This window comes from Klebsiella sp. GB_Kp056 (genome assembly GCF_040064755.1).
Lineage (GTDB): Bacteria > Pseudomonadota > Gammaproteobacteria > Enterobacterales > Enterobacteriaceae > Klebsiella > Klebsiella quasipneumoniae.
Genome location: NZ_JBEAJA010000047.1, coordinates 1 through 57,671, shown reverse-complemented (window position 1 = coordinate 57,671; position 57,671 = coordinate 1). Strand labels below are relative to the sequence as shown.

48 protein-coding genes and 1 pseudogene (1 of these 49 running past the window's edge) are annotated in these 57,671 nt (G+C 59.2%); 26 read left to right on the top strand and 23 right to left on the bottom strand.

Translation table 11 applies throughout. The features are described from left to right. The 4 genes from pheP to ABLV52_RS11800 form a co-directional block, all read left to right on the top strand. Positions 1–1,212, top strand: the 3' portion of a protein-coding gene (gene pheP / locus ABLV52_RS11815) for a phenylalanine transporter (RefSeq protein WP_348890417.1). 165 nt of this gene lie to the left of the window's left edge; only the last 1,212 of its 1,377 coding nucleotides appear in the window; its start codon lies off the left edge, out of view; it ends in the stop codon at positions 1,210–1,212. A 187-nt stretch (positions 1,213–1,399) separates the two neighbouring features. Next, positions 1,400–2,605 carry an MFS transporter gene (locus ABLV52_RS11810; RefSeq protein WP_072096478.1) on the top strand — a complete coding sequence of 402 codons (1,206 nt, stop codon included), beginning with the start codon at positions 1,400–1,402 and terminating at the stop codon, positions 2,603–2,605. 16 nt (positions 2,606–2,621) lie between these two features. Continuing rightward, positions 2,622–3,644, top strand: coding sequence for a sugar phosphate isomerase/epimerase (locus tag ABLV52_RS11805; protein WP_348890416.1), 1,023 nt, complete (start codon positions 2,622–2,624; stop codon positions 3,642–3,644). Position 3,645: 1 nt separating this feature from the next. After that, entirely contained in the window at positions 3,646–4,797 is a 1,152-nt protein-coding gene (locus tag ABLV52_RS11800) for a Gfo/Idh/MocA family oxidoreductase (protein WP_348890415.1), read from the top strand. A 33-nt stretch (positions 4,798–4,830) separates the two neighbouring features. On the opposite strand, the gene ABLV52_RS11795 is transcribed toward ABLV52_RS11800, so the two are convergent. Both ABLV52_RS11795 and ABLV52_RS11790 read right to left on the bottom strand, forming a co-directional pair. Then, positions 4,831–5,247 carry an Exc2 family lipoprotein gene (locus ABLV52_RS11795; protein WP_023288721.1) on the bottom strand — a complete coding sequence of 139 codons (417 nt, stop codon included), beginning with the start codon at positions 5,245–5,247 and terminating at the stop codon, positions 4,831–4,833. 260 nt (positions 5,248–5,507) lie between these two features. Continuing rightward, positions 5,508–6,579, bottom strand: a pseudogene (locus tag ABLV52_RS11790) (aldehyde dehydrogenase family protein); the annotation flags it as partial. Positions 6,580–6,774: 195 nt separating this feature from the next. Here ABLV52_RS11790 and ABLV52_RS11785 point away from each other — a divergent pair. Continuing rightward, a complete protein-coding gene (locus tag ABLV52_RS11785; protein ID WP_348890414.1) occupies positions 6,775–7,665 on the top strand; it encodes a LysR substrate-binding domain-containing protein in 891 nt (296 codons plus the stop codon). A 325-nt stretch (positions 7,666–7,990) separates the two neighbouring features. Here ABLV52_RS11785 and ABLV52_RS11780 read toward each other — a convergent pair whose 3' ends face one another. The 4 genes from ABLV52_RS11780 to ABLV52_RS11765 all read right to left on the bottom strand — a co-directional run bounded on the left by ABLV52_RS11780 (position 7,991) and on the right by ABLV52_RS11765 (position 12,279). Continuing rightward, positions 7,991–9,379 carry an MFS transporter gene (locus ABLV52_RS11780; RefSeq protein ID WP_348890413.1) on the bottom strand — a complete coding sequence of 463 codons (1,389 nt, stop codon included), beginning with the start codon at positions 9,377–9,379 and terminating at the stop codon, positions 7,991–7,993. 74 nt (positions 9,380–9,453) lie between these two features. Next, positions 9,454–10,455 carry a transketolase family protein gene (locus ABLV52_RS11775; protein WP_244337762.1) on the bottom strand — a complete coding sequence of 334 codons (1,002 nt, stop codon included), beginning with the start codon at positions 10,453–10,455 and terminating at the stop codon, positions 9,454–9,456. Next, positions 10,455–11,300 carry a transketolase gene (locus ABLV52_RS11770; protein ID WP_105490854.1) on the bottom strand — a complete coding sequence of 282 codons (846 nt, stop codon included), beginning with the start codon at positions 11,298–11,300 and terminating at the stop codon, positions 10,455–10,457. Before ABLV52_RS11770 ends, ABLV52_RS11775 begins: the two co-directional genes overlap by 1 nt. Before the next feature lie 127 nt (positions 11,301–11,427). Further along, positions 11,428–12,279, bottom strand: a complete 852-nt coding sequence (locus tag ABLV52_RS11765) for an NAD(P)-dependent oxidoreductase (protein ID WP_348890412.1) — start codon at positions 12,277–12,279, stop codon at positions 11,428–11,430. Between the two features lie 839 nt (positions 12,280–13,118). On the opposite strand from ABLV52_RS11765, the gene ABLV52_RS11760 reads away from it, so the two are divergent. Continuing rightward, the gene (locus tag ABLV52_RS11760; protein WP_017900840.1) at positions 13,119–14,099 is read left to right on the top strand and encodes a LacI family DNA-binding transcriptional regulator; all 981 of its coding nucleotides are present in this window, start codon (positions 13,119–13,121) and stop codon (positions 14,097–14,099) included. Positions 14,100–14,101: 2 nt separating this feature from the next. Here the strand turns inward: ABLV52_RS11760 and ABLV52_RS11755 are convergent, their stop codons facing one another. Then, positions 14,102–15,346: a mechanosensitive ion channel family protein gene (locus ABLV52_RS11755; RefSeq protein WP_004202471.1), complete on the bottom strand. Its 1,245-nt coding sequence runs from the start codon at positions 15,344–15,346 to the stop codon at positions 14,102–14,104. Positions 15,347–15,416: 70 nt separating this feature from the next. After that, the gene (locus ABLV52_RS11750) at positions 15,417–16,844 is read right to left on the bottom strand and encodes an MFS transporter (protein ID WP_348890411.1); all 1,428 of its coding nucleotides are present in this window, start codon (positions 16,842–16,844) and stop codon (positions 15,417–15,419) included. 108 nt (positions 16,845–16,952) lie between these two features. On the opposite strand from ABLV52_RS11750, the gene ABLV52_RS11745 reads away from it, so the two are divergent. The 3 genes from ABLV52_RS11745 (at position 16,953) to ABLV52_RS11735 (ending at position 22,024) form a co-directional block, all read left to right on the top strand. After that, a complete protein-coding gene (locus tag ABLV52_RS11745; protein ID WP_023288725.1) occupies positions 16,953–17,819 on the top strand; it encodes a helix-turn-helix transcriptional regulator in 867 nt (288 codons plus the stop codon). 344 nt (positions 17,820–18,163) lie between these two features. Beyond that, positions 18,164–19,198, top strand: coding sequence for a DUF2157 domain-containing protein (locus ABLV52_RS11740; RefSeq protein ID WP_348890410.1), 1,035 nt, complete (start codon positions 18,164–18,166; stop codon positions 19,196–19,198). Positions 19,199–19,294: 96 nt separating this feature from the next. Continuing rightward, the gene (locus tag ABLV52_RS11735) at positions 19,295–22,024 is read left to right on the top strand and encodes a sigma-54-dependent transcriptional regulator (protein ID WP_048334307.1); all 2,730 of its coding nucleotides are present in this window, start codon (positions 19,295–19,297) and stop codon (positions 22,022–22,024) included. Positions 22,025–22,076: 52 nt separating this feature from the next. Here the strand turns inward: ABLV52_RS11735 and ABLV52_RS11730 are convergent, their stop codons facing one another. From ABLV52_RS11730 to ABLV52_RS11690, 9 genes are all read right to left on the bottom strand, one after another. Beyond that, complete coding sequence (locus ABLV52_RS11730) at positions 22,077–23,063, bottom strand: SIS domain-containing protein (protein ID WP_004202478.1); 987 nt, start codon at positions 23,061–23,063, stop codon at positions 22,077–22,079. 64 nt (positions 23,064–23,127) lie between these two features. Beyond that, positions 23,128–24,189 (bottom strand): SIS domain-containing protein, encoded by a 1,062-nt coding sequence (locus tag ABLV52_RS11725; RefSeq protein WP_064157790.1) that lies wholly within the window; start codon positions 24,187–24,189, stop codon positions 23,128–23,130. Positions 24,190–24,206: 17 nt separating this feature from the next. After that, complete coding sequence (locus tag ABLV52_RS11720; protein ID WP_004099982.1) at positions 24,207–25,061, bottom strand: PTS system mannose/fructose/sorbose family transporter subunit IID; 855 nt, start codon at positions 25,059–25,061, stop codon at positions 24,207–24,209. Positions 25,062–25,063: 2 nt separating this feature from the next. Then, the gene (locus ABLV52_RS11715; RefSeq protein ID WP_004183295.1) at positions 25,064–25,807 is read right to left on the bottom strand and encodes a PTS mannose/fructose/sorbose/N-acetylgalactosamine transporter subunit IIC; all 744 of its coding nucleotides are present in this window, start codon (positions 25,805–25,807) and stop codon (positions 25,064–25,066) included. Positions 25,808–25,821: 14 nt separating this feature from the next. Next, positions 25,822–26,292: a PTS sugar transporter subunit IIB gene (locus tag ABLV52_RS11710; RefSeq protein ID WP_023288730.1), complete on the bottom strand. Its 471-nt coding sequence runs from the start codon at positions 26,290–26,292 to the stop codon at positions 25,822–25,824. Next, positions 26,285–26,719 carry a PTS sugar transporter subunit IIA gene (locus ABLV52_RS11705; RefSeq protein ID WP_004099989.1) on the bottom strand — a complete coding sequence of 145 codons (435 nt, stop codon included), beginning with the start codon at positions 26,717–26,719 and terminating at the stop codon, positions 26,285–26,287. The genes ABLV52_RS11710 and ABLV52_RS11705 overlap by 8 nt, the downstream gene beginning before the upstream one ends. A 248-nt stretch (positions 26,720–26,967) precedes the next feature. Continuing rightward, positions 26,968–27,621, bottom strand: coding sequence for an oxygen-insensitive NAD(P)H nitroreductase (gene nfsB / locus ABLV52_RS11700; protein WP_023288731.1), 654 nt, complete (start codon positions 27,619–27,621; stop codon positions 26,968–26,970). 119 nt (positions 27,622–27,740) lie between these two features. Next, complete coding sequence (locus tag ABLV52_RS11695; protein WP_004202487.1) at positions 27,741–28,109, bottom strand: MmcQ/YjbR family DNA-binding protein; 369 nt, start codon at positions 28,107–28,109, stop codon at positions 27,741–27,743. Next, positions 28,106–28,690: a TetR/AcrR family transcriptional regulator gene (locus ABLV52_RS11690; RefSeq protein ID WP_023288732.1), complete on the bottom strand. Its 585-nt coding sequence runs from the start codon at positions 28,688–28,690 to the stop codon at positions 28,106–28,108. Before ABLV52_RS11690 ends, ABLV52_RS11695 begins: the two co-directional genes overlap by 4 nt. A 179-nt stretch (positions 28,691–28,869) precedes the next feature. On the opposite strand from ABLV52_RS11690, the gene ABLV52_RS11685 reads away from it, so the two are divergent. Both ABLV52_RS11685 and ABLV52_RS11680 read left to right on the top strand, forming a co-directional pair. Then, complete coding sequence (locus tag ABLV52_RS11685; protein WP_348890409.1) at positions 28,870–29,985, top strand: MBL fold metallo-hydrolase; 1,116 nt, start codon at positions 28,870–28,872, stop codon at positions 29,983–29,985. A 30-nt stretch (positions 29,986–30,015) separates the two neighbouring features. Further along, positions 30,016–30,357 carry a RamA family antibiotic efflux transcriptional regulator gene (locus ABLV52_RS11680; protein ID WP_004202492.1) on the top strand — a complete coding sequence of 114 codons (342 nt, stop codon included), beginning with the start codon at positions 30,016–30,018 and terminating at the stop codon, positions 30,355–30,357. Positions 30,358–30,374: 17 nt separating this feature from the next. Here ABLV52_RS11680 and ABLV52_RS11675 read toward each other — a convergent pair whose 3' ends face one another. Further along, positions 30,375–30,623 carry a DUF1158 domain-containing protein gene (locus ABLV52_RS11675; RefSeq protein WP_002893037.1) on the bottom strand — a complete coding sequence of 83 codons (249 nt, stop codon included), beginning with the start codon at positions 30,621–30,623 and terminating at the stop codon, positions 30,375–30,377. 501 nt (positions 30,624–31,124) lie between these two features. Here ABLV52_RS11675 and ABLV52_RS11670 point away from each other — a divergent pair. Genes ABLV52_RS11670 through ABLV52_RS11660 form a run of 3 tightly spaced genes read left to right on the top strand, consistent with a single transcriptional unit; the run spans position 31,125 to position 38,086 of the window. Continuing rightward, entirely contained in the window at positions 31,125–33,848 is a 2,724-nt protein-coding gene (locus tag ABLV52_RS11670) for a cation-transporting P-type ATPase (protein WP_348890408.1), read from the top strand. Positions 33,849–33,900: 52 nt separating this feature from the next. After that, the gene (locus tag ABLV52_RS11665) at positions 33,901–34,980 is read left to right on the top strand and encodes an efflux RND transporter periplasmic adaptor subunit (protein WP_348890407.1); all 1,080 of its coding nucleotides are present in this window, start codon (positions 33,901–33,903) and stop codon (positions 34,978–34,980) included. Positions 34,981–34,993: 13 nt separating this feature from the next. Then, positions 34,994–38,086: an efflux RND transporter permease subunit gene (locus ABLV52_RS11660; protein WP_060589585.1), complete on the top strand. Its 3,093-nt coding sequence runs from the start codon at positions 34,994–34,996 to the stop codon at positions 38,084–38,086. A gap of 769 nt (positions 38,087–38,855) precedes the next feature. Here ABLV52_RS11660 and ABLV52_RS11655 read toward each other — a convergent pair. Continuing rightward, a complete protein-coding gene (locus ABLV52_RS11655; RefSeq protein WP_348890406.1) occupies positions 38,856–39,575 on the bottom strand; it encodes a phosphodiester glycosidase family protein in 720 nt (239 codons plus the stop codon). 47 nt (positions 39,576–39,622) lie between these two features. Then, entirely contained in the window at positions 39,623–40,738 is a 1,116-nt protein-coding gene (locus ABLV52_RS11650) for a YbdK family carboxylate-amine ligase (RefSeq protein WP_348890405.1), read from the bottom strand. A gap of 326 nt (positions 40,739–41,064) precedes the next feature. Here ABLV52_RS11650 and ABLV52_RS11645 point away from each other — a divergent pair, with 326 nt between their 5' ends. The 6 genes from ABLV52_RS11645 (at position 41,065) to ABLV52_RS11620 (ending at position 48,007) form a co-directional block, all read left to right on the top strand. Further along, complete coding sequence (locus tag ABLV52_RS11645; protein WP_023288739.1) at positions 41,065–42,732, top strand: ABC transporter substrate-binding protein; 1,668 nt, start codon at positions 41,065–41,067, stop codon at positions 42,730–42,732. Between the two features lie 18 nt (positions 42,733–42,750). Next, positions 42,751–43,704, top strand: a complete 954-nt coding sequence (locus tag ABLV52_RS11640; protein ID WP_023288740.1) for an ABC transporter permease — start codon at positions 42,751–42,753, stop codon at positions 43,702–43,704. Between the two features lie 2 nt (positions 43,705–43,706). Next, the gene (locus ABLV52_RS11635) at positions 43,707–44,600 is read left to right on the top strand and encodes an ABC transporter permease (RefSeq protein WP_023288741.1); all 894 of its coding nucleotides are present in this window, start codon (positions 43,707–43,709) and stop codon (positions 44,598–44,600) included. A 3-nt stretch (positions 44,601–44,603) separates the two neighbouring features. Beyond that, positions 44,604–45,641 (top strand): ABC transporter ATP-binding protein, encoded by a 1,038-nt coding sequence (locus tag ABLV52_RS11630; RefSeq protein ID WP_048334323.1) that lies wholly within the window; start codon positions 44,604–44,606, stop codon positions 45,639–45,641. Continuing rightward, positions 45,631–46,641: an ABC transporter ATP-binding protein gene (locus ABLV52_RS11625; protein WP_104466582.1), complete on the top strand. Its 1,011-nt coding sequence runs from the start codon at positions 45,631–45,633 to the stop codon at positions 46,639–46,641. The genes ABLV52_RS11630 and ABLV52_RS11625 overlap by 11 nt, the downstream gene beginning before the upstream one ends. A gap of 97 nt (positions 46,642–46,738) precedes the next feature. Further along, a complete protein-coding gene (locus ABLV52_RS11620; RefSeq protein ID WP_060589589.1) occupies positions 46,739–48,007 on the top strand; it encodes a Zn-dependent hydrolase in 1,269 nt (422 codons plus the stop codon). 34 nt (positions 48,008–48,041) lie between these two features. On the opposite strand, the gene ABLV52_RS11615 is transcribed toward ABLV52_RS11620, so the two are convergent. Beyond that, a complete protein-coding gene (locus tag ABLV52_RS11615; protein WP_032429109.1) occupies positions 48,042–48,950 on the bottom strand; it encodes a DMT family transporter in 909 nt (302 codons plus the stop codon). Positions 48,951–49,074: 124 nt separating this feature from the next. On the opposite strand from ABLV52_RS11615, the gene ABLV52_RS11610 reads away from it, so the two are divergent. After that, on the top strand, positions 49,075–50,409 hold the full coding sequence (locus tag ABLV52_RS11610) for a PLP-dependent aminotransferase family protein (RefSeq protein ID WP_044521504.1): 1,335 nt from the start codon (positions 49,075–49,077) through the stop codon (positions 50,407–50,409). Here ABLV52_RS11610 and ABLV52_RS11605 read toward each other — a convergent pair. Beyond that, positions 50,406–51,869: a PLP-dependent aminotransferase family protein gene (locus ABLV52_RS11605; protein ID WP_023288747.1), complete on the bottom strand. Its 1,464-nt coding sequence runs from the start codon at positions 51,867–51,869 to the stop codon at positions 50,406–50,408. The genes ABLV52_RS11610 and ABLV52_RS11605 overlap by 4 nt on opposite strands. A gap of 240 nt (positions 51,870–52,109) precedes the next feature. Here ABLV52_RS11605 and ABLV52_RS11600 point away from each other — a divergent pair, with 240 nt between their 5' ends. Genes ABLV52_RS11600 through ABLV52_RS11585 form a run of 4 tightly spaced genes read left to right on the top strand, consistent with a single transcriptional unit; the run spans position 52,110 to position 55,084 of the window. After that, positions 52,110–52,961, top strand: a complete 852-nt coding sequence (locus tag ABLV52_RS11600) for a transporter substrate-binding domain-containing protein (protein WP_022631237.1) — start codon at positions 52,110–52,112, stop codon at positions 52,959–52,961. 47 nt (positions 52,962–53,008) lie between these two features. Beyond that, the gene (locus ABLV52_RS11595; RefSeq protein WP_002893187.1) at positions 53,009–53,650 is read left to right on the top strand and encodes an amino acid ABC transporter permease; all 642 of its coding nucleotides are present in this window, start codon (positions 53,009–53,011) and stop codon (positions 53,648–53,650) included. Between the two features lie 14 nt (positions 53,651–53,664). Further along, positions 53,665–54,330, top strand: coding sequence for an ABC transporter permease subunit (locus ABLV52_RS11590; RefSeq protein WP_004885631.1), 666 nt, complete (start codon positions 53,665–53,667; stop codon positions 54,328–54,330). After that, complete coding sequence (locus ABLV52_RS11585) at positions 54,323–55,084, top strand: amino acid ABC transporter ATP-binding protein (protein ID WP_023288748.1); 762 nt, start codon at positions 54,323–54,325, stop codon at positions 55,082–55,084. Before ABLV52_RS11590 ends, ABLV52_RS11585 begins: the two co-directional genes overlap by 8 nt. Before the next feature lie 53 nt (positions 55,085–55,137). On the opposite strand, the gene ABLV52_RS11580 is transcribed toward ABLV52_RS11585, so the two are convergent. Beyond that, positions 55,138–55,902, bottom strand: a complete 765-nt coding sequence (locus ABLV52_RS11580; RefSeq protein ID WP_023288749.1) for an SDR family NAD(P)-dependent oxidoreductase — start codon at positions 55,900–55,902, stop codon at positions 55,138–55,140. A 180-nt stretch (positions 55,903–56,082) separates the two neighbouring features. Between ABLV52_RS11580 and ABLV52_RS11575 the strand changes: the two genes are divergently transcribed. Then, complete coding sequence (locus ABLV52_RS11575) at positions 56,083–57,420, top strand: aspartate aminotransferase family protein (protein WP_032455038.1); 1,338 nt, start codon at positions 56,083–56,085, stop codon at positions 57,418–57,420. Positions 57,421–57,671 lie beyond the last annotated feature (251 nt).

Below are 57,671 nucleotides of genomic sequence, written 5' to 3'. Positions count from 1 at the left end.
TTGCTGGGCTACGCGGTGGCCGGGATTGTCGCTTTTCTGATCATGCGCCAGCTGGGCGAAATGGTGGTGGAAGAGCCGGTATCCGGCTCCTTTGCCCACTTTGCCTACAAATACTGGGGCCCGTTCGCCGGCTTCCTGTCCGGCTGGAACTACTGGGTGATGTTCGTGCTGGTGGGAATGGCGGAGCTGACCGCCGCCGGGATCTACATGCAGTACTGGCTGCCCGACGTTCCGACCTGGATCTGGGCGGCGGCCTTCTTCCTCATTATTAACGCCGTCAACCTGGTCAACGTGCGCCTGTATGGCGAAGCGGAGTTCTGGTTCGCGCTGATAAAAGTGCTGGCGATTATCGGCATGATTGCCTTTGGCCTGTGGATGCTGTTTGGCGGCCACGGCGGCAGCAAGGCGGGTTTCGACAACCTGTGGAAGCACGGCGGTTTCTTCGCCACCGGCTGGCACGGTCTTATCCTGTCGCTGGCGGTGATCATGTTCTCCTTCGGCGGGCTGGAGCTTATCGGCATCACCGCCGCGGAAGCGCAAAATCCGGAAAAGAGCATTCCGAAAGCGGTCAACCAGGTGGTTTATCGTATCCTGCTGTTCTATATCGGTTCGCTGGTGGTGCTGCTGGCGCTCTACCCGTGGGTGGAGATCAAATCCGACAGCAGCCCGTTTGTGATGATTTTCCATCATCTCGACAGCAACCTGGTGGCGTCCGCGCTGAACTTCGTCATTCTGGTGGCTTCGCTGTCGGTGTATAACAGCGGCGTGTACTCCAACAGTCGGATGCTGTTCGGCCTGTCGGTGCAGGGCAATGCGCCGACGTTCCTCGCCCGCGTCAGCAAGCGCGGCGTGCCGGTGAACTCTCTGCTGCTCTCGGGGATTATCACCTCGCTGGTGGTGGTGCTGAACTACCTGCTGCCGCATGAAGCGCTGGGACTGCTGATGGCCCTGGTGGTGGCGACGCTGCTGCTGAACTGGATCATGATCTGTATGGCGCATCTGAAGTTCCGCGCCGCCCAGCGCCGCAGAGGGCGTGAGTCGAAGTTTAAAGCGCTGCTGGCGCCCGCCAGCAACTACTTCTGCATTGCTTTCCTTGGGCTGATTCTGGCGCTGATGTGCACGATCGACGGGATGCGCCTGTCGGCGATCCTGCTGCCGGTGTGGATCCTGTTCCTGTTTATCGCCTTCAAACTGCTGCGCCGCCCGGCGTAAGCGAGATGCCCCGCCGTCCGGCGGGGCTGCCTGCCTTTTTATTGTGATCCTCTTCGCAGGTGGCGCATTTGCCTGGCGATCTTCTTTTTGTAATCGATTACTTTTGTGTTGAGCGATTTTGTAATCGATTACTTTTCTGAGGGCGAGCAACATGGTCACAACAACAGAAGGTCGGGAAAGTGTCCGCGTGAGCCACCGTTTTCTGGTGCCGCGGCTGTCGTTAATGATGTTTATGCAGTTCTTTATCTGGGGCAGCTGGTCGGTGACCCTGGGGCTGGTCATGACCCGCTATGAGATGTCATTGCTGATCGGCGATGCGTTCTCCGCCGGGCCGATCGCCTCCATCCTGTCTCCCTTTGTGCTGGGGATGCTGGTGGATCGCTTTTTCGCCTCGCAGAAGGTGATGGCGGTGATGCACCTGGCCGGGGCGGCGATCCTGTGGTTTGTCCCCCAGGCGCTGGTGGCGCAGAACGGTGCGCTGCTGATTGGCCTGCTGTTCGGCTATACGCTGTGCTACATGCCGACCCTGGCGCTGACCAACAATATCGCCTTCCACAGCCTGGCTAACGTCGATAAAACCTTTCCGGTGGTCCGCGTGTTCGGCACCATCGGCTGGATTATCGCCGGGATCTGCATCGGGGTGACCGGCATCTCTGACACCACCGGCATCTTCACCCTGGCGGCACTCTGTTCGGTGGCGCTGGCGATCTACAGCCTGACGCTGCCCCACACCCCGGCGCCGGCCAAAGGCATGCCGGTTCAGTTTCGCGATCTGCTGTGCGCGGACGCCTTCGCGCTGCTGAAAACGCGCCATTTCCTGATTTTCTCCCTCTGCGCCACCTTAATTTCCGTGCCGTTAGGTACCTATTACGCCTATACCGCGTCGTATCTGGCGGATGCCGGCGTTAAGGATGTCAGCACCGCGATGTCCTTCGGCCAGATGTCAGAGATCGTCTTTATGCTGGTGATCCCGCTGCTGTTCCGTCGCCTCGGGGTGAAATACATGCTGCTTATCGGCATGGCGGCGTGGTTTGTGCGCTATGCCTTTTTCGCCCTCGGCGTCAGCGAAGAGGGGCGCTTCCTGCTCTATCTCGGCATTTTGCTGCACGGCGTGTGCTATGACTTTTTCTTTGTCGTCGGCTTTATCTACACCGACCGCGTGGCGGGCGAGAAGGTCAAAGGCCAGGCGCAGAGCATGATTGTGATGTTCACCTACGGGATCGGCATGCTGCTGGGCTCGCAGATCTCCGGCGCGCTGTATAACCATCTGGTGGCCGGGCAGAGCGTGCCGCAGGCCTGGGTGACCTTCTGGTGGATCCCGGCGGTGGCCGCCGCGGTTATCGCGCTGATTTTCCTTTTCTCTTTCCAGTACAACGAGAAAGAGCCGCACTAATTTTTCAGGAGGGGGTATGAAAACGATTAAGGGACCGGGCATTTTTCTGGCGCAGTTTATCGGCCCGCAGGCGCCGTTTAACACGCTGGAGGGGATGGCGCAGTGGGCCGCCGGCCTGGGGTACAAGGCATTGCAGATCCCCTGCAACCACCCGGCGATTTTCGATGTCGAGCGGGCGGCGGCGAGCCAGACCTACTGCGACGAGGTCAGCGGTGTCCTGGCGGAGCATGGGCTGGCGATCAGCGAGCTGTCCACCCACCTTGAAGGACAGCTGGTGGCGGTGCATCCGGCGTATGACGCGGCGTTTGACGCCTTTGCTCCGGCGGCGCTGCATGGCGATCCGCAGGCGCGCCAGCGCTGGGCGGTGGAGAAGGTCAAGCAGGCGGCGGTGGCCTCCGGTCGCCTGGGGCTGAAGGCCCATGCGACCTTTTCCGGGGCGCTGGCATGGCCCTTTTTTTATCCATGGCCGCCGCATAATCAGCCGCTTCTGGATGAGGCCTTTGCCGAGCTGGCCCGGCGCTGGCGGCCGCTGCTGGACCTCTTCGACGAGCAGGGCGTTGATGTCTGCTATGAGATCCACCCCGGCGAAGACCTGCATGATGGCGTGACCTTTGAGCGTTTTCTCGCGCGGGTGGATAACCATCCGCGCTGCAATATGCTCTATGACCCGAGCCACCTGCATCTGCAGCAGATGGACTACCTGACCTATATCGATATCTATCATTCGCGTATTAAAGCGTTTCACGTCAAGGACGCCGAATTTCGCCGCAACGGGCGCAATGGCGTCTACGGCGGCTATCAGCCCTGGCAGCAGCGGGCTGGCCGTTTCCGCTCTCCCGGCGATGGGCAGATCGACTTCAAAGGGGTGTTCAGTAAGCTGACCGAATATGATTTTCACGGCTGGGCGGTGCTGGAGTGGGAGTGCTGCCTGAAGGACGCTGAGACCGGCGCGCGCGAGGGCAGCGAGTTTATTCGTCGCCATATCATTCCCGTTGCCGGGCGGGCCTTCGATGACTTTGCCGCCGGCGGGAGGGAATAATATGATTCAGGTCGCGATTATTGGGGCAGGGTTTATTGGTCCGGCGCATCTGGAGGCGCTGCGGCGGCTGGGGGATATCGAGGTGGTGGCGCTGTGCGACAGCAGCCTTGAGGCGGCGCAGCGCAAGGCGCGAGCGCTGAATATTGCCCATGCCTACGACAGCGTGGAGGCGCTGCTGGCCCATCCGGGGCTGCAGGTGGTGCATAACTGTACGCCGAACCATCTGCATGCCCAGATTAACCGGCAGATCCTCGCCGCCGGGCTGCACGTCTTCTCCGAAAAACCGCTGTGTATGACGGCGGAGGAGGCGCGGGAGCTGGTGACGCTTGCCGCCCGGGCCGGCGTGGTGCACGGCGTCAGCTTCGTCTATCGCCAGTTCGCCATGGTCCAGCAGGCGGCGGCGATGATCCGCCATGGCGATGTCGGCAGAATCTTCGCGGCGCACGGCGGCTATTTACAGGACTGGATGCTGCTGGAGACCGACTACAACTGGCGGGTTGATTCGGCGCAGGGCGGCGCGTCGCGGACGGTGGCCGACATCGGCTCCCACTGGTGCGATACCGTGCAGTTTATGACCGGTCGGCGGATTGTCGAGGTGATGGCGGATCTGTCTATCGTCTGGCCGACGCGTAAAGCGCCAGTGAATGGCAAAGCGACCTTCAGCGCCGTTCACGAGGCGCAGGGATATGAAACCCGGCCTGTCGATACCGAGGACTTTGGCTCAGTGCTGTTGCGTTTTGACGATGGCAGCAAAGGCAGCTTTATGGTCTCTCAGGTGAGCGCCGGGCGGAAAAACCGTCTGGCGGTGGAGATTAACGGCAGCCGCTGTTCTCTGGCCTGGGATCAGGAAGTGCCCCAGCGGCTGTGGATTGGCCACCGCGAGCAGCCGGATCGGCAGCTCAGCGACGACCCCAGCCTGCTGCGGCCGGAGATCGCTGACAGCGCTCATTACCCCGGCGGCCATATTGAGGGCTGGCCGGACGCCTTTAAGAATATGATGGGCCATTTTTATCAGGCGGTGCGCGCCGGGAAGATGCCGGAGGCCGGGGCCCGGCGCTTCGCCGCTTTCGACGACGGCGCCGAGGTGATGTACATCATCGAGGCGATCGTCCAAAGCCATCAGCAGCAGCGCTGGGTGAGCGTCGAACGCTGAATTCCGGCGGGGCGCAGGACGCGCGCCGCCGGGTTATTTCACCCCAAGATAGCCGTCGAGATAGGCCCCGGAGAGCTCATTGCCGAACAGGACGGCATCTTTATTTTCCATCGCATTATCCCATTTGTCGCTGGCGTTGCCGGTAAAGGCGTGCTCGGTGCGGGTGCCCTGCGCCGCCTGCTGTTTGATGGCCTCGGCGGTGCGGCGGGCGTCGCTTTCGCTCATGCCAGCGGCTTTATCCTGCTGGCCGCGGGCGTACATCGCCGTGAAGGTCGGCAGGTTTAAACGGTAATTTTCCTGACGGTTGACGGTGAAGTTGCCGCCGACAAAATCGGAGCGGTGGGCGACGAACGCATAGGCGTGGCGTTCCGGTGACGATTTTGACGAGGTGCAGCCGGTGATCGTTACCAGGGCACAGCTGAGGGCGAGAATCGCGGTGGAGAGCCTCATGGGGATATCATCCTTAATCATAAAAGCACAAATGGGGCGCAGGCGGTCTGTTGCGCCTCCTGCGCTTATAAGCATATGAAACGGCAAAAGGATGCGCGTTAACGGGGCGGGAGAGAAGCCCTGATTATTAATAGTTTCCCGAGACACCGTCTTACTGAGTCGCGCTTGCGCGCCAGGCTGGCAGGCCAACCAGAGGTCATTTATGATAGCCTGCAGGATCCACCTCTATCGCAGGAAGTGCAGGGTTTATATCTATTGTTAAAATCTTTGGCCCGGTTCATCGCCAGAGTCGGGGATAATTTTTCATGCGCAAATGGCTCAGAGTCAGCAACCACGCTGACTTCGCCAATCAGGATTTTGGTGCTGGCAGGTAGGCTGAAACCAGCCAGTTCAGCAATTTTACAGGCAGATTGACCAACGATAGCGGCATTCAGCGCACCGTTTTTAAGGATAAATGCAGAAACTGCTTTTAACTCTTTACCGCGTAGAAAATAGCCACCATGAGTGGCGAAACCTTGACGTACCGCGTCATACACGGAATCAACCACGACAATGGATTGTTCGGAAGCGCAGAAGACTCCGTTGTCGAAGGTTTTGGACATTAGCACGGAAGCTACGGCGCGTTTAATGTCGGCAGTTTCGTCGCTCACCACAGGTGTGTTGCCTGCACCCACACCAATAGCTGGTTTACCAGAACTGTAAGCCGCTTTAACCATACCTGGTCCACCCGTTGCCAGGATCAAATTAATATCCGGGTGGTGCATCTGGGCGCTGGACAATTCAACAGAAGGCTCTTCGATCCAGCCGATAATGTCTTCTGGCGGGCCGGCATCGATGGCCGCCTGTAAGACAATATCCGCCGCCTGGTTAGTGGCATTTTTAGCACGTGGTTGCGGGAAAAAATAATACCATTACGGGTTTTCAGGCTGATCAGCGATTGGAAAATTGCCGTGGAAGTTGGATTCGTGGTGGGAACAATAGTGCAGATAATGCCTACTGGTTCAACAATTGTGATAGTACCAAAAGTTTCATTTTCGCACAGTATGTCGCAGGTTTTTTCGTCCTTACAGGCGTTGTAGATTTATTTAGATGCGAAATTATTTTTAATGACCTTATCTTCGATGATACCCATACCTGATTCAGAGACGGCCATTTTTGCCAGGGAAATGCGGGCGTCTGCCGCAGCCAGGGCAGCGGCACGGAAAATTTTATCCACTTTATCCTGCGAAAAGGTAGCGTATTCTGCCTGTGCTTTTTGACACGGCTAATCAGCTCATTGAGTGCCTCAAGCTGCTCTGAACGATGGTTGTCAGTTGCTGGCGGAACATCAATGTTGTGGGGCGTTTTAGTACTCATCGTTGACGTGATAATTTATCCAAATATATGATCAAAAAAATATGTCTGCAATAAATAAGTTTTGTTTTCGCAAAACACATAATCATTACCTGCTGTAGTATGTAATTTAAAAGAGTTGTAGTAAGATTTACAAGATAAGTAAATTCAAAACGATTTGAGTGAAATGCAATAATGAACCTACTGGAAAAGATACCGCTGACATCTCTTAAAGTATTTGAAGTTGCTGGGCGAACCTGCTCGTTTACTGCCGCTGCTGGCGAACTGAAACTGACAGCCAGTGCCGTAAGCCATTCCATAAGAAAAATGGAGAAAATGTTAGATGTCCGCTTGTTTCATCGTAATACACGGGAGATGTCGTTAACCCGAGAAGGTGAAGTTTTACTTAGGTGTATCCAGAAAGGGTTTCAGGAGATCGAGGGGGGATTTAAATCCTTATCGTTAAGAAAAAATCGTCCCCTACGTATCCATACCGCACCAAGTTTTGCAAATCAATGGCTTTTGCCAAGACTCTCTTCTTTCATTAGCGCTTTTCCTGATGTGGAACTAAAATTTTCGGCGGATACCGACCCCGTCCGATTCGAAGATGATGAATTTGATGTGGATATCATTTATGGTGAAACCGCTAAGCCTGGCTGTCATCAAATCCCACTCTCGGTTGAACAACTCACCCCGCTCTGTAGCCCGAAGATAGCTCAACGTATTAAAAAACCAGAAGATTTGTATCAATGTTTATTAATTCAATGCGATATTCAGCTTTATCAGTGGCGTGGATGGTTTGAAGAAAATAATCTCGCCCCGCCGGAACGTTATGGTTTAAGCTTTGATCGGAGTTTTATGGCGATCAAAGCGGCATCTGATGGTCTCGGCGTGGTTCTGGAGTCAATGCTGCTCGCTGAACAAGAGCTTAAGCATGGAATTCTGGTTTGCCCTTTAATGAAAACGACAAAAGAAATACATTACATTGGCCACTATCTATGCTACCCAAAATTTAATCAGCACTCGAATCTTCAGATATTTAAGGACTGGATTTTAAAGGAGCTCAATATTGCACATCATCGTTGAGCTGAATCACATTGTTGGCCCGTCAGCGGTAAGTATTCAACCCGTCATAATATACGTAACGTGATCAACATCACTCCACCGGTTGCCAGATAAAACATCCGTCACGGATACGTTAGTCATGGGATGGAAAATGGCAATATACAAGGCGATAGGATATTGCAATAGATATTCAGCAGGGCAAGGCGCACTGATTATTCAGCGGGCAGGGAAGGTGGGACACTCAGGCGGCCTGATCGTGGGAGGTGATAAGCATGCGTGAAACCCTATTGAATACCTTTTTGATATCACGCACGCCTGATTGATAAACAGAACAGATACCGGAGTTCTACTTTTGCAGATGTTCAGGCATGGATGCGCCAACAGGCAATGGTTCTTTAATGGTAAGCACGACAAGGAGGCAGACTAATGCAGCGACAGACAGGCTTATAAAGACGGCGTTCCAGTCATATTTATCCAGTAATATCCCCACGATCAGCGGCATACACACTGCGCCAATTTGACCGCCGGTATTGATGATTGAATAGGCAACCGGATAGCAGTCTTTTGACGCACGGCCCATGGCATACACAGAGTAGGCCGAGTAGCCCAGCGACAGTAAGAAGCCAATACTGAACAAAATAACCCCCAGCGCCAGCTTGCCCTGCGGGCCGGTGAGCATAAATCCCATCATGATGATGGTACAGAATGCGCTGAACAGCATTAATGGTTTACGTCTTTTACCAAACACATTATCTGACAACCATCCTCCCAGCAGATTACCAAAAACGTTGCCTGCGAACGGTGTGGAAGCCAGAATGGCGGAATTGATAATATTAAACCCATGCTCCTGCAGTAAATATTTTGGCAGCCACGACATGAGTACGCCATCCACAATGCCCACCATGCACATGTAGCCCATGGCGGCGCCATAAATATCCCAGCTGCTGAAGATCTCACGCGATGTTTTAAGCGGCGACAGCGCCGTTGTTCTGATGAAACGGTCGATCACCCCGTACTTAAATGGCCTGGCCTTAAATCGCTTTTGATTCTCCGTTGCGTGTTCAGTTTCATCCTGAAATTGATCATTGATATAGTCCGCTTCTTCCTTATTGACAAACGGACTTTCGGCGGGTTTGTTTCTTACCAGCACATACCACACGATTGACAATATCATGCCCGGGACGGCGAAAAAATAAAAGATATGTCGCCAGTCATAATGAATCAGGATCCATGCGCAAATCGGCGGCACTAAAAAAGGTCCGAATTTGGAACCCGCGAGAAAAATACCCGTGGCGGTGCCCTTCTCTTTACTGGGAAACCAGTTATTGATCGTGGCGGTGGAGCTAATTACGACCGGGGCTTCACTGATGCCAACCAGCGCCCGTAAAACTTTAAGGACGACGAAAGAGTCGACTCTTCCCATAAAAAAAGTAAAAATTGAGGTCAGCGCCATCCCTAAAGCATAGGAAAATCGCACACCTTTTTTTCTGACCAGGTAGCCGGAAGGGATCTGGCATAGCGCGTAGCCGGCAAAAAACAAACTGATAATTACCCCAATATCAGTATTACTGAGTTTAAACTCGTCCTGGATATACGGGATAGCAAAACCAATGTTGGCCCTGTCTGCCTGGGCAACGACGAATATAATAAAGATAAGGGCCATAACAAACCAGCGATACTGGCTCTTCCGCTGAGTCTTTTTCTGTTTTAATGACTCAATATTATTTGTGGTCATATAAACCTCACGCTGGGTAATAGAGGTAACTCAATGCCGCCTTATGCGGCGGCATAATATCTGTTATCGAGTGGTTAGTTGATACGGTTTTTGATTTTTTCCACCAGTGCAGTGGTTGAAATACCGTAGCGATCGTGCAGCGTGGGCAGCGCACCGGCATGCAGGAATTCATCCGGGAGAGAAACCACGTCAAATTCACAATTCACGCCTTTGCGCATCAGCAGCGCGGCAACCGCTTCGCTCAGGCCGCCCACGCAGGTATGGTTTTCTGCCGTGACGACCAGACGACCCGGTTTTGCTGCCTGCGCGAGGATAGTTTCTTCATCCAGCGGCTTGATGGTCGGCACGTGCAGCACTGCCACGCTCACGTTGTCCTTACGCAGCTTTTCCGCCGCTTCCAGGGCGCGCATGGTCATCAGGCCGGAAGAGATAAGCAGCACATCGTTACCCTCTTCCAGCAGCTTCGCTTTGCCCAGCTCAAACTTGTAGTCATATTTGTCCAGTACCAGCGGCACCTTGCCGCGCAGCAGGCGCATATACACCGGGCCTTTATGGTCGGCAATTGCTGGCACGGCCTGTTCAATTTCCAGCGCATCGCACGGATCGATGATGGTCAGTCCCGGAATGCCGCGCATGATCGCCAGATCTTCAGTCGCCTGGTGGCTGGGGCCGTAGCCTGTGGTCAGGCCCGGCAGGGCAGCGCAAATTTTCACATTCAAGTGTTCTTCGGCAATGACCTGGTGAATGAAGTCATAAGCGCGGCGGGTTGCGAATACCGCGTAGGTGGTGACGAAGGGGGTGAAGCCCTCTTTTGCTATTCCGCCTGCCGCACCCATTAGTAGTTGCTCGGCCATTCCCATCTGGAAGAAGCGTTCAGGATAGGCCTGGGCAAAAATATGCAGGTCGGTATATTTCGACAGGTCAGCGGTCATGCCGACAATGTCCGGGCGTTCTGCCGCCAGTTTCGACAACGCAGTGCCGAAGGGGGCGGAAACCGTCGCCTGGCCTTCATCAGCGATAGACGCGATCATGGCAGACGTTTTTAAGCGAGTTTTAGTCTGATTTGGCTGGCTCATTACAGCACTCCTTCCGGTTTATTGGCATCCAGCACGGCGATCGCTTTCTGCCATTCATCGGCATCGACGCGGATAAAGTGGTTTTTGTCGCGGGTTTCCAGGAACGGCACGCCTTTGCCCATTAGCGTGTCGCAGAGGATCACGCGCGGTTGGTTTTCCGGCCAGCTTTTCGCGTTTTCAAACGCTTTGATAACGGCAGATACGTCATTGCCATCTATGCGCTGAACGTACCAGCCAAACGATGCCCACTTCTCATGGAGCGGCTCAAAGCCCAAAATCTTACGCGAGTCGCCATCGGCCTGCTGCTTGTTCACGTCTACGATGTTGATAAGGTTAGTTAGCCCGTAGTGTGCGGCAGACATGGCCGCTTCCCAGGTTGAACCTTCATCCAGTTCGCCATCCGACATGGAGTTGATGACCAGCGCCGGATTTTTCTTCTGGCGCAGACCCAGCGCCATCCCGATGGCGATGCTCAGCCCCTGGCCTAACGAACCGCCGGATATTTCCATCGCCGGGGTGTAAGTGGCCATGCCGGACATCGGCAGGCGGCTGTCATCAGAGCCGTAAGTTTCCAGCTCCTCTTCCGGGATAATTCCAGCTTCAAGCAGCGCCGCGTAATAGGCGATAGCATAGTGACCGTGTGATAGCAGGAAACGGTCGCGTCCTTCCCACTCCGGCTCTGCCGGACGGAAATTCATCATGTGCGCAAAGGCCGTTGCTAACACATCGGCATAGCCCAGAGCCTGACCGATATAACCTTGCCCCTGAACTTCCCCCATACGAAGGGCATAGCGACGGATGCGCCATGCGGCGGCAGCGACTTTCTGTAATTCAGTTTGTGCCATAATAAACTCTCGATTAACTTATTGATTATGATGAAAATATCAGTCACGTCAAAATTTATTTAACAGGTGGCCTTGACGGATATAGAAATATATCCGCGTAAATAATTAAATATTAATTAAGCGATTGTTATTGGATATTCCACGTTTCAATAACGCGGCTATCATCTTTCAGGCCAAGTCCGGCATTTAATGCAGCAAGATAACGTTGATGAGCAACCTCAAGCATAGGAACCTGAGCGTGACAACGTTGCGCCGCGACTGAAACTAATCCACTGTCTTTGACAAAAATATTAATGGTACTGGTCACCTCAACATCGGTACCTTTTAACATTCGGGGCCCGCGGTCGGATAACATCCAGGATCCTGCCGCGCCTTTTTCTATTAACGGTAATACGTCTTTTGGATCGAGCCCCAGTTGGCGGGCAAGATTTAATGCCTCGGCGGCCGCAACAATATGAATGGAACACAGATGCTGGTTAATCACTTTAATGGCCTGCCCGTCGCCGATGTTTTTGCCGACAAAACGCACACTGCCCATGGCCTGTAATACCGGGCCGACAGCCTCAATGTCATGCTCAACGCCGGACGCAAAAATCACCAGCTCTCCCGTTGATGCCCGCGCCGTTCCCCCGGTAACCGGCGCGTCAATGACTCTGGCGCCAGCGCGGTTGAGTTCGCGGGCGGCAAGACGAGCAGCATCCGGCCCCACGGTGGACATAATCACCCATGTCTGCCCAGCCAGATAATCGTCTGCCTCTGCAACCAGCTGCTCCAGCTGTTTTGGCGTTGCCACCATCACAACCACTATCTCTGCGTCCGGGACTGACTTAAGGTTTTTTACGACGTGAATATTCTGTTCAGCCGCCCTGGCAATAGAACTTTCAGCCAGATCAACGCCAGTTACGGAATGCCCCGCCAGCTGGATTTGTTTCGCCATCGGCAAGCCGATAGCCCCCACACCCACAAATACAACGTTCATTCTCCTTCTCCTTTCTTTCTCTGGCTGCGCAATGCTTCTCTGTATCAGGGAATATCGCGGCGGCCCGGTCACGATATTTAAGTGCTTTGGACCGGGGGTGACAAACAAACAACATTCAACAGTCGTTGAATTTGAGTCACAAAACTTACTGAGCTTTAAGGCGTACAGCTGGTCGGTGCAAGCTATCTGTTGACAGCTGATTTGGCGCGTAGCTGAAGCGAATTAGGTGCTGAAACAGGTCAATTTACTCTGTCTTACAGAGACAGGAATCACTGCGAGATTATTCAGGTTTATTCATTAAGCAGGGCTGTCAGAAAAGACCTCATCGGTATATCAATAGCAGCAATCAAATTGACCGGCTGTTAACCTTCAGCAACCTCGTCTGAGGAGTGAGTACGGTTCGAAACAAAATTTGAAGAACATCACATTTTTAAATGAGCTGATAAAGGTCCGCGATCAGGTAAAATTTTAATTGTTGTGATCTCATCCACTTTAAATGTTCAGGCGTGGAAAAGTAAATCAATGGATGTAATATAAAAATATTACTTTTTTTGCCGAAGGTTAGCGAAATTATTTATATTTCATAATGAAAGGTTGAGGTGGTGTTATATATATAATGAAGAAAAATATCTAAATACAATAAGATTTACTCGCCCCGAGCATTGCAAAGCCTCTTTGATCGCTTGCGGAAACTTAATATTTTCATGCGAACCTGGCCCTCCCGGTATCTCTGCTGACGATAAAAATTCAGCATCACAACCGCCTCCGCTGGCGACGCAGGCGACGCTCATTTATGATAATCTGCGAAACATCATGTCTATGCGGGAAGTGCTGGGGTCATGTCTATTCAGAAAATTGCTCGTCTGGCCGGCGTTTCGGTGGCCACGGTGTCGCGGGTGCTGAACAACAGCGATACGGTAAAAGCCAAAAACCGTGAGCGCGTGCTGCAGGCGATCAAAGAGAGCAACTATCAGCCGAACCTGCTGGCGCGTCAGCTGCGAACCGCCCGCAGCAATATGATCCTGGTGATGGTCTCCAATATCGCTAACCCCTTTTGCGCCGAGGTGGTGAAAGGGATAGAAGAAGAGGCGGAAAAGAACGGCTACCGCATTCTGCTGTGTAACTCCGGGTCGGATCTGGCCCGCTCGACCTCCGGCCTGCAGCTGCTCTCCGGCAAAATGGTCGATGGCATTATCACCATGAACGCGCTCTCCAGCCTGCCGGAACTGACCACCATGATTGGCGATGCGCCCTGGGTGCAGTGTGCGGAGTATGCCGACACCGGCAGCATCTCCTGCGTCGGGATTAACGACGTCGAGGCGGCCCAGGGGGCGGTGTCCCGGCTGGCCGACGGCGGCCGCCGGCGCATTGCGCTCATTAATCACGACCTCAGCTATCGCTACGCTCGTCTGCGCGAGCGCGGCTATAAAAGCGTGCTGCACGTGCACGGTCTGGCGTATCAGCAGGTAACCTATGCGCAGGATCTTAGCGCGGCGGCCGGTAAACGGGCGATGGAGCAGCTGCTGTCGCAAGACGAGAAGCCCGACGCGGTATTTGCCGTATCGGACTCCCTTGCCGCCGGGGCGCTGCGGGCGATTGACCAGGCCGGGCTGCGGGTGCCGGAGGATATCGCGGTGATCGGCTTCGACGGCACCGAGCTGGCGGAAGTGGTCTCCCCGCAGCTGACCACCGTTGAACAGCCCTCCCGGGCGATCGGCCGCACGGCGGTGGATCTGTTAATGAAACGCATCGACGATCCCGACGCCGCCGTCGAGCGGGTGATGATGGACTGGCGCGTGATAGCCCGCGCCAGCGCCTGAGGTTAGCGGGAGAAGGCCCCCGCCAGCGCGCGAATGTCGTTGCCGGTGGGCGTTTGATGAATGCGTAAGCCAAACTCCTCCACCACGGCGAAGACATGGTCGAAAATATCCGCCTGGATCCCCTCATATTCCGCCCACACCACGGTGTTGGTGAAGCAGTAGATCTCGATCGGCAAGCCGTTGGCATCCGGCGCCAGCTGGCGCACCATCAGGGTCATATCCTGGCGGATGCGCGGATGATGACGTAAATACTCCTGCAGATAGGCGCGGAAGGTGCCGACATTGGTCATTCGGCGCTCGTTGAGGACCGATTGCTCCCCGGCATACTGCTGGTTCCAGGCGCTAATCTCCTCGTGGCGCGAATCCATATAGGGTTTAAGCAACTTCGCCCGGATCAAGCGCTGCTGCTCCTGTTCATCGAGGAAATGAATGCTGGTGGTGTCGATGTTGAGGCTGCGCTTAATGCGGCGGCCGCCGGAGGCCGACATCCCGCTCCAGTTTTTAAATGAGTCGGAGACCAGCGACCAGGTTGGAATGGTGGTGATGGTGTTGTCCCAGTTGCGTACCTTGACCGTGGTGAGGCCGATATCGATCACCGCGCCGTCGGCGCCGTACTTCGGCATCTCCAGCCAGTCGCCAAGCTTGAGCATATCGTTGGCCGAGAGCTGAATACCGGCCACCAGACCAAGGATCGGATCTTTAAATACCAGCATCAGTACCGCGGCCATCGCGCCGAGCCCGCTAATCAGGATCGCTGGCGACTGGCCTATCAGCAGGGAAATAATCAGGATGCCGATAATAATCGCCGTCACCAGCTTAATTCCCTGGAATATCCCCTTCAGCGGTAGCTGAGAGGCGGCGGGAAATTTCTGCGCCAGCTTTAAGATCACATCCAGCAGCGAGAAGAAGGACAGCATGGCATATATCATCACCCATAGCTGAGCCACGGTGGTTAATATTTCTGCGGCCTCGCTGCCTTTTTGCAGCCACAGCACCGCCTGCACGTTAACGATGATCCCCTGCAGGGTAAAGGCCAGTCGGTGAAAGAGTTTATTCTGCGTGATGATTTGCAACCACAGATGGCTGCTGGCCAACGCCCGTTTTTCAAAAGCGCGCAGGACCACTTTGTGCAATATCAGATGCACGACGACGGCGGTGAACAAGATAATGCCGAAGATAATCATCAGCGAGCGGGTAGGGGTTATTTCGATTCCTAAGGCGGCAATTTGCGATATTAATTCCTGCATAACGTCTCCTGAATATCCAGCGGGTATGATGACCGCTGGATAACGATTATGCAAATTACCGCCGCCGGTATTACGACGCCGCCGTCGCCGGCTGTCGGTTGAGATGATGGCGCAGCCACAGCGCGATGGCCCCCAGCAACAGCATCATGGCCACCTCGACCAGCAGAAAATCAATCAGCGCCTGCGGATAGTTTCCGCCGCCGCGGCGGGCCAGCGCCAGGAACAGCGATCCGAGGATAGCCGGCCCGAGACCGAGGGTCGCCTGCTGCAGGGTGCTGAGGATGGCGCTCCCGGCCCCGGCGTCGCTGGCGCTGATATCGCGCATGCCAATCCGGTAAAAGCTGTTGACGATCAGCGCCTGACCGTAGCCGATCAGCGCCGTAGCGGGGACCAGCGTCAGGGCGGTGGTGGCGATGCCGAAGCGGGAGAAGGTGGCGCACAACAGCAGTAGCCCGGCGATCTGCACCGTCAGACCGGTCAACAGGATCCGCCCCATGCTGTAGCGGGCGATAAGCCGCGGGGCATACAGCGCCGAAATAAAATAGGCCACGCCGAGGGCGATAAAGCTATTGCCGGACTGCCACGGCGCCATCCCCAGCCCCTCCTGCATGGTCAGCGCCATGCAGAACATAAAGCCGGACCAGGCGCTGAAGAACAGCAGGGCGATGGCCATCCCGAAGCGGATGCTGGTCAACTGCAGCAGACGCGGCGGCAGCAGGGGATGGTCGCCGCGCTGCTGCTGGCGCAGGGCGCTCTGACGCATGGCGAACAGCAGCGGCAGGACCGCCACCAGCATCAGCTGCAGCCACAGCGGCCAGTGCAGATCCGGACCGAGGGCCATCGGGAACAGCAGGCAGCAGAGGATGAGGGCGAGGTACAGGGTACCCTGCCAGTCAATCCGCGACGGCGTCTCACGACGGGTTTCCGGCACATAGCGGCGGCTCAGGGCCAGCACCAGCAGGCAGATCGGCACATTGATAAAAAAGGCGTTGCGCCAGCCCAGCCCGGCGATATCCGCCGATACCAGCCAGCCGCCGCCCATCTGACCGACGATAAACGCGATCCCGCCGATCCCGCCATACAGGCTGATGGCCCGGGCGTGGGCCGGGCCTTTGAGGGTGACGTGCAGGGTGGCGAGGATCTGCGGCACAATCAGCGCCGCCCCGGCGCCCTGCAGGGTGCGGGCGGCCAGCAGGGCGCTGATGCTGTTCGCCATGCCGCACAGCAGGGAAGCGATGCAAAAGAGAGCGACGCCCCACATAAACAGGCGACGGCGGCCATAGTTATCGCCAAGCTTACTGCCCATCGCCAGGCAGACGGCAAAGGCGACGCCGTAGAGCGCGACGATAAGCTCCAGCTGCGTGGCGCTGGCCGCCAGGGTGTGGGTGATGGCGTCCAGCGCCACATTGGTGATCGAGGTATCAATAAGCGGCAGCATCTGGCCGCCCAGCAGCAGCCACAGACCGGCGCGGCCGGGTGAAACAGCAGACGTTTTCATGGGGTTCTCCATTGCGTCATTCAGCAGACCGACGTAGCATTACCGATAAATTAAACGGGTACCAGTTCCTGTCTATACTGGTACTGGAACTACCATGCTGGAGGGGTGATGACCACGATGCCGCAACGAGAGTCGACGTTCGCCGTGCCGGACGATCGGCGCAAACAGCTGGGGGCGTTTCTGCGCGCCCGGCGTGAGAGCCTCGATCCGCAGCGCCTGGGGTTGCCCCGGGTGGGCCGCCGGCGCACGCCGGGTCTGCGCCGGGAGGAGGTGGCGATGCTCGCCGATGTCGGCGTCACCTGGTACACCTGGCTGGAGCAGGGGCGGGAGGTGAATCCGTCGGAAGCGGTGCTGGTGGGGGTAGCGAATGCCCTGCAGTGCAGCCCGCTGGAGACCCGGCACCTGTTCGTACTCGCCGGGCTGACCCCGCCGGAAGCGACCCAGGTGACGGTATGCGAAGGCATCAGCCCCGGCACCCGGCGAATGCTCGACAGCCTGATGCCGCAGCCGGCCAGTATTCAAAAACCGAACTTTGATATTGTGGCTTGGAACGACAGCTTCTGCCGCCTGATGGGCATCGATTTCGCCACCCTCCCGGAAGAAGATCGCAACTGCATTTATCTGTATCTGACCCATGAGACCTGGCGCAGCCGGATCGAAAATCGCGATGTGCTGCCGACCTTCGTCTCCTATTTCCGCGCCGCGATGGCCGAGCACCGTGGCGATCCGGCATGGGAAAACAAACTGGCGCGCTTTTTCGCCGCCTCGTCGGAGTTTGAAGCGCTGTGGCATCAGCGCTACGAGGTGCGCGGCGTGGAAAACCAGATTAAACATTTTAACCACCCGCAGCTCGGGCGATTCAGCCTGCAGCAGATGTACTGGTATTCGGCGCCGCGCAACGGTTCGCGCCTGCTGGTCTACCTGCCGATGGACGAGGCGGGCGAGCAGGCGCTGGCGTGGCTGGACCAACATTAATCACAAGGAATCAGATGGCTGGCAATGTGCCATCTTCGGGTATTGCCCGGCCTGCCGGGAACGTCTCAGCGATGTTGAGGCCGCAACACCGGCAGATTCAGCAGCCCCAGGCCCGGCGGTGATTTGGGACCGTAGGCCGGGTCAGGCGCAGCCGCCACCCGGCAATATGACGGGTATCGAGCCTGATATCATGCCCGGCGGCGCTGCGCTTACGCGGGCCCAGGTTGCGGGGTAACAATCTGATATATAAATGGTTAGGTAGGCCGGGTCAGGCGCAACTGCCACCCGCAGAAAGGCGAGCACATTAGCGAAAACAGGTTTGTCATCAGTCTCAAGGAATGCCTATGAACGTAACCCGAAAAGAGCAGCGCATTATTCAGCGCGCGCTGAACGCCTGGCAGGCCAGCGGGGAGTTAACCCCGGCAGACAGCCAGCGGCTGGCGCAAACGCTGCGCGTCTCCCCCTTCGACTGGCGGCGTCTGAGCCGCTATGCCTTCTGGACCGCGCTGGCCTGCGTGCTGATTGCTCTGGGCAGTCTGTTCGCCGACAATGAACTGGTGGCGTGGCTGCTGAGCCTGTTCAGCCGCTCGGCGCTGACGCGGATCCTGCTGCCTGCGCTGCTGGCTGTCGCCTGCTACGCCTGGGGTTTTCGCCGCCAGCGGTGGGAAACGCAGTGGCACTACAGCACCGAGGCGATTTTGTTTCTGGGCGTTGTCTTTACCGCGGTGGCGCTATGGCAGCTTGGCGAACGGCTGGATAACGGCAGCGGCCATATCGCGCCGCTGTTTCTGGCCGGATGCGTGATTTACGGCGCTATCGGCTATGCTGCCCGCTCCGGGCTGGTGTGGCTCTTTTTTCTGCTGGCGCTGGGCAACTGGTTTGGCGCGGAAACCGGCTATGTCTCGGGGTGGGGCGCCTACTGGCTGGGCATGAACTACCCGATTCGCTTCGTCCTGTTCGGCGGCGCGCTGCTGGCGCTCTGCTACGGCGCGCAGTCCCTGCTTCGCCAGCGGCAGCTGTTTACCGTCAGCAAGGCGATGGGCCTCACGTATCTGTTTATTGCGCTGTGGATCCTGTCGATTTTCGGCAATTACGACGCTGACAGCTGGTACAACGTAAGCCAGGCGCGACTCCTGCCGTGGGGGCTGCTGTTTGCCGCGGCGGCCGGCGTCTGCATTTTTATCAGTCTGAAAACCGATGACGCAATGCTGCGCGGCTTTGGGTTAACCTTCCTGGCGATCAATCTCTATACCCGCTTCTTTGAATTTTTCTGGAACGGGATGCACAAGGTGCTGTTTTTCCTGATCCTTGCCGTCTCGCTGGCGGTGATTGGCCGCTATGCCGAGCGCATCTGGCACGCGGGGAACGTTAAACCATGAAAAATTAAGCGCTTTTAAAGAAGTGTGGCTGGCGGCAGCGACGTCCTGCGCGAATTGTCGTATAAGCGAATTTTACGCTTTTGACAGGGGAGCGAGATGAACAAGGAGTCGATTTTTCGCCAGCTAGAACAACGGATCGCCGGGCGAGCGCTGACGGCGGAAGCGCTGGGCGAGTTTAACGCTATGGCCATCGCCGATAGCTTGAAGCAAAAACGCAGCATCATCAGCCATCATCTGAATAATCTTCATCGCGAGCAGCGGGTGGTCAAAGTGAACGGTCGCCCGGTGCTGTTTTTACCCGTTACCGTTCTGCGCGATCATCACCGGCTGGCGGTTCGGCACGGCGAATACGCCTCCATTCAGGCGCTGTGCGCGGAGCGTCAGGATAGTCTGGCGCAGCTGATTGGCGCGCAGGGCAGCCTGCAGGAAGCATTGCGCCAGTGCAAGGCTGCCATCAGCTACCCTGGCGCAGGTCTGCCGCTGCTGCTGCGGGGCCCTACTGGCACCGGGAAAAGTTTTCTAGCTCGCCAGCTCTGGCACTACGCAATAGATGAAGGTATTTTACCTGCCGATGCGCCTTTTACCGTATTTAACTGCGCCGAGTACGCGAATAATCCAGAACTACTGACCTCGAAGTTATTTGGTCATGCGAAGGGGGCCTTTACCGGCGCCGATAAAGCCGTTCCTGGTCTTATCGAGACCAGCAACGGCGGGGTGTTGTTTATCGATGAGGTTCATCGGCTGCCGCCCGAAGGTCAGGAAAAGCTGTTTCATTTTATGGATAACGGTAGCTGGCGCCGGCTGGGGGAGAGCACCGACGAGCGCAGCGCGACGGTGCGGCTAATTTTTGCTTCAACCGAGGATCTGGAAAAACACTTCCTGGCGACCTTTATTCGCCGTATTCCGGTGATTGTAAAAATTCTGCCGATCGCTGAACGCGGCCAATTCGAGCGGCTGGCGTTTATCCACCACTTTTTCCGCCGTGAAGCCCAGCGTTTGAACCACGATCTTGCGCTGGATGGCGAAATCGTCAGCCAGCTAATGCGTGAAACGCTTGAAGGAAATGTCGGTGGGCTGGAAAATTTGATTCGCAATATTTGCGCCAGCGCCTGGACATTTGGCGAACGTGATAGCGGTCTTTTACACATAAAAGCGGGTTTGCTGCCCGACCGATTACTGGCGGATGCGCCTTTTTCCCTTCAGCAAAATAGCGAGCGGGTGATGATTTACCGCGATGGCGATGCGCAGCCTCTTTTTTCTGGTCGTCACCATGAATACCAACGGCTAACGGAAAATATTTGTAGCCTGTGCGAGGAGTTGGCTCAGGATAATATTAGCGTGCGGACCTTTGAAAAGCTCATTTATCAAAACGTGACGCTCTATCTCGATGCGTTGATGAATCAGGAGAGCGCGGTCTCTCTTCAGGACAAGCGGCTGCGCTTTATTGAGGATGTGGGCAAGGCGATCGCCGCTAATTACGATCTCCAGCTGAATGCCGAATTCGCCTATCTTACTGGCCGCTACCTGACCAGCCTTCCTCTGGCGCCGCGCAGCGTTGCCGAGCCCGCGCGTCTGGTGATGCAGCGCTGGCTGGAGTCCTCAGCGGGGCTGGCGCAGCGTATCGCGGGGAAACTACTGGATGTCGTCAATAACAAATACGATCTGCTCATCGATACGCTTGACCGTCTGGCGATTACCGCCATTGTCAGTAATGCTATCGATGCGACCAGCGGCGGAAAAGTGAAAGCGCTGATAATCGCCCACGGTTATTCGACCGCCAGCAGCATTGCCGGCGTTGCCAACCGCCTGATTGGCGAGAAGATCTACCAGGCCATGGATATGCCGATGGAGGTGGCGTTCAGCGACGTCAGTCGCGCCGTGGTTGATTATCTCCAGCATACGGACACGCGTGCGGGTGTGATGGTGCTTATTGATATGGGCTACACAAAGGAGATTGCCGATGCGCTTTTGTCGGTGATTAACGGCCCGCTGGTGGTGGTGGATAACGTCACGACCCGCATGGCGCTGAATGTTGCCAGCGAGATCGCGCTGGAAAAAAACATCGAACAAATCGCCGAAGAGATCGTGCCGCTTAATCAGTCGCGTTGGGATGTGTTCTGGCCCGCAGAAAAAAAAGAGCGTGCGCTGTTGGTGACCTGTATTACAGGTATCGGTACCGCATTTAAATTTAAAAATCTGATGGAGAAGAGCCTGCTCAACGATTTTGATATTAACATCATCGCCTGCGAGTATACGCGCTTAAAAAACAGTCGTACGGCGGTATCGTTGCTCCACCAGTATGAAGTTATTGCGGTCGTGGGTACCCACGACCCGCAGCTGGCCGGAGTGCCCTGGGTTGGCATTGAGGAACTACTTGGCGAGCAGGGGCATCGACATCTGAGTCAGCTCTTAAGCGGCTATCTTAATGAAAAGCAAATTGCGCTGATTAATAAAAATATGGTACGTGAGTTTTCGCTGCATAACGTTGTCAACTCTCTGACGATACTGAATGCCGGAAAAACCATGGGTCATATCGAAACCATTATCGCTGAGTGGCAAAATACGCTTGGTTTTCATTTTAATAATAACTTAATTATCAGTTTATATGTGCATCTCAGCTGTATGATTGAGCGTCTGGTAATGCGTAATGAAATTAGCCATTATAAAGATCTTGAGCAATTTACCCGCCAGCATGGCGAATTTATTGCCATGGTCAATCACTCGTTCCAGCGCCTAAAAATACTCTATAACGTGGCGCTGCCGGTAGCGGAAATTGGCTATATTCACGATATTTTTGAATTACGTATTGAAGGTTTTAGCTGGTAATCCTCAACGCAGCCCCGGAGAATTACGCCGGGGCTGGCAGGCGGTTAGCGAATCAATATTCGACTTTCCACATATAGCGGCGGGTGGTCAGCGGGTGGTTGCGGGCGGTGGCCAGCGCCAGGTTGTAAACATCCAGTACGCAGTTGTGCAGCAGGCCGCAGAAATATTCGCGCACGCTGGCGTGCAGTGTGTCGATTCCCACCTTTTCCACGTCAATAATCTGCAGTTTTCCCTGGTAACGTTCGATAAAGCGGATCGCGCGGTCATCCAGCGGGCGGGTGCGGCCGCTGCTTTTTAATAAAATAAACGGCGTTCCCGCTTCGGTAATCTCAAAGGGGCCGTGGAAATACTCGCCGCTGTGGATGCTGGCGGAGTTAATCCACTGCATCTCGAGCAGAATACAGATGGATTCCTGATGCGCGGCGCCGAATGAGGGGCCGCTGCCCATCATGTAGATGACCTTTTCGCTCTTCCAGGCTTCGGCAAAATGGCGCGCATCCGCCTGAACCTGCTGCTGAGCGCCGCGTACCACGGATTCAAAACTGGCAAAGGCGCTGACCATCTCATCGTAATGGGCGTATCCCTCAGTTTGCGCAAGCACTTCCAGCGCCAGCCACAGGCTGTATGCCGCTTTTTGCTGCGTCGGATCGACGGTTTCGGGATAGCGCGCCCAGCAGTATTCAATAGTGTAATCGCTGTGTTCGCACAGCGGCGTGCCGGGGGTATATACCAGTCCAATAGTGGCGGCGCCTTTCTGACGCGCGATGCGGGCGGCTTCCACCGTTTCAGCGGTGTTGCCCTGCTGCGAGGCTAGGATCACTACGCTGTTTTTACCTAACGCGTTCGGCGTCGCGTGGACAAATTCATTACTGGTCACATAGCCGACGGCCAGCTTTTTCGCTTCACAATCGAGAAAATATTTCCCCGGCCAGAAACCGGTTAATGAACCACCGCAGCCGACAAACCATACCCGCTCAATGTGCTGCTTAGATAAAATATCGCGAATAATAGTATGTGCGTTTTTATGAGCTATAGACATATTGGTCTCCTTGGGATGTAACGGGTCCTCCGCTGAATAGCGGATAACTTTTACTATGCGTCAATTAATTGGGTTGTTTACTTTTCATTTTCTGGTGGAACTGCGGATCCTTCGGTATTGCGGGATCGATGCCCTTCACTGGCGGCAGTCGGGCACAAACCATTTGTAACGGAATAATATATTCAAAGATCGCAAAGTCGGAATCGTTAATAAATGCGAAGGGCATATTTTTGCCGTTATTTTCGACTTGTGGACCAATGCGATAAATATGCTGAGTCCAGCCGCCAAGTATTTCCGCCAGGCGATCCTGACGCTCATCGGGAAACGGATCGAGCATGATCAGGGTAGAGCGTTCGTCGAAGGCGTTATAGATCCCGTGGATGAACTCCTCAAATTCGTAACCGGCAACCGGACAGCGTAGCGTTTCAAGCATCTTTAGCGCACCTTCCTGAACGGTGCCAAACAGCCCTGCCGGACCGGTCAGGCGAATGTCCGCGCTGTCGATAAGCGGCCGGGCGTGATTGAGAACCCACGCCTGCGAGGCCTCAATGAGCGTCGGCAAATGATTGAACGTCCTCTCCATGCGGACGAGTAGCGCCTTGCGCTCCTCATCGCTCAGGCGCTGCTGGCGACTGGCGACGGCAAGCGCAAGCAGTATCAGGTTGAGTATGGTGCAGTGATACCCTTTGGTTTTGGCGCCGGCGCGCTCTTCTCCACAGGGGACCGTCAGGATCAAATCTGCCGCCTGGTCGATGGCAGCTGGCGCTTCCCCGGCCATGGAAGCGGTAAGGTGCCCGGCTGCCCGGGCGCGCTCCATTGCGGCGAGAGTAGAGAGGCTACCGCCTCCCTGAGAAATGCCGATGACCAGCGCTTTGTCGCTGAGGGATAGAGCCGTCTCGTCCAGCAGGAAGGGCCAGTACACATCGACCGGGATGCCGCACCACTGCTGCATAAACGACCGCGCGGTCAGCGCGCCGTGGTAAGACGTACCGGAACCGGTCAGGATGATTCGAGAGATCCCGCGATCCGCCAGCGCTTTCGCCGCTTGCCAGAGATCTTCCCGCGTCTGCGTTAGCATAGCGAGCAGGCGAGCGGGGGTTTCATTCATATAGTCTTCTACGTGCATGGGTAATATTCCTCTTTTTAAAGCAGGCCTAACGCGCTGGCCGCCATGCCAAACGCGATGGTGCCTAACAGGATCCAGTTGATGTTGACTCCCTTACGGATCAGCTTGTACATCCCAAGGGTGAAAAGCAGAGGCAGCAGAGAAGGAAGTATTTTGTCGATAAACTCCTGCGCCTTCATGGTCGTCTGCCCGGCAGTGAAGCTGAGCGGGGTGGTGATATCTATCATACTGGCGGTCATCGCGCCGACGACCATCAGGCCAACGATTGACGCGATATAGGTGACCCGATCCATGAGTCCGCTTTGGTAAATCCGCATCAGCCAGGTGGTGCCAGCCCGATAGCCGAGCTTCAGCCCATACCAGCGGCACAACAGATGCGGTAGGTTATAAACTAACAACGCCATTATCGGTCCCAGGAGGCTGCCCTGCTGGGCGAAATAAATCCCCATCCCGGCGGCAATCACCTTCAATGACCCCCAGAATATGGAGTCACCGATACCCGCCAGCGGCCCCATCAGGCTGGTTTTAATCGCGTTTATTGATTCTTCATTAAATTCCGGATTGCGCTGATTCTCCTCTTCCATAGCGATCGACAAGCCGAAGATAAAGGTGGAGAGGTGCGGCGTAGTGTTAAACAGCACCAGATGGCGCTGCAGGGCGCGCCCCAGTTCCGTCGGGTCCTGATAGATGCGCTTCAGGGCCGGCGACATTGCGAAGGCGTAGCCCATATGCTGCTGGCGCTCGTAGTTCCACGAGCCCTGCAGCGTAAAGGAGCGCCAGAACACGCTGCGTAAATCCCGAGCGGTGACCCGGCTTGCGTCATCGCTTTGCGGCTGGGCGGCGCCTGACAGGGTCTGCGTCATTTCACTCATGATTAGCTCTCCTGCTGCTTAAGATTAAGAAACTGGCTGATGATAAAAGCCAACACCACGGCGAATAGCGCGATGGCGATGATATCCAGTTTGGTATATGCCGCTATCAGAAATCCCAGACCGAGGTACGGCATCAGTTTGCTGCTGAGCATCATGCTGATCAGCAGGGCGAAGCCGAGCGCCGGCAGGATCTTACTGGCGACGATCAATCCGTTGGTTATCACCGGTGGAATGGCCTCCAGGAACCAGCTTACCGCCGAAGAGCCAAGCAGGATGGCGAAAAAAACCGGTAGAAATCCGTTTAAAAAATAGAGTAGCGTCGGACCGGCGAGGTGCATCAGGCCGACCATTCGGGTATTACCCTGTGCCGCATAGCGATCCGCCAGATGACCGAAGCGGGCGTTCACCACGCGCACCAGGATGCCCAGCGTCTGCGCCAGCATTGAAACAGGAATGGCGATGGTGAGCGCAGCCTCCGGACCGCGGCCGGACATGATCGAAAACGCGGTCGCCAGTACGGAGCCGGTCACGATATCTGGCGGGTGCGCGGCACCGATGGCGACGTTGCCGAGGAAAATAAGCTCCAGCGTAGCGCCAATCAGAATCCCCTCATGCAGATTGCCGCAGACCAGACCGGTGAGGGCGCACATCACCAGCGGCCGGTCGATCATCGATACCCCAAGCAGGCGGCCATCGAGGATCCCCAGGGCGGCAATCAGTCCGAGTAACGTTGCGGTGAGCAACATAGTGACCTCCGAAGTTAAAGTTGGTCGTTAAGGAGTTCAGCCGAGTGGGCGGGTACCTGACGCATCTCCAGCCGAATGCCTTTTTCTTTTAGCGCTCTGCTATGGGCGATTTCCTCTTCGGTCAGATAGATGGCCTTGCCGAATTGTCTTGCCCCTTCCTTCTGTGGCAGACCGCCGTAATTAATTGCGCTAATTCCCGGGACTTTTTCTACCAGCGCGAGGGTTTCAGCAGTATTGCCAAGGACCACCATGACTTTTTTATGATCCAACTTGCCGCCGTTAAGCTTTTCCGCCGCCTGTTCAACGGTGGCGATGTCCAGCGTGACGCCCGCCGGCTTGGCCAGGTTAAGCGACATCGTAATGAAGGCATCCGCCGCGGCTTTGGCGTTAGCGACGATGATATGGTCGATATCCAGCGCTCGGGTCCAGGCAAAAACCACCTGGCCGTGCAGCAGCCGATAATCAATGCGCACGAGTTTAATCATGAGATTCTCCCTGTGGGTCAGAGGATGGTTGTGTTAGTAGAGGGTTGATGAAAACAATGGATTCACGCGCCGCGCTGGTGGCGTAGACAATCGCGGCCTCGGTAGTGGCTTCTTCGCACAGCAGAAACTCCAGCAGCAGAGTCAGATTGATGCCGGCGACCACGAAAACGTTACGATGACGCATCAAGACGCTCACGGCGCTATTGTTGATACTGCCGCCAAGCAGGTCGGTAAAGATCACCACTTCATCACCATTCGCCTGGACGATGAGATGCTCCAGGGTTTGCTCCAGCTGTTCGGTGGTCACGATATCTTCGTCATAGGCGCAGACCGGGATAACGCCGTGTTCGTCGCCAATCAGCAGCGACAAACTGTTCACCAGTCCGCGAGCAAAATGGCCGTGGCTGGCCACATAGATATGTTTCACCCGGTTTCTCCTTCATCCAGATAGCGGTATCTGTTAAGAGCAAAGGGCGTGCCAGAAATAAAAAATATTATTTATCAATTAATTAAAGCGGCTGGTTCACACTAAAGGCGTTATTCCTGGCACAAGCGGGCTTATTAGCGCCAGAAACCTGGCACAAACGGCAGAAAAAGAGGGGGAAAGAGTGGGGGAAGAAAGTCCCGGGCGAGACGCTGCTGCGCCATGGCCCGGGCGTTCCCGGCAGAAGGGAATTAAATCTCGGTAATCGTCGTCGACTGCGGCAGACGCGACTTCGGCAGGGAGGCGTTAAAGTCTTCAACGCTATGATGGCCGACCGGGACCACCACCAGGCTGGTGTAGCCCTGGGCTTTCAGGTCAAATTCCTCATCGAGGATCGCAAAATCAACCCCTTCAATCGGCACGGCGTCGAGACCCATCGCTGCTACGCCCAGCAGGAAATTGCCGACGTTGAGATACACCTGCTTCGCCATCCATTGATCGTCATCCTTCAGCTCTTTGCGGTGCATATCGGCAAAGAAAGTGCGACCCTTGTGGTTAGCGGCTTTTGCGTCCGGGGTGGCGAAACGGCCATCGGCCTCTTCCTGATCCACGACGCGCTGCAGCCAGGCGTCGTCCATCGCGGTTTTCGCGCAGAACACCACCACGTGCGAGGCGTCGAGAATTTTACGTTCGTTGAACACGTAGGTACCGCTGGCGGCTTTCGCCACGCGGGCTTTCCCTTCATCGGTGCTGGCGACGATAAAGTGCCACGGCTGGGAGTTGGTGCTAGACGGGCTGTACTGCAGCAGCGTTTTCAGCTGTTCCGCTTCCCCGGCAGTCAGCTTTTTCGTGGCGTCAAAGGCCTTGGTGGAATAGCGCTTCAAAGCGACCGATACGATATCCATAACTCTTCCTCACAGTTTACAGCACCTTACCGGTGCGTTCAGGAGAGGAAGAGTACAGCGAAGATCGCCAAATGATAAGGGTGAAAAATGCGATAACACTTATCGCGTTTGGCTGAAAATCAGCGCGGACGCAGGCGCTGCTGGGCTTTTTTGCTCAGCTTGTTCACCACCTGATGCCATGAGTCGTCAATCAGCTCGGCCAGCAGATCCTCGCTGATGTCGTCCCCCGGCACCACCGTGATCCAGTGTTTCTTGTTCATATGGTAGCCCGGTTCGATACTGCGATAAATTTCCTGATTGAGCAGCGACTTCTGCGGCTCGGCCTTGAGGTTGACCAGCGCCCGGCCGCGAATGGTCATGGTGATCATAAAGATGCGGCCGTCGACCTTAAACACGTCGTACTCCGGCCCAAAGGGCCAGCAGTGCTCGGTAAACGGGTAGGTCAGGGCGATACGGTGGGCGCAGGGGTGCAGCGTTTCCGGCGTCATTTGGCGTCCGCCTCATGCAGGGCGTTCCACATGGCTTCAAAGCCGAGGGCGATAATCTCCCGGGCGCGCTGCGGATCGTGGCTGGCGAATTCGATAGTGGTTTCCGCCAGCGACAGAAACAGGGCATCGCCAAAGGCGCGATACGCTTCGCTGAGGAATATCTCTTTCACCGACAGCTGGCACATTTCGTTGAGCTCCGGAAAGCTCTCTTTCACCTGGCGGCGGGTTTCGTCCGTGATGCGCTCGCTGAGCGCCATCCGGCGGATCGCCTTGTGCTCCATCGGGTTGCGCACGCCCCAGTCGATATAGCTGTTCCAGATATTGCGCGCGTTCTCTTTCGGGCGCTTTTCGTCCGGATCCAGCCCGGCGATCATCATCCGGACCAGGCGCAGCTTAATGGCGAGGTACAGTTCGTTGAGCAACTCATCCTTGGTGGCGAAATAGCGAAACAGCGTCCCCTCGGCAACCCCGGCGCTGCGGGCGATGGCCGACGTTGAGGCGGCGATGCCGGACTGGGCGAAAGCCGCGGCGGCAGCTTCCAGTAACGCTTGCTTTTTATCTTCACTCTTTGGACGAGCCACTACATTTTTCCTCACGCAGGTTTAAACAAACCGCCGATCTTTGCACGTCTGACCAGGTCGCTGCAACGGCGGAACGCAAAAATTGAAAATCGTCTTGACGACTTTCATCACATTCCTAATAATGAGTGCGTACTCACTCATAATCAAGTTATATCATAAAGCCTCCGGGATGGGGGCTTTTGTCTGGTCAGGATATGAACCGTGTCACTTTCAGCGTGGTCGCCATCATGTTACTCGCAGCAGCAACGACATTGCCGTTTGTCCTCAATGCCGGTTTTGGTAAGGCGCCGCAGGGGGCACAGCTTAACCAGGTGGAAGCGTCTCCCCACTACCGGGACGGCCAGTTCCATAACCAACTGCCCACGCCGGGATTCACCGGGCAGAAAAATATGCTGGCGGCGTGGTGGGATTTTTTGATGACCAAACGGGAAAACGCCCGTCCCGCGCAGCCGCTGCCGCTGGTGAAAACCGATCTGGCGACGCTGCCCCTCGGGCAGGACGTGATGGTCTGGCTCGGCCACTCTTCCTGGTATCTGCAGCTGGCGGGAAAACGCATCCTGATCGACCCGGTGTTCAGCGATTACGCGGCGCCGTTCTCCTTTATCAATAAAGCCTTCCCCGGCGATTATCCGTGGCGAGCGGAAGGGATGCCGGAGATCGATCTGCTGATCGTCTCCCACGATCACTACGACCATCTGGATTACGCCACCATCCGCGCTCTGCTGCCGAAAATTAAGCGGGTCATTACGCCGCTGGGGGTTGGGTCGCACCTGCGCTACTGGGGAATGGACGGGGCGCTGATTACCGAAGCGGACTGGCAGCAGGCGATTCCGGTTAGCGACGAGCTCACCGTCCACGTCCTGCCGGCGCGGCACTTTTCCGGCCGTGGGCTGAAGCGCAACCAGACGCTGTGGGCCAGTTTTCTGTTCGTTACCCCGCAGCAAAAGATTTATTACAGCGGCGACAGCGGGTATGGGCCGCACTTTAAAGCGATAGGCGATGAGTTCGGTCCGATCGATCTGGCGATCATGGAGAACGGACAGTATGACCAGGACTGGAAATATATCCACATGATGCCGGATGAAACGGCTCAGGCTGCTGACGACCTGCGCGCTCGCGCGGTGCTGCCTGGGCATGCAGGACGATTCGTTTTGGCGAAACACAGCTGGGATGAACCGTATCAACGGCTGGCGGCTGCCAGCGAAGGAAGGGGCTGGCGTCTGCTGACGCCTGTGCAGGGCGAGCCGGTGTGGGTCGCCGATAAGACGCAATCATTTAACGCCTGGTGGCGCTAAGCGCCAGTGCAGCATCAGAGGAGAGAGCATATGACGATTTCCGCTCAGGTGATTGACACTATCGTCGAGTGGATTGATGACAACCTGCATCAACCGCTGCGTATTGATGATATCGCTCGCCATGCCGGGTATTCGAAATGGCATCTGCAACGGCTGTTTTTACAGTATAAAGGGGAGAGCCTGGGGCGCTATATACGCGAAAGGAAGCTGCTGCTGGCCGCCCGCGATCTGCGCGACACCGATCAGCGGGTCTACGATATCTGCCTGAAGTATGGCTTCGATTCACAGCAGACCTTTACCCGCGTCTTCACCCGGACCTTCAATCTGCCGCCGGGCGCCTACCGTAAAGAGAACCACAGCCGCGCCCACTGAGGCGCGCCCTTCCTGATTTAGCGTTCGAGGGAAAACCAGCGACGCCACACCCAGCGCAGCACCAGATACTCAATGGCGCCCAGCGCCAGGAACCACAGACAAAACAGCACGGTATAAAGCTGGTTGAGATCCATCATATGGAATGTCTCAACCAGCTTTTGCGCCAGCGTCAGGCCCAGCGACGGCGCGGGCAACAGCAGGCAAGAGAGCAGGGCCAGCAATAAGATCCCGGCGGCGGAGAGGAGCGTTTCCAGCGGATGTTTCATGTCATGTTAATCATCAGTTAAAAAACATATTGTCCGGCAAAATAACACCTAACGCAATATGCTTTGTATTTTACTCGCCTTAATGCGTCTCTTTTTAATATTATTGCCTGCGTTGTCTTCTCATGTTAATAAATCTGAAATAATTTGTAATTAAATTAAAACCCGTTGCTTGTAAATTAACGTCATTATTATGCCAGCGCTTTTACAAAACTATAAGTGCTATACCCCACCAGCGTGGCAGCGATGATGGCCAGCAGGATGTACAGCGCCAGACGGCGTCCGCGGTAGATTCCAAACATATTTGACCTCGTTTAGTTTTGGTTTATTAATATTCTGTAATAGTTGGTTTGTGGAATTAACTTACCACATATTTTTTATTTTGCGAAAAATTTAGGCTTGTAATGGTTCACATTTTTATCGGCTTTTTCGCCACCTTTTATTGCATTGGCCAGGAATGATTTCAGGCTTTCCGACTCACGGAATTTATAAGGAAAATGTAATTTGACCAAGATGAATAACCCAAAGTTTACGACGCCCTCGGGCGACACCGCGCCACGGCAGGTCTGGCAGCAGACCGTTGACGCAGTGCTGGCGCAGACCAAAAGCCAGGCCGCTGGGTTAAGTTCCGCAGACGCCGCTGAGCGCCTGAATACCTGCGGGCCGAACGCGCTGCCGGAAAAGAAGGGAAAACCGGCCTGGCTGCGCTTTCTCGCCCACTTTAACGACGTACTGATTTATGTGCTGCTGGCCGCCGCGGCGCTCACCGCCATCATGGGTCACTGGGTCGATACCCTGGTGATCCTTGGCGTGACGGTGATTAACGCCCTGATCGGCCATATCCAGGAGAGCAACGCCGAAAAATCCCTGCAGGGGATCCGCAACATGCTCTCCAGCGATGCCCGCGTCCAGCGTAACGGCAAACATGAGACTATCCCGACGCGCGACCTGGTTCCGGGGGATATCGTTATCCTGCGCGCCGGCGACCGCGTGCCGGCGGACATGCGGCTGATTGAAACGCACAACCTGCGGGTGGAAGAGGCGATCCTCACCGGCGAGTCGACGGTGGTGGATAAAATCACCGACGCGCTGGAGGGCGACCTGCCGCTGGGCGACCGGGTGAACATGGTCTTCTCCGGGACCACCGTCAGCGCCGGCGGCGGCGTCGGCGTGGTGACCGCCACCGGCGCGCAGACCGAACTCGGCCATATCAACCAGATGATGGCGGGCATTGAGAAGCACCGCACCCCGCTGCTGGTGCAGATGGATAAGCTCGGCAAAGCGATTTTCGTCATTATCCTCGCCATGATGGTGGCGCTGTTTATTTTCAGCCTCGCGTTGCGGGACATCCCGATGGGCGAACTGCTGCTGTCGCTGATTAGCCTGGCGGTGGCTGCGGTACCGGAGGGGCTGCCGGCGATCATCTCGATTATTCTGTCGCTCGGCGTCCAGACGATGGCGCGCAAGCGGGCGATTATCCGTAAGCTGCCGACCGTGGAAACCCTCGGCGCCATGACCGTGGTCTGCTCGGATAAAACCGGCACCCTGACGATGAACGAAATGACCGTCAAGGCGATCATCACCGCCGACTGCTGCTACCGGGTGGAAGGCGACAGCTATGAGCCGCAGGGGCGGATCTTCCTTGAGGGGAGCGATGAGCCCGTGCAGGTTCAGCCGGGTACCGTGCTGGAGACCTGGCTGCGCACCATCGACCTGTGTAACGACAGCCAGCTTACCCAGGATGAGCGCGGTCTGTGGGGGATCACCGGCGGGCCGACCGAAGGGGCGCTGAAGGTGCTGGCGGCGAAAGCACAGCTCCCGGCGGTGGAGGCCCGTCTGGTGGCCAAGATCCCTTTTGACTCACAGTACAAATATATGTCGACGCTGCAGCACATCGATGGCGACGCCCGGGTGCTGATCACCGGTGCGCCGGACGTTATCTTCGCCATGTGCCGCGAGCAGATGACCCGCCAGGGCGCGGTGCCCTTCGAGGCGCAGTACTGGGAAGAGGAGATGGCGCGCTTCGCCCGTCAGGGGCTGCGCATGGTGGCGGCGGCCTGTAAGCCGGCCAGCGTTGATGCCACCACGCTGAACCATGAGGACCTGCAGGAGGGACTGATTTTACTCGGCATCGCCGGGATGATGGATCCCCCGCGTCCGGAAGCGATTGACGCTATCCACGCCTGCCAGACCGCCGGCATCCGTGTGAAGATGATCACCGGCGACCACCCGCAGACGGCGATGAGCATCGGCCAGATGCTGGGGATCACCAACAGCAGCCAGGCCATGACCGGCTACCAGCTGGAGCACATGGACGATGCGGCGCTGGCGAAGGCGGCGGTGGAGTACGACATCTTTGCCCGCACCAGCCCGGAGCATAAGCTGCGCCTGGTGAAAGCCCTGCAGGATAACGGCGAAGTGGTCGGCATGACCGGCGACGGCGTCAACGACGCGCCGGCGCTGCGCCAGGCCGACGTGGGTATCGCCATGGGCATCAAAGGCACCGAAGTCACCAAAGAGGCGGCTGACATGGTGTTGACCGATGATAACTTCGCCACCATCGCCAGCTCGGTAAAAGAGGGCCGTCGGGTCTATGACAACCTGAAGAAGACCATCCTCTTCATCATGCCGACCAACCTGGCGCAGGGGCTGCTGATCATCATCGCCCTGCTGGCGGGGAACATGATTCCGCTGACCCCGGTGCTGATCCTGTGGATGAACATGGCGACGTCGGCGACGCTCTCCTTCGGCCTGGCCTTTGAGGCCGCGGAGCGCAACGTGATGAACCGCCCGCCGCGTAAAACCGGCCAGCACGTGATGGATGGTTTCGCCGTGTGGCGGGTGGCTTTCGTCGGGTCGATGATCGCGATTGCCGCCTTTATCCTTGAGGCCTGGCTGGCGCCGCGCGGCCACAGTCCGGAGTTTATCCGCACCGTGCTGCTGCAGATGCTGGTGACGGCGCAGTGGGTCTACATGATCAACTGCCGCAGCAGCGACAACTTCTCCCTGAGCATGGGCCTGCTGCGCAATAAAGGCATCTGGCTGGTGACCGGTGTCCTGCTGCTGATGCAGCTGGTGATTATCTATGTCCCGCTGATGCAGAGCATGTTTGGCACGGAAGCGCTGCCGCTGCGCTACTGGTTTGTCACCCTGGTCATCGGCATCGCCATGTTCCTGGTGGTGGAAGTCGAGAAGCGTCTGACGCGCCGGTTCCGCAAAACGGCCTGATCGATCTCGCGCGCCTGGCTGCAGGCGCGCGTTACTTTCGCAAGGATCCTCTATGATTAACACCTTTCGCTTTGCGCTGCTGGCCTGCGTCCTGGGCGGCAGCGCCCTGACGGCGACCGCCGCGCCGGCGGTGCCGGTCCGCATCGCCACGGTAGAACGGGCTCCTCACGCTGAAGAACGCGCCATCCCCGGGCGGGTCGAGGCGATCCGCGCCGTCGATATTCGCGCGCGCACCGAAGGGGTGATTGTTCAGCGCCACTTCCAGGACGGGCAGTATGTGACCGAGGGCGACCTTCTGTTTACCCTCGACGACGCGCAGCCCCGCGCGGCGCTGGCCCTGGCGCAGGCCGAGCTGAAAAGCGCCGAAGCCTCGCTACGCCAGTCGCAGCAGCTGCTCACTCGCTATGAGCGGCTCATCAACAACCACTCCATCAGCCGCAACGACCTCGACACGGCCCGGATGCAGCGCGACGTCGCCGCCGCCGCCGTGCAGCAGGCGAAAGCCCGCGTCGAGGCTCAGCAGATTGTGCTCGGTTATACCCGGATTGCGGCGCCGGTGACCGGGCGGGTGGGCCACAGCGCCTTTCACGTCGGGACGCTGGTCAACCCGTCCAGCGGGGTGCTGGCGGACATCGTGCAGCTCGATCCGGTACGGGTGTCGTTTGCCCTCGACGAAGCCGCGTTTTTCAGCAAAACCGGCCAGCATACCGACATCCACGCCCTGAAGCAGGCATGGCTGGCGCAAATTGACGTGGATGGCAAACGGCGCGACGGCGTGTTGACCTCCATCGATAACCGGATCGACGCCCGCACCGGCAGCGTGGCGGTGCGGGCGGAGTTTGCCAATCCGCAGCACCGTCTGCTGCCGGGCGGCAGCGTGACGATCCTGTTCCGTCCGCAAGAGCTGTCGTCGCGGGTGATGATCCCGGCTGCCGCCGTGCAGCAGGATCCGCAGGGCTTTTTCAGCTGGGTGCTGAAGCCGGACCATACCGCCGGGCAGCGTCGTCTGACCCTTGCGGGGCAACAGGGGCAGCAGTTTGCGGTCGAGAAAGGGCTGCAGGCGGGCGAGCAGGTGATCACTGACGGCGCGCAGCGGCTGCGCGAAGGCGCCGCGGTGCAGGTGCTGAACTAGCTAAGGAGAGGGGATGCTGACCTTTTTTATCCGTCGTCCGCGATTTGCGATGGTGATCGCGCTGCTGCTGACCTTTGTCGGCGCGGTATCGCTGAAGCTGATCCCGGTGGAGCAATACCCGGCGATCACGCCCCCGGTGGTGAACGTCACCGCCAGCTGGCCGGGCGCCAGCGCGTCAGACGTGGCGGAGGCCATCGCCGCCCCGCTGGAGACCCAGCTCAACGGCGTCGATCATATGCTGTATATGGAGTCCACCAGCTCGGACGAGGGGACGTACCGCCTGAGTATCACCTTCGCGGCAGGCACCGATGCCGATCTGGCGGCGATCGACGTGCAAAACCGGGTGGCGCAGGCGCTGGCGCAACTTCCGGCGGAAGTGCAGCAGAATGGCGTCCAGGTGCGCAAGCGCGCCAGCAACCTGCTGATGGGGGTAAGCCTTTACTCGCCGCTGGGCACGCTGTCGCCGCTGTTTGTCAGCAATTACGCCAGCACCCAGGTGCGCGAGGCGCTGGCCCGCCTGCCCGGCGTCGGCGAGGTGCAGATGTTTGGCGCCCGGGATTACAGCATGCGCATCTGGCTGCGCCCGGACCGCATGAACGCCCTCAACATCACCACGGATGACGTTGCCCAGGCGCTGCGCGAGCAGAATGTGCAGGGGGCGGCGGGGCAGGTGGGCACCCCGCCGGTGTTCAACGGCCAGCAGCAGACGCTGACCATCAACGGACTGGGGCGTCTGAACGAGGCGGCCAGCTTTGGCGAGATTATCCTCCGCCGCGGCGCGCAGGGGCAGCTGGTGCGCCTCGCCGACGTGGCGACCATCGAGCTGGGCGCCCGCAGCTACAGCTCCGGCGCGCAGCTGAACGGTAAAGCGTCGGCCTATCTGGGGATCTATCCGACGCCAACCGCCAACGCCCTGCAGGTCGCCAGCGCGGTGCGCGCGGAGCTTAACCGCCTGCACACTCGCTTTCCGGCAGATCTCACCTGGGAGGTGAAGTTCGATACCACCCGCTTTGTGGCGGCGACGATCAAAGAGATCGGCGTCTCGCTGGCGCTGACCCTGCTGGCGGTGGTGGTGGTGGTGTCGCTGTTCCTGCAGAGCTGGCGGGCGACGCTGATCGTGGCCCTGGCGATCCCGGTGTCACTGATCGGCACCTTTGCGGTGCTCTATCTGCTGGGCTACAGCGCCAACACCCTCAGCCTGTTCGCGATTATTCTCGCCCTGACGATGGTGGTAGATGACGCCATTGTGGTGGTGGAGAATGTCGAAACCAAAATGGCGGAAGGACTGGATCGCCTGCAGGCCACCGCCCAGGCGCTGCGGCAGATCGCCGGGCCGGTGATCGCCACGACCCTGGTGCTGTTGGCGGTGTTTGTGCCGGTGGCGCTGCTCCCGGGGATCGTCGGCGAGCTGTATCGGCAGTTTGCCGTGACGCTCTCCACCGCGGTGGCCCTGTCGAGCCTGGTGGCGTTAACCCTGACCCCGGCCCTCTGCGCGCTGCTGCTGCGCCCGCGACCCGCCCGGCCGGCGGCAGTGTGGCGGGCGTTTAACCGTCTTCTCGACGGCACCCGCGACGGCTATGGCCGGCTGGTGGGGTGGATGAACCGCCGCCCGTGGCTGGCGCTGGCGGCGACGGTGGCGGCGGGCGCGCTGGTGGCGTTCAGCTTCACCTCGATGCCGAAAGGCTTCCTGCCGCAGGAAGATCAGGGCTACCTGTTTGCCAGTGTGCAGCTGCCGGAGGCGGCGTCGCTGGAGCGCACCGAAGCGGTGATGGCCCAGGCGCGCAAGCTGCTGGCGGCTAACCCGGCGGTGGAGGATGTGATTCAGGTGTCCGGCTTTAACATTCTCAACGGCACTAGCGCCGCTAACGGCGGGTTTATCTCGGTGATGCTCAAGGACTGGCATCAGCGGCCGCCGCTGGATACGGTGATGGCGGATATTCAGCGCCAGCTGCTGTCGCTGCCGGAGGCGACGATCATGACCTTCGCGCCGCCGACCCTGCCGGGCCTGGGCAATGCCTCGGGGTTTGATCTGCGCATTCTGGCGCAGGCCGGTCAGTCGTCGGCGGAGCTGGAGCAGGTGACGCGGGAGATCCTTCAGCTGGCGAACCAGCATCCGCAGCTGAGCCGGGTATTTACCACCTGGAGCAGCAACGTGCCGCAGCTGACCCTGACGGTCGACCGCGATCGGGCGGCGCTGCTGGATGTGCCGGTGGCGCAGATCTTCAGCAGCCTGCAGACGGCGTTCGGCGGCACGCGCGCCGGCGATTTCAGTCTTAACAACCGTGTCTATCATGTGGTGATGCAAAATGAGATGCAGTGGCGCGAGCGGGCTGAGCAGATTAGCGAGCTGTACGTCCGCAGCCGCGACGGCGAGCGGGTGCGGTTGAGCAATCTGGTCACCATTACGCCGACGGTGGGGGCGCCGTTTATTCAGCAGTACAACCAGTTCCCGTCCGTGTCGGTGAGCGGTTCAGCGGCCGAGGGGGTCAGCAGCCGCACGGCGATGGCGGCCATGGAGCAGATTTTGCAGGCCCATCTGCCGCCGGGGTATGACTATGCCTGGAGCGGGATCTCCTGGCAGGAGCAGCAGACCGGCAATCAGGCGGTGTGGATCGTGCTGGCGGCGGTGGCGATGGCGTGGCTGTTCCTGGTGGCGCAGTATGAAAGCTGGACGCTGCCGGCGAGCGTCATGCTCTCGGTGCTGTTCGCCATCGGCGGAGCGCTGGTCTGGCTGTGGACGGCGGGCTATGCCAACGATGTGTATGTCCAGATAGGGCTGGTGCTGCTGATCGCCCTGGCGGCGAAGAATGCGATTCTGATCGTTGAGTTCGCCCGCAGCCGGCGCGAGGAGGGGCTGTCGATAGTCGACGCCGCGCGCGAGGGCGCCACCCGCCGCTTCCGCGCGGTGATGATGACCGCGGTGTCGTTTATTATCGGCATCATGCCGATGATGCTCGCCACCGGCGCCGGGGCGCAGAGCCGGCGGATCATCGGCACCACGGTGTTCAGCGGGATGCTGGTGGCGACGATGGTTGGCATCCTGTTTATTCCTTCGCTGTATGTGCTGTTTCAGCGTATGCGCGAGTGGGCGCATCGGCGGGGGTAAGCGCGGCGCTACCGGTCGGTAACGGGGATACCCCAGGCTACAACGACTACCGGGCGGTCCCCTCTCCCTTTGGGGAGAGCCGGGGTTAGGGGGAATTTTCCGTTCACGTTGCGTTTGGCAGAAAAGGGTAGTCCTTCGCTGGTGAACGGGTAAAGGGGGAGAAAACCGTCTCCCCCTTTACAATCCCCCCGGTCCCGCAGAGAAATCGGTGCTGCGCACTACGCTCACCTCCCGGTCGTCCGCCTGCGGTCGGCTCAACTCGATACTACTCGTCCCATCCCTGGGACTCGCCCCTGCGGGGCCAGCGCAAGCGCTGTTCAAAATTGCTCCCGGCAATTTTGTCGTGTCTCGAATCGCCTCTGGCCGCCCTCCGTGGCGGCCAGCCCTTGTCTGCCGACCTCCGGTTCGCCGATTTCAGCGGGAATCGGCTCCGCTGCACGCCCGTAGTTTTCAGAGGCCATACCATAGCGATCAGAATATATACGTTAAAAATTGTATGTGCCTTTCTCCGTGGCCCCGCTGTGTATACCGGGGCTGCAACGACTACCGGGCGGTCCTCTCTCCTCTGGGGGAGAGCCGATTTCAGCGGGAATCGGCCCCGCTGCACGCCCGTAGTTTTCAGGGGCCATACCATAGCGAGCAGACTTTGTAGGCCCGGTAAGCGCAGCGCCACCGGGCAAGGACATCGGGCACGGCGGCAATCCCTTGCCCGGCCTGTCGTTAATTTATTCACTCTCCTGGCTGGAATGGCCGCCCCCAAACGCGCCCGCTATTTCCTCTCCACCGTTATCATGGTCACGAACGGATGATACTGCCACGGCACGCTGCCGCCTTTGCGGTACATCTTCGACAGGGTGCCGTCGAGATAAAGCATCTGCCGCACCCCAAGTTTTGACTGCGCATAGCAGGCAAAATCATAGAAGTTGGTTTCGCGATCGCTGAGCATAAACACCACCCGGCCCTGCTTATCGATGCCAACGCCGTTGCGCAGTTTGCGGGAGCTGGCGGAGGGCTTCAGCCGCCAGTTGATAGCGCCATTTTCAATCAGCATTGGGCCGGACTGCACCGCATAGCGGATGGCGGGAGAGCGTTTAAACGCCGGCAGCGGCACGATTTTCGCCCGGCCGTTCTCCACCAGGAATACGCCGCCGGGGCGGATAAAGAAGTTCCCGCCGCCGGCGGAGCGGTTTACCGGCGTCAGGCGCTTGCCGTCTTCGATATACAGCCCCAGCGGCGCGTAGGCCTTATCGTAAATGCCGCCGTTCATCGCCATCTGCACCCGGCCATCGCCATCGATACCCGCCAGCAGCGAACGCAGGGAACCCCAGGCTGTGCCGTGCCGATCCTGCCAGTACATCGCAATGCGCTCTTTCTGCGCATCCACCCGATAGCTCCGCAGGGTCAGCGTCGGGTCGGTGAGGGTACAGGCGGCGCTGGCGAGGGTGGCCAGGGGCAGCAGCGCCAGGGGGAGCAGGCAGCGTAATAACATGGGCGGTCCTTTCTATGGTCTGCGCCGAGTATACCCGCCTCGCTGCCTTATGCCGCCCAAATCTCACAGTGTTTTTGCACCAGCCCGGAAAGCGAACCACCGTTGGCGATAAACTCGCGCATCTGCTGCGCCTCGCTGTGCGGCGATTTCGCCTGGCGAACCACCGCCTCCAGCGCCGCCGTCGCCTTCAGCTGATGGGCGAAAGGGGCCAGCCGGTCGGCGAGCTGCAGGATCTCCTGGCGGATGCTGCGCTGCTCCCCGCCGCGCACATCGGTGAGAGTCCCGTCCAGCCCGTAGCGGCAGGCCTGATAGCGGTTAAAAGGGTACAGCAGATAATCGTCAGACTGGTGCTTAAAAGGACGCTCCGTCAACAGCCAGCAGGCCAGGGTCTGAATAAAGCCGGCGATGTGGATCGCCTGGGCGAGGGTCAGGGGGGTATCCATCACCCGCACCTCGACGGTCCCAAACTGCGGGCTGGGGCGAATATCCCAGTGCAGATCCTTCATGCTGTCGATCATGCTGGTGTAGCTCAGCTGGCGGAACAGGCGACGAAACCCCTGCCAGTCGGCCACCCACGGCATCGGGCCGTTGTCGGGATAAGAGGAGAAGCGGTTGAGGCGCGAACAGGCGAAGCGGCTGTCGGTGCTGTCGAACCACGGCGAGGCGGCGTTAAGGGCGATGAAATGCGGCACAAAGCGCGACAGGCCGTGCAGCAGATAGATGGCGTCGTCGCCGCTCTGGCAGCCGACGTGCACATGCTGGCCAAAGACCGTCGCCTGCTGCGCCAGATAGCCAAAATGCTCGACGGTTTTGACATAGCGCGGATTGTCGCTGATCTGCTGGCGCTGCCAGGCATGAAAGGGGTGCGAACCGCCGCCGCAGATCTGCAGATGATGATGCAGCGCCGCGCGCTGGACCGCCTGCTGGATGGCGCTGAGCTGGGCTTGCGCATGGCTGATGTCGCGACACACCCCGGTGGCGATCTCCAGCATGCTCTCGGTGATATCGTGCTTGGCTTCTCCCACGGTCAGTTCATGCTGGACGTCGGCAATCAGAGTCGAGGCATCCTGGCTGAGGTCGTAACCCGGCGGGTTCACCACCTGCAGCTCCAGTTCGATACCGAGGGTAAACGGATCGGAGCGGTGAAAATCGGCTAAAGGCATAGTCTCTCCCGGTCGATGTGTTCTCTGAAGTATAGAAGGGATTGTTCCCGGCGGAGAATACGCCGCGGCGGGGGAGGGGGAAGCATAAAAAAGTGACGCGACGTGATTATTTAAATTTTGCGATATAGCGACTGGTGCAATTCTGCAACATATTTCCCGCTGGCGGTGCGGCAGAATAAGGTTGAATTATTTTCCCATAATTATCATTGTGATAATATAAGTCCTTCTTATTTTATCGGTCGGTTTCGGCCTATTTCCGCCCGCACCAGAGCTGGTACGCATTTTGCCTGTTAATCAGTGACACTTTATTTAACAGGGATCATGTGATGCACAAAACGACGTTATTTTCGCGTGCCGGTCGTCTCGCCGTGGCGGTGAGCGGCGCACTGGCCCTGGCGGGCGCCGCCTTACCTGCCAACGCCTCCACGCTGCGGATCGCCATGACCGCCGCGGATATTCCGTTGACCCTCGGCCAGCCGGATCAGGGCTATGAGGGCAACCGCTTTACCGGCATCCCGCTGTACGACGCGCTGGTGGAGTGGGATCTGTCGCAAGGGGAAAAGCCCAGCGGTCTGGTGCCGGGGCTGGCGACCGAGTGGCACATCGATCCGCAGAACACCCGCCGCTGGATTTTCACCCTGCGTCCGGGGGTGAAATTTCATGATGGGAGCGAGGTGAACGCCGACGCCATCGTCTGGAACGTGGATAAGGTGCTCAATAAAGCAGCGCCACAGTACGCCCCGGGTCAGATCGGCAACACCCTGTCGCGGATGCCGACCCTCGCCGGCGCGGAGAAAATTGACGATCACACCGTGGCGCTGACCACCTCGGAACCGGACGCGCTGCTGCCGTACAACATCACCAACCTGTTTATTGTCTCGCCCACGGCGTGGCAGAAGCAGTATGACGCGGTGCCGGCCAGCGCGGGCGATAGCGCCGCGCGCAGCAAACAGGCGTGGACCGCCTTCGCCGCCCATGCGGTGGGCAGCGGCCCGTTCAAACTGGAGAAGCTGGTGCCGCGTCAGCAGCTGATCCTCGCGAAAAACCCCGACTACTGGAATAAAGATCGCATTCCCCGGGTGGATAAGGTGGTGCTGATCCCCTTGCCAGAGGCTAACGCCCGCACCGCGGCGCTGCTGTCGAAGCAGGTGGACTGGATTGAAGCCCCGGCGCCGGACGCCATCGATCAGATCAAGTCTCAGGGTTTTCACCTTTACGCCAACACCCAGCCGCACCTGTGGCCCTGGCAGTTCTCCTTTGAAAAAGGATCCCCGTGGCAGGACATTCGGGTGCGCAAAGCGGCCAACCTGTGTCTGAACCGCGCCGAGCTGAAGAGCTACCTCGGCGGCTATATGACCGAGGCCACCGGGGTCTACGAGGCCGACAGCCCGTGGCATGGCAAACCCACCTTCCAGATCAAATATGACCCGGACGCCGCCCGTCAGCTGATGACCGAGGCCGGATACAGCGCCGGCAAGCCGCTGCACGTCACGGTGGCGACCTCGGCTTCCGGCTCCGGGCAGATGCAGCCCTTGCCGATGAACGAGTATATCCAGCAGAGCCTGAAGAGCTGCTTCTTCAATGTGGATATCAAAGTGGTGGAATGGAACACCCTGTTCACCAACTGGCGTCTGGGCGCCCGGGATCCCTCGGCAAAAGGGATCGACGCGATCAACGTCAGCGCCGCGGTCAACGATCCCTATTTTGGCCTGATCCGCTTCTCCACCGCCAAAGCGTTTCCGCCGGTGGCGACCAACTGGGGCTACTTCTCCACCCCGGAGACGGAAAAACTGGCCGCCGCCGTCAAGCACGCCTTTACCCCGGAAGCGATGAATAAAGCCGCCGGCGAGCTGCACGCCGCGCTGGTGGATCAGGTGCCGTTCCTGTTTGTCGCCCACGACGTCGGGCCGCGCGCGATTTCGCCCGCGGTGACCGGGGTGGTGCAACCGCAGAGCTGGTTTATCGACCTCAGTCTGGTGAGCAAAAAAGAGTAATCGCGAAAGGGGCGACCGATGATCAATACGCTGCTATACCGCATTCTGCTGGCTATCCCCACCATGCTTGGGGTGGCGGTGATCTGTTTCATGCTGGTGCAGATAGCGCCTGGCGACCCGCTGGTGTCGGTAATGCCGCCGGACGCCTCGGAGGCGCTGCGCCAGACGTTGATGCAGGCCTACGGCTTTGATAAGCCGCTGCCCCTGCAGTTTATCCACTGGCTGTGGCGGGCGCTGCACGGCGACCTCGGTATGTCGGTCGCCACCGGCCGCCCGGTGATAGACGAGGTGATGACCGCGGTAAGCTACTCCCTGCGCCTGGCGCTGCTGGCGACGGCGATCGGTTTCGTCCTCGGCAGTCTGTTCGGCTTTGTCGCCGGCTATTTTCGCAACAGCGTCATTGACCGTCTGGCCTCGGTGTTGTCGGTGTTTGGCGTCAGCGTGCCGCACTACTGGCTGGGGATGCTGCTGGTGATCCTCTGCAGCGTCAAGTTCGCGCTGCTGCCGGCCACCGGCGGCGGGCCGATAGGCGAGGTGGGCTGGCAATGGGACTGGGCGCACCTGCAGTTCATGCTGCTGCCGGCCATCACGCTGTCGGTGATCCCGACCGGGATTATCGCCCGCACCGTGCGCTCGCAGGTCGCCGATATCCTCAGCCAGGAGTTCATCGTCGGCCTGCGCGCTCGCGGGCTCAACGAGTCGCGCATCTTTGTCCACGTCATGAAAAATGCCGCGCCAACCGCGCTGGCGGTGATGGGGCTGCAGGTGGGCTATCTGATGGGCGGCTCGATCCTCGTGGAGACCGTCTTCTCCTGGCCGGGAACCGGACTGCTGCTCAACACCGCCATTTTTCAGCGCGACCTGCCCCTGCTGCAGGGCACCATCTGGGTGCTGGCGCTGTTTTTCGTATTGCTCAACCTGTTGGTGGATATTCTGCAGACCACCCTCGACCCGCGCATTAAGAGGAGCTGACCATGGTGGATACGGCAACGACGAAAGCGGTCCCGGCCGCGCCGGCCAACGCTTCCCGGCAAGGTTACTGGCGCGGCGTGCTGCGCCGCCTGCTGCGCGATCCGGGCGGGGTATTCGTCGGCGCGATCATTCTCGTTCTGCTGGCCCTGGCGCTGTTCGGGCCGTGGCTTATCGTCAAAGACCCCTATCAAACGTCGATGTTCCTGCGCCTGAAGCCCATCGGCAGCGACGGCTTCCCGCTGGGCTCTGATGAGCTGGGGCGCGACATGCTGTCACGACTGATCCTCGGCACCCGGCTGTCGCTGTTTATGGGGATTGTCCCGGTGGTGTTCGCCTTTTTTATCGGCGGCGCCATCGGGATCATCGCTGGCTACATGGGCGGCAAAATCAATACCCTGATCATGCGCACCGTGGATGTGTTCTATGCCTTTCCCTCGGTCCTGCTGGCGATTGCGCTGTCGGGGGCGCTGGGGGCGGGCATCGGTAATGCGCTGCTGTCGCTGACCCTGGTGTTTGTCCCGCAGGTGGCGCGGATTGCCGAGAGCGTGACCGCCCAGGTACGGCATATGGACTATATCGATGCCGCCCGGGCCACCGGCGCCAGCGCGTTGACCATTATCCGCGTCCAGGTGCTGGGTAACGTGCTCGGGCCGATCTTCGTCTTCTCCACCGGACTGATTTCGGTGTGCATGATCCTCGCCTCCGGCCTGTCGTTTCTCGGCCTCGGCGTGCGGCCGCCGGAGCCCGAGTGGGGGCTGATGCTCAATACGCTGCGCACGGCAATCTATACCCAGCCGTGGGTGGCCGCCCTGCCGGGCCTGATGATTTTTATCACCTCCATTTCGTTCAATATCCTCGCGGACCGCCTGCGTGCGGCAATGGCGATTAAGGAGTAAGCGATGCAACCCTTTACCAATATCGACCTCGGCGGGCCGGCGCAGCCGCTGCTGAAGGTCAATCACCTGCTGAAGTACTTCCGCGGCGGCAAAGGCCGGGAGGTGGTCCAGGCGGTGGACGATATCAGCTTCACGGTGATGAAAGGCGAAACCCTGGGGGTGGTCGGCGAGTCGGGCTGCGGCAAATCGACCACCGCCCGGCTGCTGATGCAGTTGCTCACCCAGGACAGCGGCGAACTGATCTTCGACGGGCTGGGGGTCGGCTCGTCGCGTCTGCCGCTGAAAGCCTACCGTCGCCAGGTGCAGATGGTTTTCCAGGACAGCTATGCCTCGCTCAATCCGCGCCTGACCATGGAGGAGAGCATCGCCTTCGGCCAGCGCGTCCACGGCGTCAGCGCCAGAGAGGCCAGCGAATACGCCCGCTATCTGCTGGCGCACGTTGGCCTTGAGCCGGCGCGCTTTGCCGACCGCTATCCCCATGCGCTCTCCGGCGGCCAGCGGCAGCGGGTGAATATCGCCCGCGCGCTGGCGATGAAGCCGCGGCTGGTGATTCTTGATGAAGCGGTGTCGGCGCTGGATAAATCGGTGGAAGCTCAGGTGCTGCAGCTGCTGCAGGAGCTGAAGCGGACCCTCGAGCTGACCTATGTGTTTATCAGCCACGATCTGCACGTGGTGCGCTGGCTGTCGGATCGGATCCTCGTCATGTACCTTGGCGAAGTGGTGGAGATCGGCCCGGCGGAGCAGCTGTTTACCGCCTCCGCCCATCCCTATACCCGGGCGCTGTTAAGCTCCATGCCCTCCATGGATCCGCAAAACCGCACCCTGACCTCGCCGCTGAGCGGCGATCCCCCCAGCCCCATCGCGCCGCCGAGCGGCTGCCGCTTTCACACCCGCTGCCCACACGCGAAGGCGGTCTGCGCCGAGGTGAAACCGCGGCTGGAGGCGGTCGGGGAGGGGCACCAGAGCGCCTGCCTGATGGCGCAGCCGGCCTCGCCCTGGCATCAGAGCATCCCTCTTAAGGAGGTCAGCCATGTCGCATAACGCCTTTGTCCATGTGCGCGACCTGCGGGTCGTCTTTCGCCGCGACGGACAGACCATCAACGCGGTCAACGGGGTCTCCTTTGACGTACAAAAGGGGGAGGTGATGGCGTTGATTGGCGAGTCGGGTTCCGGCAAGAGCGTGACCCTGCGGGCGCTGATGCGCCTGCACCCGCCGGGGAGCAGTGAGCTCTCCGGCACCCTGCGGGTGGGGGACGACGCGGTGCTGACGATGAACGCCAGCCAGCTGCGGCGCTACCGCGGCGGGCGCTGCGCGATGATTTTTCAGGAGCCGCTGCTGGCCTTCGATCCGGTCTACACCGTCGGGCAGCAGATTATAGAAGGACTGCGCCGCCACGAAGGGCTGTCGCGCCAGGCGGCCCGGGACAGGGCGCTGGAGGCCCTGCGCCAGGTGCGCATTCCCAGCCCCGAACGGCGGCTGGAGGCTTACCCGCACGAGATGTCCGGCGGGATGCGCCAGCGGGCGATGATCGCCCTTGCGCTCTCCTGTAACCCGCAGCTGCTGCTGGCGGATGAGCCGACCACCGCCCTCGACGCCACGGTGCAAATCCAGATCCTGATCCTGCTGCGCGAGCAGCAAAAGCAGCGCGGGCTGTCGATCGTATTTGTGACCCACGACATCGGCGCCGCGGTGGAGATTGCCGACCGGGTGGCGGTGATGTACGCCGGGCGGATCGTTGAGGAGGCCGCCATGAGCGAGATCCTGCGCCACCCGCGCCATCCTTATACCCGGGTGCTGCTGGGCAGCCGGCCGAAAGAGGGGCTCAAGAAAGGCGATGCCCTGCAATGCATTCCCGGCGCGCCGCCGGATCTGGCGCGCTTGCCCCCCGGCTGCGCCTTTGCCGAGCGCTGCCCGCACCGTCGCCCGGTCTGCGAGCAGAGCCTGCCGCCGACGGAGGCCGCAGCGGAGCGCCACACGGTGAGTTGCCACCGCTGGCGCGAGCTGGCGATTGACGCCCACGCGCAGGCCCTGGCCGTCTGACCGACGGCAACACACTCTACAGATGAAGGCCAGGCGCTGATGCCTTATTTTCCACCGCCGGTTGCGCTGGCGGCGACCTTGATGTCAGGAGACCACCATGAGCAGTGATGTACTTTTTACCCCCGCCACCGACACCACCCGCTGGCGCATCAATGGCGACCGCCTGTGGGCGTCGTTAATGGACCTTGCTCAGATCGGCGCCACGCCGAAGGGCGGCTGCCGCCGTCTGACCCTCACCGACCTCGACCGCCAGGGGCGGGACCGGGTGATTGGCTGGGCGCGGGAGGCCGGGATGAGCGTCACCATCGATAAAATCGGCAATGTGTTTATGCGCCGGGAAGGGCGCAACCCCAGCCTGCCGCCCATCGTCTCCGGCAGCCATATCGACACCCAGCCCTCCGGCGGCAAATTTGACGGCAACTACGGCGTGCTGGCGGCGCTGGAGGTGGTGCGCACGCTCAACGATCGGCAGATTGCCACCGAGGCGCCGATTGAGGTGGTGTTCTGGACCAACGAAGAGGGGTCGCGCTTCGTGCCGGTGATGATGGGCTCCGGGGTCTTTGCCGGGGTCTTCCCGCTGGAGGAGACCTGGGCCGTCACGGATAAAGAGGGCGTCAGCGTCGGCGAGGCGCTGGCGCAGATCGGCTATATCGGCGAGCAGACCCCGGGAGAGCATCCCATCGGCGCCTATTTTGAGGCGCACATTGAGCAGGGACCGATTCTCGAAGATGAAGCGAAAACCATCGGTATCGTGCAGGGCGTGCTGGGGATCCGCTGGTACGACTGCGTGGTGACCGGCCAGGCGTCGCACGCTGGACCCACGCCGATGCGCCTGCGTCAGGATGCCCTGCAGGTGGCGACCCGCATTATGCAGGAGGTGGTCGCCATTGCCGGGCGCAGCGAAGAGGGACGCGGCACCGTCGGCAGCGTGCAGGTGTGGCCCAACAGCCGCAACGTGGTGCCCGGGGAGGTCACCTTCTCCATTGATATGCGCAATCTCAGCGATGCGCTGGTGGATGAAATGGATCGCCAGCTGCGGGCGTTTATCGCGGAGGTTGAGCGGGAGAGCGGTCTGCAGGTGGCCCTGAAGCAGGTGAGCCACTATCCGGCGGCGCCGTTCGATGGCGAATGCCAGCAGGCCATTGCTGATGCCGCGCAGCGGCTGGGCTACCCGGCGCGACCGATTGTCTCTGGCGCCGGGCATGACGCCGTGTATATGAGCTATCTGGCGCCGACCGGGATGATTTTTATTCCCTGCAAGGACGGGATCAGCCATAACGAAATGGAGTATGCCTCGCCGGAGCACGTCGCCGCCGGGGCCAACGTGCTGCTGCAGGTGATGCTCCAGTACGCCCGGCCGGTGTAGGCGGTCATCTTCCCCGGCGGGGCGACGCGTCAGGTCAGGCGCGGCTCCCGCTCCCTGCGCCAACCCGCTGGCGGCCAAATTTGCGCGAGCCCACCACGCACAGCACTACCCCGAGGGTGACCGCCAGCATCAAGGGGCTAACGGTTTCGTGCAACAGCGCCGCCGACAGGCCAAGCCCAAAGAACGGCTGCAATAGCTGGAGCTGGCCGACGGCGGCGATCCCGCCCGCGGCCAGCCCTTTGTACCAGAAGATAAAACCAATCAGCATGCTGAAGAGCGACACATAGCCCAGCGCGGCCCAGGAGGAGGTCGATATGGCGCGCCAGGAGGCGGGCTGAACCATCAGCGAGGCGGGGAGCATCAACGGCAGGGCTATCACCAGCGCCCAGCAGATCACCTGCCAGCCGCCGAGCTCCCGGGTCAGCTTTGCCCCTTCCGCATAGCCGAGGCCGCAGGCGATCACCGCCGCCAGCATCAGCAGATCGCCGCTGAGCGACGCCGCCGCACTTTGCGTCAGGGCGAATCCCATCACCAGCAGGCTGCCCAGCAGCGAAAAGATCCAGAAAGCCCGCCGCGGACGTTCGCCGCCGCGCAGTACGCCGAAGAGGGCGGTCATCAGCGGCAGCAGGCCAATAAACACAATCGAATGCGCTGAGGTGATGCGCTGCAGGGCCAGCGCCGTGAGCAGGGGAAAGCCGATCACCACCCCGGATGAGACGATGATCAGGGGCACAAGCTGCGCCAGGCGCGGGCGTTTCTGACGAAAGCCGACCAGCAGGGCGACGGCAAGCAGCCCGGCGATGGAGGCGCGCAGAAAGGTCAATAACAACGGATCCATATCCTGCACCGCCAGCCGCGTCGCGGGCAGCGAACCGCTGAAAATGATCACCCCCAGTAAACCATGAAGCCATCCGGACCAGGGGCCGGGCGCCGATTTATCCAGTGTTGAATCTACCACGTTAACCTCGCGTTATCTGATTGGGTTGCGCCCGCTTGAGCATCGTCAGCGGCGATGGTAATGTGGCCAATCTGATACAATCAAATTATTGTCATAGATACATTTCACGATGAAAGCCCGATACAAAGCCGTTGTCGACCGATACGCGCAGGCGATCCGCAGCGGGCAGCTGCCCGCCGGCACCCGTCTGCCGACGCACCGTACCCTGGCCGCCGAGGAACGCCTCTCGCTGGCCACCGCCACGCGCGTCTACCGTGAACTGGAGGAGATGGGGCTGGTCAGTGGCGAAACCGGGCGCGGCACCTTCGTGCGGGACCTCTCGCTGCCGCCGGGGCATGGGGTCGACCAGCAGGTGGTGGCCGCCGACGTCGTGGATCTTAACTTCAACTACCCTTCGCTGCCGGCGCAGGGCGATGCGCTGCGCGAGGCGCTCAGGCAGCTGGCGATGGCGGGCGATATTGACTCGCATCTGCGCTATCAGCCTCACGCCGGGCGGCTCGCCGAGCGGGAAATCATCGCCCGCCATTTGACCTGCCGGCACTTTGCGCCGGACGCGGAAAATGTCCTGATCGTCAACGGCGCGCAGCACGGGCTGGCGGTGACCGTTATGGGGCTGTTACGTCCGGGGGATGTGGTGGCGGTGGATGCGCTGACCTATTCGGGCTTCAAGGTGCTGGCGGCGCTCTATCATCTGGAGCTGGCGGCGATCCCCTGTCGGGCCGAGGGGCCGGACCTGCAGGCGCTTCACACGCTGTGCCAGCAGCGGCGGGTGCGGGCGGTGTATACCATGCCGACGCTGCACAATCCGCTGGGCTGGGTGCTCAACGCCGGGCAGCGGCAGGCGCTGGCCGACCTCGCGCGCCAGCACGATCTGCTGATTATCGAAGATGCCGCCTACGCCCGGCTGGTGAGCCGTCCGCCGCCGCCGGTGGTCAGCTATGCGCCGGAAAGAACGGTGTATGTCACCGGATTTTCGAAAAATATCGCCACCGGACTGCGCGTGGGGGTGGTGATTTCTCCGCCGCGCTATCGGCCGGAGATTGAGCGCGCCATCCGGGCCACGACGTGGAATACGCCGACGCTGATAAGCTCGCTGATCTGCGCCTGGATTGAAGATGGCACGGTGGCCCGCTTTGAAACGCAGAAACGACAGGATGCGCGACAGCGGCAGCAGGTGGCCCGCGAGGTGCTCTGCGGCCTTCCCGTCGTGAGTCATCCCGATTCGTACTTTGTCTGGCTGCCGCTGGGCGAAGAGAGCCGGGCCGACCGGCTGGCGAATGCGCTGATGGAACGCCGTATTTCGGTGTCGACCGCCGAGCCGTTCTGCGTCTCCGCCACGATCCCACAGGCGCTGCGCATCGCGCTCGGTTCGGTGCCTTTCGACAGCCTGCGCCCGGCGCTGCTCAACGTGCGCGATGCCGTCGAGTATGAGCAATCCCGCTAACCCATCTGCTCCAGCTGGCCGCGCAGGACTTCCACCCCCCGGGCGATGGCGTCGGGGTTAATGGCGTGGAATCCCATGCGAAAGTAGTTATCCGGCGGCGCGGCGTTGAGAAAATGGCGCGCCCCGGGCTCAATCAGCACGCCGGCGTGGGCGGCGCGCCAGGTAAGCTGCTGGGTGTTGATCTGCGCCGGGGTCTGCAGCCAGAAGGCGTTAGCGTGTTCGCTCCCCGCCAGCGCGCGGCACGACGGCAGGTAGCGCTGCAGGGCGGCGTGCAGGCGCTCCCAGCGCTGGGCGGAGTCGTAGTGGTAGCGCCGCAGATGGGTTTCATAATGGCCCTGGGCGAGGAAGTGGGCCATCTGGTACTGAATGTTGGTCGGCGGATGGCGATAGACCAGCCGGCGCAGGGCGCGCGCCTCGTCGATCAGGTCCGGGTCGGCGACCATAAACCCCAGCCGCAGCCCCGGCGACAGCGCCTTTGACAGGCTGCTGACATACACCACCCGGCCGCTGCGATCGCTGGCCTTCAGCGCCGGCAGCGGGTTTTGGGTAAAGTTACTCTCCGAGTCATAATCATCTTCAATGATCACCGCGTCATGGCGGGCGGCATGCTCCAGCAGCTGGCGGCGGCGCGCGCTGCTCATCGCCACACCGGTGGGCACCTGGTGGCCGGGGGTGACATAGTAGTAATCGCAGGGACGCTCATTAAGCACGATCCCCTCTTCATCCACCGGGTGCGGCGCTACCTCGGCGTCGGCGAGCAGAAAGGTGTTGATGGCTTCGCGAAAGCAGGGGTTTTCGACGCCAATGCGGGTGGTGGAAGAGAGCAGCAGCCGTGTCAGCAGGTAGAGGGCGTTTTGCGAGCCCAGGGTGATGAGAATTTCGTCCGGGGCGGCGACAATGCCGCGCTTGGGCAGCACCCGGGTGCGGATCTGCTCGATGAGCATCGGCACATCCTGGTCAATATGGTCGACCACCCACGCCGGATCGCGCACCCCGCCGTGCAGCCAGTTGGCCGCCGAGCGCCAGGTAGCCAGCGGGAACTGCCGGGTATCGGGCTGGCCGTAGATAAACGGGTAGCGGTAGTGCATCCAGCCCGCCGGTTTGAGGATCGACTCCTGCTGGCTGGGGGTCATCTGCAGCCGGTCGCCCCAGCGTGGTGCAGCCGCTTCGCGCTGCGGTGCACTCTCGACCGCGGGAGGCGAAGCGTCGTGATAGTCGGGATGCAGGTAGTAACCGCTTCGCGGGCGGCTTATCAGATAGCCCTCGTTGACCAGGCTTTCGAACACCAGGGCGGTGGTATTGCGCGAGACGCGCAGCTGGCTGGCCAGCTGGCGGCAGGAGGGCAGCGGGGTGTCGGCGGCGAAGATCCCGCTGAGAATGGCATTCACCAGCGTCTCTCGCACCTGCTCCTGCAAACCGCGGCCAGGCTCAAAATCAACGTGTAACAGGTGACGGATCATACGGGGCTCCTCTGGCAATAACGCATCGCGACCACCCCATAAGCTCAGCAAATTCCATACCACCCTTCCGCCATCTGACACAGCGATGCGGCCCATCTGGCTCTATACGGAATTGCAAAACGCTCCCACATTAAAAACGCATTCAGCCGCCGCGGACCGGAACCTCCCGGCCTCTATTTTGCATAAACCTTTTCGCGTTCTGGAATGAACCCGTCTGGCCCATCCATCAGGGGTGAAATAATGAAAAAATCATTGGCATCAATGTGTCTGAGCGCTGTATTAACGGTTGCTTTTTCTTATCACGCCGTCGCGGCCGATCTGCCGGAAATAGAAAAATCCGGCACCCTGAAAGTGGCGACGGAAGATGATTATGCGCCATTTAACTTTATGAATAATGGTCAGGCCGATGGCTTTAACAAAGATATGCTTGAGGAGTTACGTAAATACGCCAAATTTCATGTCGACCAGAGCATATTACCGTGGACCGGATTATTAGCGGCCGTCTCCACCGGACAATACGATATGGCCTTGACCGGGGCGGTTATTACCGATGAGCGGCTGAAGGTCTTTGATTTCACCCCGCCGTGGGCCTCCGCGCAGCACTATTTCGTCAAACGCGCTGGCGATACCTCGCTAAACACCATTGCCGATCTCAGCGGCAAAAAAGTGGGCGTGCAGGCGGGCAGCGCGCTGCTGGCGCGTTTGCCGGAGCTGAAGGCGATGCTGGAGAAGACCGGCGGCAAGCTGGGGCCGGTGGTGGAGTACCCCTCCTATCCGGAAGCCTACGCCGACCTGGCGAATAAGCGGCTGGATTACGTGATTAACGTGGTGATCTCGGTAAACGACCTGGCGAAAGCCAAACCGAAGGTCTTCGCCAAAGGGCTGGCCGTCTCCGGACCGGGCTATATGGCGTGGCCGATCCCGAAAAACTCGCCGCAGCTGCTGGCCTATATGACCAAGTTTATGAACCACATGAAGGAGACCGGCAAGCTCGCCGAGCTGCAGAAAAAGTGGTTTGGCGAAACCTATGACAACCTGCCCACCGAGGCGATCACCAGCCCGGAACAGTTTCATAAGCTTGCCGGTCTGTAATGTTCCGCGGCGGGCGACCGCCGCCTGTTGCTGAGAAGGAGGGCCTCATGGATGCAATTTCCTGGCAGTTATTAATCGAAGGCGCATGGACGACCCTCTGGATTTCGGCCATCGCTATCGCCTTCGGGGTGGTGGCGGGGCTGCTGATCGCCCTGGTGCGGATGCTGCGCCTGCCGGTTATCGACCAGCTGCTGGTGGTCTATATCAGCCTGGCCCGCGCGACGCCGCTGGTGACGCTGGTGCTGTTTCTGTTCCTTTCCCTGCCCACGATGGGCATTAACCTCGACAAGAACGTGGCCGCCATCGTGGCGCTGACGCTTAACACCTCGGCGTTTAACGCTGAGATCTGGCGCAACGCCTTCCGCACCTTTCCGCGCGAACAGCGGGAGGCGGCGGAATCGGTGGGAATGCGCCGCTGGACCTACTTCCGCTACATCATGCTGCCGCAGATGTGGATCGAGAGCCTGCCGGCGCTGGTCAATGAGATGTCATTTTTGATCAAAGGTAGCCCGGCCATCGCCGTGATCGGCGTGGTGGATCTCACCCGGGTGACCAACCGTATCTCCTCGGTCACCTACGAGCCGCTGTCGCCGATCCTCGCCGCCGGCCTGCTGTATGTGGCGATCATCGGCTGTTTATTGAAGCTGCAGGGGATCGCGGAACGGAAAGCCAGGCGCCTGGCGCGCTAGCAACGGGAGGTATTATGAATCAGTGGGGCGTTATCTGGTCGGTACGCGATAGCTTTATTGCCGGGTTATTCGCGACCCTCGAACTGTTTATTACCGCCGCCCTCGCGGCCCTTATTATCGGTATTGCGCTGTGCTATTTGAGTGAATATCAAAAGAAAGTCCTTAACCGGGTTATCATTGGTTTCGTCAGCCTGATGCGCGCGATCCCTTTTTTGATCCTCGCCTATCTGCTGTATTACGGACTGCCGCAGCTCGGTATTAGCATGGAGCCGTGGACCGCCGGTTTACTGGCCCTGATTATTTATCATGGCGCCTATTTTTTTGAAATATTGCGCAGCCAGCGGCGGGTATTTTCCGGCGGGTATATTGAAGCCGCCATTGCTCAGGGCTTTTCTCGCTATGCCATTTTTCGGCGGATTATTTTACCCAATATCGTCTCTTCCGCCTTACCGCTGATCGGCAATCAGCTGATTATCTGCCTGAAGGACACCGCTTTCCTGAGCATTATTACCGTTCAGGAGATCACCGCCGCCGCCAACAGCGTCCAGGCGACCTATTTTATTCCGTTTAACGCCTTTATCGTCGCCATTGGGCTTTACTGGGCGATCAGCATTCTGCTGGAGCTGCTGATTAAGCGCCTGACCGCCTGGGGAGCCAAAAGAGGAATGAGCCATGCCTGAGTCTATTGCCGTAAGCGTCAAAAACGTCTCCAAGCAGTTCGATAATGTGGAAGTCCTGCGGGATATTAACCTGACGGTGGAGAAGGGGACCGTGGTGAGTATTCTCGGCTCGTCCGGGTCGGGAAAATCCACCCTGCTGCGCTGTATGAACTGGCTGGAACAGCCGGACCGCGGCGAAATTCATATCGGCGGTCAGCGGCTGGGGATTGATGAGCAGCGCGGCCGGGCGATGTCGCACCGCCAGCTGGCGAAAATTCGCGAGCGGGTGGGGATGGTCTTTCAGAGTTTTAACCTGTGGCCGCACCTGACCGTGCAGCAGAACGTCAGCGAGGCGCTGCTGCGCGTTAAGGGCATGAAACGAGACGAGGCGCAGGCCATGGCCATGCAGCAGCTGGAGAAAGTCGGCATGGCGCACAAAGCCAATGTCTACCCGATCACCCTCTCCGGCGGGCAGAAGCAGCGGGTGGCGATCGCCCGTTCGCTGGCGATGTCGCCGGAAGTTATCCTCTTTGACGAACCGACCTCGGCGCTGGATCCGGAGCTGGTGAACGAAGTGTTAGGGGTGATGAAAGCCCTTGCCGCCGAGGGCTACACCATGGTGGTGGTGACCCACGAGATGGATTTTGCCCGCCAGGTGTCCAATGAGGTGGTGTTTCTGGAGAAGGGGCTGCTGATTGAGAAGGCGCCGCCGGAGAAGTTTTTCACGCAACCTGACTCCGAACGCGTCAGGCAGTTTCTGCAAAGCAGCCGCTAGACCGGCCTGTGCCCCCTGCCGGCAGCGCCGGCAGGGGGAGCGTCGGGTTTCGCTTAATCCCGGTCGATGGCGAACGGCTGCCACGCCTGGCGCACCGGCATCACCTCCACCCGGTTAATGTTCATATGCGCCGGCAGCGTGGCGATATAAAACATCTGCTCGGCGATATCGCGCGCGCTCAGCGGCGTGGTGCCGCGATAGAGCTTATCCGATGCCGCCTGGTCGCCCTTAGTGCGCACCAGGGTAAATTCGGTCTCGGCAATCCCCGGCGCCAGATCGGTGACCCGCACGCCGGTGCCAAGCAGATCGCAGCGCAGGTTATAGCTGAACTGTTTTACAAAGGCCTTGCTGGCGCCATAGACATGGCTGCCGGGATAGGGCCACTGCCCGGCGATCGAGCCGATATTGATAATGCTCGCCCCGGCGCCATGGCGGATCAGCGTCGGCAGCAGGGCGTGGGTCATCGTCACCAGACCGGTGACGTTGGTGTCGATCATCGTTTTCCAGTCCTCCAGCGCCACCTCCTGCGCCGGCAGCGGCGACAGCGCCAGCCCGGCGTTGTTGATCAGGGTGGTGATATCGGCGAAATCGGCGGGCAGCGACGCCACCGCCGCAGCCACCGCCTCGCTGTCACGAACGTCAAGCTCAATAATATGCACCGGCACCTGGGCGGCGAGTCTGTCCTGCAAGGCCTTCAGTCGCGGATAGCGGCGCCCGCTCAACACCAGCGACCAGCCCGCATCGGCAAACACCTGCGCTGCCGCTTCGCCAAAACCCGAGGTCGCCCCGGTGATAAACACTACGTTGCTCGTTGCCATCTCATTCTCCTGTGCGGTTGTCCCTTCACTATAAAAACGCCGGACGGCAAGGCACAGGGCCAGACGACGGGCGGGGATGTGACACCGTGTCACATCGTTTTGCGCACACTGGCTCTATCCGATTTGCGCGGCCGCGGCCAATGATGAAGTCAACCACTACGACATGAGAGAGGGCAGGGTATGAAGCTGGCAATTCACAACGAGGTCGCGGTAAGCAATGACGAAGTTCGGCAATTGGATCGCGCCTATGTGTTTCATTCATGGTCGATGCAGGGCAATCTCAACCCGCTGGTCATCGCCGGGGCGCAAGGCTGCGAGCTATGGGATTATGAGGGGAACACCTGGCTCGACTTCAGCAGCCAGCTGGTGAACGTCAACATTGGCTATCAACATCCCCGGGTGCTGGCGGCCATGAAGGCGCAGCTGGAGACCCTGGTCACCATCGCGCCCGCTACCGCCAACCTTGCCCGCGGCGAAGCGGCGAAGCGCATCGTCGACCTGGCGCCGGCGGGCTTCAGCAAGGTATTTTTCACCAACGCCGGGGCGGATGCCAATGAGAACGCGATTCGCATGGCGCGGCTGTATACCGGACGCGACAAGGTGCTGTCGGCCTATCGCTCCTACCATGGCAACACCGGCAGCGCGATCGCCGCCACCGGCGACTGGCGCCGGGTGCCGAATGAGTTTTCCCGCGGCCATGTGCATTTCTTCAATCCTTACCTTTACCGCAGCGAGTTCAACGCTGCGACCGAGGAGGAGGAGTGCCAGCGCGCGCTGGCCCATCTGCGGCGGATCATTGAATGCGAGGGGCCGACGGCTATCGCGGCGATCCTGCTGGAGTCCATCCCCGGCACCGCCGGGATCCTCGTGCCGCCGGCAGGCTATATGCAGGGCGTGCGCGCGCTGGCCGACGAGTTTGGCATCGTGCTGATCCTCGATGAGGTGATGGCCGGCTTTGGTCGTACCGGCAGCTGGTTCGCCTTTGAACAGGATGGCGTGGTGCCAGATCTGGTGACCTTTGCCAAGGGGGTTAACGCCGGCTACGTGCCGGCGGGCGGGGTGCTGATTAGCGAGCCGATTGCCCGCTATTTTGACGATCACTTCTTTGCCGGGGGGCTGACCTACTCCGGCCATCCGCTGGCGATGGCGGCGATTGTCGCCACCATCGACGCGATGAAAGAGGAGAAGGTGGTTGAGAACGCGGCCTATATCGGCAACGAGGTGCTGCGCCCCGGTCTCGAGGCGCTGGCGGAGAAGCACGCCATTATCGGCGAGGTGCGCGGTCGCGGCCTGTTTCAGGCGCTGGAGCTGGTGAGCAGCCGTGAACAAAAAACGCCGTTGACCGCCGCCGACATGGCCGCGATCAAAGGGGCCCTGACCGAAGCCGGGCTGCTGGCCTTTGTGGTGGAGAACCGCATTCATGTGGTACCGCCGTGCACCATTACTGCTGAGCAGGTGGCGCAGGGGCTGGGGATTTTTGATGCGGTCTTCGCCCGCTTTGCCAGCCTGGCGAAGTAGGGGAGGGTAGCGGAAGCGACCGCCGGACGGTTCCCTTTCCCTCCGGGAGAGGGCCAGGGGGAGGGGAAGCGCTGCCGTGTGGTTTTTTATGTTATCTGTGGCTTCAGCGTAGTTTGCGCTCCCGGCTAATCGTCTGCGTTATGTCAATTCCGGGCAGATTGCGCTCCCGGTTAATTTTCTGCGTTATGTCTCTTACGGCGCAGGGAGCGCACAGGGGGCGGCCAGTCGCCGCCGCCCCCTGTACCCCCGGG

Coding starts and splice junctions, on each gene's coding strand:
- ABLV52_RS11805 (WP_348890416.1), top strand. CDS start 2,622: ATGAAAACGATTAAGGGACCGGGCATTTTTCTGGCGCAGTTTATCGGC.
- ABLV52_RS11800 (WP_348890415.1), top strand. CDS start 3,646: ATGATTCAGGTCGCGATTATTGGGGCAGGGTTTATTGGTCCGGCGCAT.
- ABLV52_RS11795 (WP_023288721.1), bottom strand. CDS start 5,247: ATGAGGCTCTCCACCGCGATTCTCGCCCTCAGCTGTGCCCTGGTAACG.
- ABLV52_RS11785 (WP_348890414.1), top strand. CDS start 6,775: ATGAACCTACTGGAAAAGATACCGCTGACATCTCTTAAAGTATTTGAA.
- ABLV52_RS11780 (WP_348890413.1), bottom strand. CDS start 9,379: ATGACCACAAATAATATTGAGTCATTAAAACAGAAAAAGACTCAGCGG.
- ABLV52_RS11775 (WP_244337762.1), bottom strand. CDS start 10,455: ATGAGCCAGCCAAATCAGACTAAAACTCGCTTAAAAACGTCTGCCATG.
- ABLV52_RS11770 (WP_105490854.1), bottom strand. CDS start 11,300: ATGGCACAAACTGAATTACAGAAAGTCGCTGCCGCCGCATGGCGCATC.
- ABLV52_RS11765 (WP_348890412.1), bottom strand. CDS start 12,279: ATGAACGTTGTATTTGTGGGTGTGGGGGCTATCGGCTTGCCGATGGCG.
- ABLV52_RS11760 (WP_017900840.1), top strand. CDS start 13,119: ATGTCTATTCAGAAAATTGCTCGTCTGGCCGGCGTTTCGGTGGCCACG.
- ABLV52_RS11755 (WP_004202471.1), bottom strand. CDS start 15,346: ATGCAGGAATTAATATCGCAAATTGCCGCCTTAGGAATCGAAATAACC.
- ABLV52_RS11750 (WP_348890411.1), bottom strand. CDS start 16,844: ATGAAAACGTCTGCTGTTTCACCCGGCCGCGCCGGTCTGTGGCTGCTG.
- ABLV52_RS11745 (WP_023288725.1), top strand. CDS start 16,953: ATGACCACGATGCCGCAACGAGAGTCGACGTTCGCCGTGCCGGACGAT.
- ABLV52_RS11740 (WP_348890410.1), top strand. CDS start 18,164: ATGAACGTAACCCGAAAAGAGCAGCGCATTATTCAGCGCGCGCTGAAC.
- ABLV52_RS11735 (WP_048334307.1), top strand. CDS start 19,295: ATGAACAAGGAGTCGATTTTTCGCCAGCTAGAACAACGGATCGCCGGG.
- ABLV52_RS11730 (WP_004202478.1), bottom strand. CDS start 23,063: ATGTCTATAGCTCATAAAAACGCACATACTATTATTCGCGATATTTTA.
- ABLV52_RS11725 (WP_064157790.1), bottom strand. CDS start 24,189: ATGCACGTAGAAGACTATATGAATGAAACCCCCGCTCGCCTGCTCGCT.
- ABLV52_RS11720 (WP_004099982.1), bottom strand. CDS start 25,061: ATGAGTGAAATGACGCAGACCCTGTCAGGCGCCGCCCAGCCGCAAAGC.
- ABLV52_RS11715 (WP_004183295.1), bottom strand. CDS start 25,807: ATGTTGCTCACCGCAACGTTACTCGGACTGATTGCCGCCCTGGGGATC.
- ABLV52_RS11710 (WP_023288730.1), bottom strand. CDS start 26,292: ATGATTAAACTCGTGCGCATTGATTATCGGCTGCTGCACGGCCAGGTG.
- nfsB (WP_023288731.1), bottom strand. CDS start 27,621: ATGGATATCGTATCGGTCGCTTTGAAGCGCTATTCCACCAAGGCCTTT.
- ABLV52_RS11695 (WP_004202487.1), bottom strand. CDS start 28,109: ATGACGCCGGAAACGCTGCACCCCTGCGCCCACCGTATCGCCCTGACC.
- ABLV52_RS11680 (WP_004202492.1), top strand. CDS start 30,016: ATGACGATTTCCGCTCAGGTGATTGACACTATCGTCGAGTGGATTGAT.
- ABLV52_RS11675 (WP_002893037.1), bottom strand. CDS start 30,623: ATGAAACATCCGCTGGAAACGCTCCTCTCCGCCGCCGGGATCTTATTG.
- ABLV52_RS11665 (WP_348890407.1), top strand. CDS start 33,901: ATGATTAACACCTTTCGCTTTGCGCTGCTGGCCTGCGTCCTGGGCGGC.
- ABLV52_RS11660 (WP_060589585.1), top strand. CDS start 34,994: ATGCTGACCTTTTTTATCCGTCGTCCGCGATTTGCGATGGTGATCGCG.
- ABLV52_RS11655 (WP_348890406.1), bottom strand. CDS start 39,575: ATGTTATTACGCTGCCTGCTCCCCCTGGCGCTGCTGCCCCTGGCCACC.
- ABLV52_RS11650 (WP_348890405.1), bottom strand. CDS start 40,738: ATGCCTTTAGCCGATTTTCACCGCTCCGATCCGTTTACCCTCGGTATC.
- ABLV52_RS11645 (WP_023288739.1), top strand. CDS start 41,065: ATGCACAAAACGACGTTATTTTCGCGTGCCGGTCGTCTCGCCGTGGCG.
- ABLV52_RS11640 (WP_023288740.1), top strand. CDS start 42,751: ATGATCAATACGCTGCTATACCGCATTCTGCTGGCTATCCCCACCATG.
- ABLV52_RS11635 (WP_023288741.1), top strand. CDS start 43,707: ATGGTGGATACGGCAACGACGAAAGCGGTCCCGGCCGCGCCGGCCAAC.
- ABLV52_RS11630 (WP_048334323.1), top strand. CDS start 44,604: ATGCAACCCTTTACCAATATCGACCTCGGCGGGCCGGCGCAGCCGCTG.
- ABLV52_RS11625 (WP_104466582.1), top strand. CDS start 45,631: ATGTCGCATAACGCCTTTGTCCATGTGCGCGACCTGCGGGTCGTCTTT.
- ABLV52_RS11620 (WP_060589589.1), top strand. CDS start 46,739: ATGAGCAGTGATGTACTTTTTACCCCCGCCACCGACACCACCCGCTGG.
- ABLV52_RS11610 (WP_044521504.1), top strand. CDS start 49,075: ATGAAAGCCCGATACAAAGCCGTTGTCGACCGATACGCGCAGGCGATC.
- ABLV52_RS11605 (WP_023288747.1), bottom strand. CDS start 51,869: ATGATCCGTCACCTGTTACACGTTGATTTTGAGCCTGGCCGCGGTTTG.
- ABLV52_RS11600 (WP_022631237.1), top strand. CDS start 52,110: ATGAAAAAATCATTGGCATCAATGTGTCTGAGCGCTGTATTAACGGTT.
- ABLV52_RS11595 (WP_002893187.1), top strand. CDS start 53,009: ATGGATGCAATTTCCTGGCAGTTATTAATCGAAGGCGCATGGACGACC.
- ABLV52_RS11590 (WP_004885631.1), top strand. CDS start 53,665: ATGAATCAGTGGGGCGTTATCTGGTCGGTACGCGATAGCTTTATTGCC.
- ABLV52_RS11585 (WP_023288748.1), top strand. CDS start 54,323: ATGCCTGAGTCTATTGCCGTAAGCGTCAAAAACGTCTCCAAGCAGTTC.
- ABLV52_RS11580 (WP_023288749.1), bottom strand. CDS start 55,902: ATGGCAACGAGCAACGTAGTGTTTATCACCGGGGCGACCTCGGGTTTT.
- ABLV52_RS11575 (WP_032455038.1), top strand. CDS start 56,083: ATGAAGCTGGCAATTCACAACGAGGTCGCGGTAAGCAATGACGAAGTT.